Source organism: Labrenzia sp. VG12, assembly GCF_002237595.1.
Classification (GTDB): Bacteria; Pseudomonadota; Alphaproteobacteria; order Rhizobiales; family Stappiaceae; genus Roseibium.
The window spans coordinates 1,438,993-1,496,396 of record NZ_CP022529.1 but is presented as its reverse complement, the minus strand read 5'-3'; the positions used below and the strand labels follow the sequence as shown (position 1 = coordinate 1,496,396).

The 57,404-nt window shown below is 59.2% G+C and carries 51 protein-coding genes (2 of these 51 only partly in view); 40 read left to right on the top strand and 11 right to left on the bottom strand.

Translation table 11 applies throughout. The features are described 5' to 3' along the window. The 3 genes from CHH27_RS06845 to dnaE all read left to right on the top strand — a co-directional run. A protein-coding gene (locus tag CHH27_RS06845) for a lipoprotein-releasing ABC transporter permease subunit (protein ID WP_094070931.1) crosses the window boundary here: on the top strand, nt 1–1,060 show its 3' portion. Its footprint begins 245 nt before the window's first position; 1,060 of the gene's 1,305 nt are visible here — the last part of the coding sequence; its start codon lies beyond the left edge, outside the window; its stop codon occupies nt 1,058–1,060. A gap of 11 nt (nt 1,061–1,071) precedes the next feature. After that, complete coding sequence (locus tag CHH27_RS06840; protein ID WP_094070930.1) at nt 1,072–1,788, top strand: ABC transporter ATP-binding protein; 717 nt, start codon at nt 1,072–1,074, stop codon at nt 1,786–1,788. A gap of 485 nt (nt 1,789–2,273) precedes the next feature. Next, nucleotides 2,274–5,777, top strand: a complete 3,504-nt coding sequence (gene dnaE, locus CHH27_RS06835) for a DNA polymerase III subunit alpha (RefSeq protein WP_208988640.1) — start codon at nt 2,274–2,276, stop codon at nt 5,775–5,777. Nucleotides 5,778–5,798: 21 nt separating this feature from the next. On the opposite strand, the gene CHH27_RS06830 is transcribed toward dnaE, so the two are convergent. After that, nucleotides 5,799–6,200: a VOC family protein gene (locus CHH27_RS06830; RefSeq protein WP_094070929.1), complete on the bottom strand. Its 402-nt coding sequence runs from the start codon at nt 6,198–6,200 to the stop codon at nt 5,799–5,801. 226 nt (nt 6,201–6,426) lie between these two features. On the opposite strand from CHH27_RS06830, the gene CHH27_RS28630 reads away from it, so the two are divergent. From CHH27_RS28630 to gltS, 3 genes are all read left to right on the top strand, one after another. Beyond that, nucleotides 6,427–6,879 (top strand): cysteine rich repeat-containing protein, encoded by a 453-nt coding sequence (locus tag CHH27_RS28630; protein ID WP_094070928.1) that lies wholly within the window; start codon nt 6,427–6,429, stop codon nt 6,877–6,879. Nucleotides 6,880–7,199: 320 nt separating this feature from the next. Continuing rightward, nucleotides 7,200–9,107, top strand: coding sequence for a PhoX family phosphatase (locus CHH27_RS06820; RefSeq protein WP_094070927.1), 1,908 nt, complete (start codon nt 7,200–7,202; stop codon nt 9,105–9,107). A gap of 214 nt (nt 9,108–9,321) precedes the next feature. After that, the gene (gltS, locus tag CHH27_RS06815) at nt 9,322–10,551 is read left to right on the top strand and encodes a sodium/glutamate symporter (RefSeq protein WP_094074565.1); all 1,230 of its coding nucleotides are present in this window, start codon (nt 9,322–9,324) and stop codon (nt 10,549–10,551) included. 49 nt (nt 10,552–10,600) lie between these two features. Here gltS and CHH27_RS06810 read toward each other — a convergent pair whose 3' ends face one another. Continuing rightward, nucleotides 10,601–11,491: a DMT family transporter gene (locus tag CHH27_RS06810; RefSeq protein WP_094070926.1), complete on the bottom strand. Its 891-nt coding sequence runs from the start codon at nt 11,489–11,491 to the stop codon at nt 10,601–10,603. Between the two features lie 71 nt (nt 11,492–11,562). On the opposite strand from CHH27_RS06810, the gene CHH27_RS06805 reads away from it, so the two are divergent. From CHH27_RS06805 to lpxB, 15 genes are all read left to right on the top strand, one after another. Next, entirely contained in the window at nt 11,563–11,922 is a 360-nt protein-coding gene (locus CHH27_RS06805; protein WP_094070925.1) for a helix-turn-helix domain-containing protein, read from the top strand. Nucleotides 11,923–12,156: 234 nt separating this feature from the next. Next, nucleotides 12,157–12,984: a 30S ribosomal protein S2 gene (rpsB, locus tag CHH27_RS06800; RefSeq protein WP_094070924.1), complete on the top strand. Its 828-nt coding sequence runs from the start codon at nt 12,157–12,159 to the stop codon at nt 12,982–12,984. Nucleotides 12,985–13,129: 145 nt separating this feature from the next. Then, on the top strand, nt 13,130–14,047 hold the full coding sequence (tsf, locus tag CHH27_RS06795; RefSeq protein ID WP_094070923.1) for a translation elongation factor Ts: 918 nt from the start codon (nt 13,130–13,132) through the stop codon (nt 14,045–14,047). Nucleotides 14,048–14,116: 69 nt separating this feature from the next. After that, nucleotides 14,117–14,836, top strand: a complete 720-nt coding sequence (pyrH, locus tag CHH27_RS06790) for a UMP kinase (protein ID WP_094070922.1) — start codon at nt 14,117–14,119, stop codon at nt 14,834–14,836. 190 nt (nt 14,837–15,026) lie between these two features. Next, the gene (frr, locus tag CHH27_RS06785; RefSeq protein ID WP_094074564.1) at nt 15,027–15,590 is read left to right on the top strand and encodes a ribosome recycling factor; all 564 of its coding nucleotides are present in this window, start codon (nt 15,027–15,029) and stop codon (nt 15,588–15,590) included. 35 nt (nt 15,591–15,625) lie between these two features. Next, the gene (locus CHH27_RS06780; protein ID WP_094070921.1) at nt 15,626–16,393 is read left to right on the top strand and encodes an isoprenyl transferase; all 768 of its coding nucleotides are present in this window, start codon (nt 15,626–15,628) and stop codon (nt 16,391–16,393) included. Between the two features lie 15 nt (nt 16,394–16,408). Beyond that, nucleotides 16,409–17,251 (top strand): phosphatidate cytidylyltransferase, encoded by an 843-nt coding sequence (locus CHH27_RS06775; RefSeq protein ID WP_094070920.1) that lies wholly within the window; start codon nt 16,409–16,411, stop codon nt 17,249–17,251. A gap of 16 nt (nt 17,252–17,267) precedes the next feature. Then, nucleotides 17,268–18,473, top strand: coding sequence for a 1-deoxy-D-xylulose-5-phosphate reductoisomerase (locus CHH27_RS06770; protein WP_094070919.1), 1,206 nt, complete (start codon nt 17,268–17,270; stop codon nt 18,471–18,473). Nucleotides 18,474–18,579: 106 nt separating this feature from the next. Further along, nucleotides 18,580–19,722: an RIP metalloprotease RseP gene (rseP, locus tag CHH27_RS06765; protein ID WP_094070918.1), complete on the top strand. Its 1,143-nt coding sequence runs from the start codon at nt 18,580–18,582 to the stop codon at nt 19,720–19,722. A gap of 164 nt (nt 19,723–19,886) precedes the next feature. Next, the gene (gene bamA / locus CHH27_RS06760) at nt 19,887–22,268 is read left to right on the top strand and encodes an outer membrane protein assembly factor BamA (protein ID WP_094070917.1); all 2,382 of its coding nucleotides are present in this window, start codon (nt 19,887–19,889) and stop codon (nt 22,266–22,268) included. A gap of 78 nt (nt 22,269–22,346) precedes the next feature. Next, on the top strand, nt 22,347–23,384 hold the full coding sequence (gene lpxD, locus CHH27_RS06755) for a UDP-3-O-(3-hydroxymyristoyl)glucosamine N-acyltransferase (RefSeq protein ID WP_094070916.1): 1,038 nt from the start codon (nt 22,347–22,349) through the stop codon (nt 23,382–23,384). Between the two features lie 54 nt (nt 23,385–23,438). After that, the gene (fabZ, locus tag CHH27_RS06750) at nt 23,439–23,903 is read left to right on the top strand and encodes a 3-hydroxyacyl-ACP dehydratase FabZ (protein ID WP_094070915.1); all 465 of its coding nucleotides are present in this window, start codon (nt 23,439–23,441) and stop codon (nt 23,901–23,903) included. A 6-nt stretch (nt 23,904–23,909) separates the two neighbouring features. Then, a complete protein-coding gene (lpxA, locus tag CHH27_RS06745; protein ID WP_094070914.1) occupies nt 23,910–24,707 on the top strand; it encodes an acyl-ACP--UDP-N-acetylglucosamine O-acyltransferase in 798 nt (265 codons plus the stop codon). A 4-nt stretch (nt 24,708–24,711) separates the two neighbouring features. Next, complete coding sequence (locus tag CHH27_RS06740; RefSeq protein WP_094070913.1) at nt 24,712–25,590, top strand: LpxI family protein; 879 nt, start codon at nt 24,712–24,714, stop codon at nt 25,588–25,590. An 8-nt stretch (nt 25,591–25,598) separates the two neighbouring features. Then, nucleotides 25,599–26,777: a lipid-A-disaccharide synthase gene (gene lpxB / locus CHH27_RS06735; protein WP_247646200.1), complete on the top strand. Its 1,179-nt coding sequence runs from the start codon at nt 25,599–25,601 to the stop codon at nt 26,775–26,777. A gap of 92 nt (nt 26,778–26,869) precedes the next feature. Here the strand turns inward: lpxB and CHH27_RS28055 are convergent, their stop codons facing one another. The 3 genes from CHH27_RS28055 to gltX all read right to left on the bottom strand — a co-directional run bounded on the left by CHH27_RS28055 (nt 26,870) and on the right by gltX (nt 32,652). Beyond that, nucleotides 26,870–29,296, bottom strand: a complete 2,427-nt coding sequence (locus tag CHH27_RS28055) for a methyl-accepting chemotaxis protein (RefSeq protein WP_208988630.1) — start codon at nt 29,294–29,296, stop codon at nt 26,870–26,872. A gap of 403 nt (nt 29,297–29,699) precedes the next feature. Next, a complete protein-coding gene (gltA, locus tag CHH27_RS06725; RefSeq protein WP_094070911.1) occupies nt 29,700–30,992 on the bottom strand; it encodes a citrate synthase in 1,293 nt (430 codons plus the stop codon). Between the two features lie 235 nt (nt 30,993–31,227). Further along, the gene (gene gltX / locus CHH27_RS06720) at nt 31,228–32,652 is read right to left on the bottom strand and encodes a glutamate--tRNA ligase (protein WP_094070910.1); all 1,425 of its coding nucleotides are present in this window, start codon (nt 32,650–32,652) and stop codon (nt 31,228–31,230) included. A gap of 36 nt (nt 32,653–32,688) precedes the next feature. Between gltX and CHH27_RS06715 the strand changes: the two genes are divergently transcribed. Further along, on the top strand, nt 32,689–35,187 hold the full coding sequence (locus CHH27_RS06715; RefSeq protein ID WP_094070909.1) for a ComEC/Rec2 family competence protein: 2,499 nt from the start codon (nt 32,689–32,691) through the stop codon (nt 35,185–35,187). Between the two features lie 17 nt (nt 35,188–35,204). On the opposite strand, the gene lexA is transcribed toward CHH27_RS06715, so the two are convergent. The 3 genes from lexA to CHH27_RS06700 form a co-directional block, all read right to left on the bottom strand. Beyond that, the gene (lexA, locus tag CHH27_RS06710) at nt 35,205–35,915 is read right to left on the bottom strand and encodes a transcriptional repressor LexA (protein WP_094070908.1); all 711 of its coding nucleotides are present in this window, start codon (nt 35,913–35,915) and stop codon (nt 35,205–35,207) included. A 137-nt stretch (nt 35,916–36,052) separates the two neighbouring features. Beyond that, a complete protein-coding gene (locus CHH27_RS06705) occupies nt 36,053–36,928 on the bottom strand; it encodes a hypothetical protein (protein WP_208988628.1) in 876 nt (291 codons plus the stop codon). Next, nucleotides 36,925–38,505 (bottom strand): acyl-CoA synthetase, encoded by a 1,581-nt coding sequence (locus CHH27_RS06700; protein WP_094070907.1) that lies wholly within the window; start codon nt 38,503–38,505, stop codon nt 36,925–36,927. The genes CHH27_RS06705 and CHH27_RS06700 overlap by 4 nt, the downstream gene beginning before the upstream one ends. A gap of 150 nt (nt 38,506–38,655) precedes the next feature. Here CHH27_RS06700 and CHH27_RS06695 point away from each other — a divergent pair, with 150 nt between their 5' ends. Together CHH27_RS06695 and fumC are read left to right on the top strand one after the other, a co-directional pair. Continuing rightward, on the top strand, nt 38,656–39,465 hold the full coding sequence (locus CHH27_RS06695; RefSeq protein WP_094070906.1) for an alpha/beta hydrolase: 810 nt from the start codon (nt 38,656–38,658) through the stop codon (nt 39,463–39,465). A 22-nt stretch (nt 39,466–39,487) separates the two neighbouring features. Beyond that, nucleotides 39,488–40,873 carry a class II fumarate hydratase gene (gene fumC, locus CHH27_RS06690; protein ID WP_094070905.1) on the top strand — a complete coding sequence of 462 codons (1,386 nt, stop codon included), beginning with the start codon at nt 39,488–39,490 and terminating at the stop codon, nt 40,871–40,873. 14 nt (nt 40,874–40,887) lie between these two features. Here the strand turns inward: fumC and CHH27_RS06685 are convergent, their stop codons facing one another. The 3 genes from CHH27_RS06685 to CHH27_RS06675 all read right to left on the bottom strand — a co-directional run bounded on the left by CHH27_RS06685 (nt 40,888) and on the right by CHH27_RS06675 (nt 43,547). Further along, nucleotides 40,888–42,039 carry a fumarylacetoacetate hydrolase family protein gene (locus CHH27_RS06685; RefSeq protein ID WP_094070904.1) on the bottom strand — a complete coding sequence of 384 codons (1,152 nt, stop codon included), beginning with the start codon at nt 42,037–42,039 and terminating at the stop codon, nt 40,888–40,890. Between the two features lie 148 nt (nt 42,040–42,187). Beyond that, nucleotides 42,188–42,943, bottom strand: coding sequence for a FadR/GntR family transcriptional regulator (locus CHH27_RS06680; RefSeq protein ID WP_198338365.1), 756 nt, complete (start codon nt 42,941–42,943; stop codon nt 42,188–42,190). 235 nt (nt 42,944–43,178) lie between these two features. Then, on the bottom strand, nt 43,179–43,547 hold the full coding sequence (locus CHH27_RS06675) for a PilZ domain-containing protein (protein WP_094070902.1): 369 nt from the start codon (nt 43,545–43,547) through the stop codon (nt 43,179–43,181). 719 nt (nt 43,548–44,266) lie between these two features. Between CHH27_RS06675 and flgB the strand changes: the two genes are divergently transcribed. The 16 genes from flgB to CHH27_RS06590 form a co-directional block, all read left to right on the top strand. Then, nucleotides 44,267–44,647 (top strand): flagellar basal body rod protein FlgB, encoded by a 381-nt coding sequence (gene flgB, locus CHH27_RS06665; RefSeq protein WP_094070900.1) that lies wholly within the window; start codon nt 44,267–44,269, stop codon nt 44,645–44,647. An 11-nt stretch (nt 44,648–44,658) separates the two neighbouring features. Continuing rightward, complete coding sequence (gene flgC, locus CHH27_RS06660; protein WP_094070899.1) at nt 44,659–45,075, top strand: flagellar basal body rod protein FlgC; 417 nt, start codon at nt 44,659–44,661, stop codon at nt 45,073–45,075. Nucleotides 45,076–45,077: 2 nt separating this feature from the next. After that, the gene (locus CHH27_RS06655) at nt 45,078–45,410 is read left to right on the top strand and encodes a flagellar hook-basal body complex protein FliE (RefSeq protein WP_094070898.1); all 333 of its coding nucleotides are present in this window, start codon (nt 45,078–45,080) and stop codon (nt 45,408–45,410) included. 51 nt (nt 45,411–45,461) lie between these two features. Continuing rightward, nucleotides 45,462–46,250, top strand: a complete 789-nt coding sequence (gene flgG / locus CHH27_RS06650) for a flagellar basal-body rod protein FlgG (protein WP_094070897.1) — start codon at nt 45,462–45,464, stop codon at nt 46,248–46,250. A 16-nt stretch (nt 46,251–46,266) separates the two neighbouring features. Further along, the gene (gene flgA / locus CHH27_RS06645; RefSeq protein ID WP_094070896.1) at nt 46,267–46,719 is read left to right on the top strand and encodes a flagellar basal body P-ring formation chaperone FlgA; all 453 of its coding nucleotides are present in this window, start codon (nt 46,267–46,269) and stop codon (nt 46,717–46,719) included. After that, a complete protein-coding gene (gene flgI, locus CHH27_RS06640; protein ID WP_094070895.1) occupies nt 46,720–47,823 on the top strand; it encodes a flagellar basal body P-ring protein FlgI in 1,104 nt (367 codons plus the stop codon). A 169-nt stretch (nt 47,824–47,992) separates the two neighbouring features. Then, nucleotides 47,993–48,535, top strand: coding sequence for a MotE family protein (locus CHH27_RS06635; protein ID WP_208988626.1), 543 nt, complete (start codon nt 47,993–47,995; stop codon nt 48,533–48,535). Beyond that, complete coding sequence (flgH, locus tag CHH27_RS06630; protein WP_094070893.1) at nt 48,535–49,239, top strand: flagellar basal body L-ring protein FlgH; 705 nt, start codon at nt 48,535–48,537, stop codon at nt 49,237–49,239. The genes CHH27_RS06635 and flgH overlap by 1 nt, the downstream gene beginning before the upstream one ends. 26 nt (nt 49,240–49,265) lie before the next feature. Beyond that, nucleotides 49,266–49,766: a flagellar basal body-associated FliL family protein gene (locus CHH27_RS06625; protein ID WP_094070892.1), complete on the top strand. Its 501-nt coding sequence runs from the start codon at nt 49,266–49,268 to the stop codon at nt 49,764–49,766. Beyond that, complete coding sequence (fliP, locus tag CHH27_RS06620) at nt 49,763–50,506, top strand: flagellar type III secretion system pore protein FliP (protein WP_198338364.1); 744 nt, start codon at nt 49,763–49,765, stop codon at nt 50,504–50,506. The genes CHH27_RS06625 and fliP overlap by 4 nt, the downstream gene beginning before the upstream one ends. A 309-nt stretch (nt 50,507–50,815) precedes the next feature. Beyond that, on the top strand, nt 50,816–51,739 hold the full coding sequence (locus CHH27_RS06615; protein WP_094070891.1) for a flagellin: 924 nt from the start codon (nt 50,816–50,818) through the stop codon (nt 51,737–51,739). 158 nt (nt 51,740–51,897) lie between these two features. Beyond that, a complete protein-coding gene (fliF, locus tag CHH27_RS06610; RefSeq protein WP_094070890.1) occupies nt 51,898–53,544 on the top strand; it encodes a flagellar basal-body MS-ring/collar protein FliF in 1,647 nt (548 codons plus the stop codon). Further along, a complete protein-coding gene (locus CHH27_RS06605) occupies nt 53,544–54,182 on the top strand; it encodes a hypothetical protein (protein ID WP_094070889.1) in 639 nt (212 codons plus the stop codon). Before fliF ends, CHH27_RS06605 begins: the two co-directional genes overlap by 1 nt. Then, nucleotides 54,182–55,642: a MotB family protein gene (locus tag CHH27_RS06600; protein ID WP_094070888.1), complete on the top strand. Its 1,461-nt coding sequence runs from the start codon at nt 54,182–54,184 to the stop codon at nt 55,640–55,642. Before CHH27_RS06605 ends, CHH27_RS06600 begins: the two co-directional genes overlap by 1 nt. Continuing rightward, entirely contained in the window at nt 55,642–56,877 is a 1,236-nt protein-coding gene (locus tag CHH27_RS06595) for a hypothetical protein (protein ID WP_208988624.1), read from the top strand. Before CHH27_RS06600 ends, CHH27_RS06595 begins: the two co-directional genes overlap by 1 nt. Continuing rightward, on the top strand, nt 56,867–57,404 hold the beginning of the coding sequence (locus CHH27_RS06590) for a flagellar hook-length control protein FliK (RefSeq protein ID WP_094070887.1). 773 nt of this gene lie beyond the right edge of the window; 538 of the gene's 1,311 nt are visible here — the first part of the coding sequence; it begins with the start codon at nt 56,867–56,869; its stop codon lies beyond the right edge, outside the window. Before CHH27_RS06595 ends, CHH27_RS06590 begins: the two co-directional genes overlap by 11 nt.

Genomic DNA, 57,404 nt, shown 5'->3' with positions numbered 1-57,404 from the left:
CAATGGGCACATGCTGGTCCAGCCGATCGATTTGCCGCTGACCGACTATGACGTTGTTGCGCCAAAACTCGAAACGGTTCCCGATGTCGTGGCCGCGATGCCGTTTGTCGAAGGTCAGGCGCTTGTGTCCGGACCAGCCGGCAATCTGGGTGCCCTGGTGCGCGGCGTTTATGAAAGCGACATTCGCCGCATGCCGTTGATCGCAAACAATATCCAGCTTGGAACGCTCGACGGCTTTGCCGAAGGCGAGGGTGTTGCGATCGGCACCAACATGGCAGCCCAGCTGGGGCTGACGGTTGGCGACAATATCACCGTGATCTCGCCACGGGGCAGCGTTACCCCGATGGGGGTGACGCCGCGCCTCAAGGCTTACCCGATTACTGCGATCTTCAAGATCGGCATGAGCGAATATGACGCCACCTTCCTGTTCATGCCGCTGGAAGAAGCGCAGGCCTATTTCAACATGGACACCAAGGCGACCGGGATCGAGATCTACGTGGTCGATCCGGACAATGTCGGCGTGATGAAACCGGCGCTTGAAGAGGCAGCCGGTCGCCCCACCTTCGTCACTGACTGGCGTCAGCGCAATGTCACATTCTTTTCCGCCCTGGAAGTGGAGCGGAACGTGATGTTCATCATTCTGTTCCTGATCGTTCTTGTGGCCGCACTCAACATTATTTCGGGCATGATCATGCTGGTGAAGGACAAGGGCAAGGACATCGCCATCTTGCGAACCATGGGTGCAACGCGCGGTGCGATCATGCGGGTGTTCCTCATTACTGGCGCGAGCATCGGCTGCGTCGGAACGTTGGCAGGTTTTGTTCTCGGCCTGGTGGTCTGCCTGAACATTGAAAGCATCCGGCAATTCGTTTCCTGGATGACGACCACGGAGATCTTCTCCGAAGAACTTTATTTCCTGTCGAAACTTCCAGCGGAAATCGACAGCGGCGAAACCATAACGGTCCTTATCATGGCGCTTGGTCTCTCGCTGCTGGCGACCGTCTATCCGGCCTGGCGGGCAGCCCGACTCGATCCTGTCGAAGCACTCAGGTATGAATAGGGAGACGGGAGATGAACATGGCCGTTGACCCGCGACGCACCCCGGGCCTTGCGCCTGCTGCCCTGGAACTGTCTGGCATCACACGCAGTTTCGATGAGGGGGACAGGGAGCTTCATATCCTGAAAGGGGCCAATCTCCGGATCGAGGCCGGCGAGATGGTCGCCCTTGTTGCTGCATCCGGCACCGGCAAATCGACCCTGTTGCACATAGCCGGATTGCTGGAGCGACCGGATGATGGCGATGTTTTCCTCGGTCCGGTCAATTGCTCGGACCTCTCGGATGCCGAGCGCACCGCTATCCGGCGCAATGATATCGGCTTCGTCTACCAGTTCCATCATCTGCTGCCGGAGTTTACCGCGCAGGAAAACATCATGATGCCGCAGATGATCCGCGGCCTGCCGAAAAAGGTGGCGGCGGAGCGGGCGGACGAGTTGCTCAGCTACATGCGGCTCGGCGAGCGCGGCAAACACCGGCCGTCCGAACTTTCCGGTGGTGAACAGCAGCGTGTAGCCGTTGCCCGCGCGGTGGCGAACGCGCCGCGCATCCTGTTGCTGGACGAACCCACCGGCAATCTTGACCCCAAGACTGCGGCCTATGTGTTCGATGCCCTGTCAGCACTGGTGCGTGCTTCAGGCGTGGCGACACTGTTTGCCACCCACAACATGGAGCTTGCCGGGCGTATGGACCGCGCAATCACGCTTCAGGACGGTCTGGTCAAGGACCTTTAGCCGGATCAGATTGCCCGACAATAAAGAAACGCCGACGCTTGTGGCTCCTTCGAGATCCATGATTTCAAAGGGCTGAGTTTGGCGTGAACAAAGCAAAAACGCAAAGATTTCAGAGAATTTGATTTGCCTGCTGGCAAGTGGAACAAAAAGCGCTTGCAAAGGGAACAGAAATGGAACATAGTCCCCTTACGCAAGGCATAAAGCTTGGAGGACGACATGTTCCATATCGCTCGTGATTTTGCCGCATTCGGGTCTCTCGTCTGCTTCTGCACCACGCTCGCCGTCTGGGGCGACGTGCTGTTTTCCGTTCACTAAGATCCTGCCGTTGTCTATGAGCGTGCTTCCGAGGCGCTCCTTTCGCCGTGCCACGTGCAAGAGCTTGCCGGTGAAAAGAACAGCGGGGACGACGGCTCTGTCATCTCGACAGACGTCCATGAAACAGCTTCACTGAAAAGCTGATTCCTGGAAGATGTCGTAGGTGCGCTATGTCCGGCTCTGTTGCCGATCCTTCTCGTGAAAATGGTGCCGGTGTGCCTGATGGCGGTGGTCAGGCGGGGCCGGGCTATGTCCATCTGAGAGTGCACTCGGCATTGTCGCTGCTGGAAGGCGCGCTGCCGATCAAGAAACTTCTGGATCTGGCGGCGGCTGACAACCAGCCGGCCCTGGCGATTGCCGATACGAACAATCTCTTTGGTGCTCAGGAGTTTGCCGGCAAGGCCTGGGGAAGTGGCATTCAGCCGATCACGGCCTGCCAGCTGTCGGTGTTCTTTGATGATGGTCTGGAAGGCGCGCGCAAGGGAGAGCCTGTCCTTGCGGATGTTGTCGTGATTGCCATGACGGAAGCCGGTTACGGCAACCTCATGGAACTGACCTCGCGGGCCTTCCTGGATACAGAGACCGGTCTGCGGCCCCATGTTTCGGCGCAGTATCTCCTGTCCAAGTCCGATGATGTGATCGTGTTGACCGGAGGCGTCTCGGGACCTGTCGGCGCGGCCTTGCTGGCGGGCCGAAAGGACCTGGCCGAGACCCGGCTTCGAACCCTTGCAGACGCGTTTTCCGGCCGGTGTTACGTCGAGATCCAGCGTCACGGCATGGAAGCCGAGCGCAAGACCGAGGACGCGTTTCTGGCCCTTGCCTATGAGCTTGACCTGCCAATCGTTGCAACCAACGAGGCGTTTTTTCCCAAGCGTGAGGACTATGAAGCCCACGACGCCCTGATCTGTATATCCGAAGGGCGGGTTCTGATAGAGGATGACCGGCGCAGGCTGACGCCGGAACACTATTTCAAGAGCCGGGCCGAAATGTGCGCACTGTTCGCGGACCTGCCGGAGGCTCTGGCGTCGACGGTCGAGATTGCCCGTCGCTGCAGCTTTCGCCCGCTCAAGCGGGCACCGATCCTGCCGCGTTTTGCAGGCGCCGATGCTGATCCGGAAGAAGCGGAACGCGCGGAATCGGCCGAGCTGATGCGCCAGGCCCGCGAAGGCCTGCAGGCGCGTCTTGATGCCCACGGCCTGGCGCCGGGGCTTGAGGAAAAGGATTACTGGGAACGGCTGGACTATGAGACCGGCATCATCGAACGGATGAAATTCCCGGGTTACTTCCTGATCGTTGCCGACTTTATCAAGTGGGCGAAGGCACATGACATCCCGGTCGGGCCGGGTCGCGGTTCCGGTGCCGGGTCGCTGGTGGCCTGGGCACTCACGATTACCGACCTGGACCCGATGCGCTTTTCGCTGCTGTTCGAGCGCTTTCTCAATCCGGAACGTGTGTCGATGCCGGATTTCGATATCGACTTCTGCCAGAGCCGGCGTGAAGAGGTCATTCGTTACGTCCAGGAAAAATACGGCCGCCAGCAGGTGGCGCAGATCATTACCTTTGGATCGCTTCAGGCCCGGGCCGTTCTGCGCGACGTTGGCCGCGTGTTGCAGATGCCTTACGGCCAGGTCGACCGTCTGTGCAAACTGGTGCCGGCAAACCCCGCCAATCCGGTCACACTGGGGCAGGCGATCGAGGATGAACCGCGCCTGCGCGAAGCGGCAAGGGAAGAGGAGATCGTCGAGCGTCTGCTCGGCATGGCGCAGAAGCTGGAAGGGCTTTACCGTCACGCCTCGACCCACGCGGCCGGCGTGGTGATCGGTGACCGCCCGCTGGAACAGCTCGTGCCGCTCTATCGCGATCCGCGGTCCGACATGCCGGTCGCCCAGTTCAACATGAAGATGGTCGAGGAGGCCGGGCTTGTTAAGTTCGACTTTCTCGGGCTGAAAACGCTGACCGTGATCGACACGGCCGTGAAACTGATCGAACGGCGCGGGATTAACGTGGATGTCGCCGGCCTGCCCATCGACGATCTGAAGACCTATGAACTTCTCGCGCGCGGCGAGACGTTTGGTGTGTTCCAGCTGGAAAGTCAGGGCATGCGCCGGGCCATCGCCGGTATGAAACCGGACCGGTTCGAGGACATCATTGCGCTTGTGGCACTCTACCGGCCAGGGCCGATGGAAAACATTCCGGTCTATAACGCGGTGAAACACGGCGAACAGGAGCCGGACTGCCTGCATCCGCTGCTGGAGCCGATCCTGATGGAGACGAATGGCATCATCGTCTACCAGGAGCAGGTGATGCAGATCGCGCAGGTTCTGTCCGGTTATTCGCTTGGTGAAGCTGACCTTCTGCGCCGCGCGATGGGCAAGAAGATTGCCGCTGAAATGGAAGTCCAGCGGGCGCGTTTTGTCGACGGCGCCGTTGAGCGCGGCATCAACAAGACCCAGGCGGGAACGATCTTCGACCTGGTGGCCAAATTTGCCAACTACGGCTTCAACAAGTCGCACGCGGCCGCCTATGCGCTGGTTTCCTATCACACGGCCTGGCTGAAGGCGAACCACCCTGTGGAGTTCATGGCTGCGTCCATGACGCTGGATCTCGGCAACACCGACAAGCTGGGCGATTTCCGCCAGGAAGCCCGGCGCATGGGCATCGAGATCGTGCCGCCGTCGATCAACAGATCTCAGGTCTATTTCGACGTCGCCGATGGCCAGATCCTTTACGCCATGGGCGCCATCAAGGGGGTCGGTGAGCAGGCGGTCGAACACATCGTCGAAGTAAGGGGCGACACGCCGTTCAAGAGCCTCGGGGATTTTGCGCGGCGGATTTCACCAAGGGCGCTCAACAAGCGTACGCTTGAAAACTTGGTGGCCGCCGGCGCCTTCGATGAACTGGAGCCCAGCAGAGCCAAGGTGTTCGAGGGCCTTGACCGGATCATGGGTCTGGCACAGCGCAGCGAGGAAAACAGGACGCTCGGGCAGGACGAGCTCTTTGGCGGCAGCGACAGCGAGGAACCGCTTCAGCTCGACGAGGTCCATGGCTGGACCAACGAGGAAAAGCTGCAGCGCGAACATGCAGCCATCGGCTTTTATCTCTCGGCACACCCGATCGACGAATACGCGTCGGTCCTGAAGAAGATGCGGGCGCAGCCCTGGACGCAATTTGCCGAAGCGGTCAAACAGGGGGCTTCTCACGGCCGGCTGGCCGGCACCGTTGTGTCGATGCAGGAACGCAAGACCAAGAGCGGCACACGTATGGGCATTGCCCGGCTCTCCGACGCCACCGGGCAATACGAGGCGCTGCTGTTCCGGGAGAAGCTGGAACAGTTCCGGGATGTGTTGCAGGCCGGGCGTTCGGTTATCGTTCTTGTGGGCGCGGACATGCGCGATGACGAGCCGTCCTTGCGCATCGAGCAGGTCGACCCGATCGACAAGATGGCTGCGCGGCTTCAAAAGAGCATGCGCGTCTTCGTGCGCGACGAGCGCCCGATCCAGAGCCTCGCCAAACAGCTTCAGGTGCGTGGTGAGGGCGATGTCACCGTGATCGTGCTTCTGGAGAACGGCGCGCGTGAAGTCGAGGTCAAGCTTCCAGGCAGATTCCGATTGTCTCCGGAAATCGCTGGGGCGCTGAAGGCGGTTCCGGGCGTTACGGACGTTCAGTTGGCCTGACGACTGCCGAGCGCCGGTTCGCTATTGGCCAGCAGCCCAGATGATTTCAAGACGGATGCCGCCGGGTTCGGCAAACATCATGTGCTTGCGCGGACCATTGCCAAGTGGTTCCGGGCCGAATTCGATCGTCACCCCGGGCCAGGCCTCTATCTTGCCGGCGAGTGCATTCAGATCGTCTTCCGTTTCGACTTCAAGGGCAACGTGGTGCAGGCCGATATTGGCTTTCCGGTCAAAATCCGTCTTCGGCGCTGTCCGGTCCGCCTGCCAGAGCGTCAGCCTGGCTGAACCGTCAGAGACGGTCGTGCGGGGGTAGCTGTCGTCCCGGGCCAGCAGTTTCCAGCCAAGCAACTCGGTGAAAAAGGCCGTAGTCTGATCGAGATCGCGGACGGTGAGGCCAAGATGATTGATGCCTTTGGTGATCAAGGGAAGTTTCCAGTCCTGTGGTTGTCAGTGCTTATCGGTAAAAATGCCAAGGCAATGCGTCAAGTGGTGCCTGGTTTATCCCGAGGACGGCCCATTGGCTTTCGGTCGTCAGCAAGCCTGACGGAGAAGATTTGAACCGCAAGCTTCCGTAACGTAATCTGATGCGCTACGATACGTTCCTGAAGCTTCTGGCTGGGGGCCATTGCATCTTGCGAGGTGACAACGGATGGCTGGCAGGTTCAAGCAAGCAATGTTTGGCGCTGCGATTCTCGTTGCGGCGATGGCGACACCGAGCGGTAACGCGCACGCAAGTTCTCTCATGACGGCCTGCAAGGTGGATGTCGCTTCCCTGTGCAATGGGGTCAAGGAAGGGCAGGGCCGAATTTCGGCCTGCCTGTTTGCGCATGGCAACAAGATTTCAGGTGCCTGCAAACCGGAACTTACAAAGGTCACGCGCAGCGGAACCTTCAAGCGAATGGTGCCAGCCGGCTTGAACGCTCTGAAGGGGACGGAGCGAGACTCGAAGTTCCGGGAAATTTGCGCGAGGGACATTCGGTCTCATTGCGGCGGGATCGGTTCGGCGACGGACAGGATCCTGGCATGCCTCTACGCCTGGTCCGGCCGGATCGGCAAACCTTGCCAAGCAGAAGCCAGGGCGATTTTGTCCGGAAGGCATTAAGTCGATGAAAAATATGTAACATGACGAATGCGGGGAGGTGGGCTAAACCTCTTGTGACTGTTGCAGGTGGGGGGAAACTTGATGGCATCACAGCCTCTTTGCGCCTGCCCGAAGGCCCGATTTCACGGCTGCCGTCATCAAACCTAAAAATGCGGATACTACCGTACCGGTATCGTGAGGCCCGGTTCGACGGGCGCCACGTGTAACCCGCAACAAACGGGTTGCCTGATCGAAGGTTGTGAGTTGACGCGCCTATCGTTAAGGTGGCGCTTGTAAACACATTAGCCAGCTAATCTTCAGTGAGCCAGTGAGTGAAATTCATGAAAGACACCGAGAACCACACGCTCTCGTTCGATGAATTCGACGAAAAGATCAACCCGCGCCCCGAGGAGTGCGATTTCGACCGGATCGTTGAAGCGGCATTGAGCCGCCGCGGCTTCCTGGGCGGCGTTCTGGCGTTCGGCAGCTTTGCCGCAGTTGGAGGCAGCCTGGTGCCGGGAGTTGCAAAGGCAGCATCCGACCGCTTTGCCTTCGATCAGATCGGCACATCCGTTGCCGACGACGTTGTGGTTCCGGCCGGCTACAAGGCCGAGATCCTTGTGCGCTGGGGGGACCCGATGTGGTCCGACGCACCGGAATTCGATCATGCGACCCGCGGCACGGCTGCCAGCCAGGAGCGCGCCTTTGGCGACAACACTGACGGTATGGACGTCTTCTCGCACAACGGCAAGACGCTTCTGGTGGTCAACAACGAATACACCAACCGGGACATTCTCTGGGGCAACAATCCGGATGCAAAACCGGCATCGGACGATGACATTGCCAAGGGCATGATGGCGCATGGTGTGTCGGTTGTCGAAATCGCCAACACCGACGGCAAGTGGCATATTGTCAAGGACAGCCCCTACAATCGCCGCATTACGCCGAAGACGGAAATGGCGATTACCGGACCGGCTGCCGGCCACGACCTGATGAAAACCGATGCAGACCCGAACGGCACCAAAACGCTCGGTACCTGGAACAACTGCGGCAACGGCACGACGCCTTGGGGGACTTATCTGGCCTGTGAAGAAAACTTCAATGGCTACTTCTCCTCCAGCGAAGACGTTCAGGACGACAATCCCAAGTCCATCACACCGGCCATGAAGCGCTACGGCGTCAACACGAGCGACTGGGGCTATGGCTGGGCAAAGATCGATGAGCGGTTCGATGTTGCCAAACATCCCAACGAGCCGAACCGGGTAGGTTATGTTGTCGAGATCGACCCGACCGACCCGACGTCCACGCCGAAAAAACGCACTGCCCTTGGCCGCTTCAAGCATGAAAACGCCGAAGCCGTCGTCAACAATGACGGCCGCGTTGTCATCTACATGGGCGACGACGAACGAGGCGAATTCCTCTACCGCTATGTCTCCGACGGCGTTTATGCGCCGGGTGTCGACACCAATGAGCTGATGGAAAAGGGAACGCTCTCCGTTGCCAAGTTCAACGCGAATGGCACGGGAACCTGGGTGGCACTGACCCCCGAATCCACCGGCATGGCATCTCAGGCCGAGATCCAGATCCATACCCGCCAGGCAGCTTCTGCCGTCGGTGCGACGACCATGGACCGACCGGAATGGGTTGCGGCCAATCCGAATGTCGCGGAAGTCTACTGCTGCCTGACCAACAACAAGAACCGTGGTGTGAAACCGAATGCCGGAGGGGATGATACCTCCGTAAACGGTCCGAACCCGCGCGAGAAGAACAATTACGGTCAGATCGTTCGCTGGCGTCCGGATGGCGGCGATCACACGCTGCCGGGCTTCACCTGGGATCTCTATGTGCTGGCCGGCAACCCAACGGTGCATTCCGATGCCTATCGCGGTTCGGCCAACGTCAATGCCGACAACATGTTCAACTCGCCGGACGGGCTTGCCTTCGATGACAATGGTCTCCTGTGGATCCAGACCGACGGCAGCTACAAGAACGAGGGCGATTTTGCCGGCCAGGGCAACAACCAGATGCTTGCGGGCGATCCTGTCACCGGGGAAATCCGCCGCTTCCTGGTGGGGCCGAAAGAGTGTGAAGTCACCGGTCTGACCTGGTCGCCGGACCGCCGGACGATGTTTGTCGGTATCCAGCACCCGGGTGAGCGCGGCGACAGCCACTGGCCGGAAGGCGGCGAGTCGGTCCCGCGGTCGGCCATCATTGCGGTCACGCGCGAGGATGGTGGCCTCGTCGGCTGACGCCTCCATGCCAATACATCAGATCGGCCGGTCCAGCACCGGCCGATTTTTTTGTTTGCAGTTCTGTTGACGACACAGCAGTTGCCGGATTGGCTGCGAAATGTTCTGCTTGCGCCGAACAAGGTGACCACTTCGGCCGGCTAATACCGAGGACGGCCCGGTCGCGACTTTCCTGCTTATTGCCAGAAATTCATTGATCAGTCCGGAGATTGCCATGGACCCCGCCGCAGACCTTTCCCCGATCGTGATTGACAGTTTTGCCGCATTCACGCTTGGCATCATTGTCTATTTTCTTGGGGCGCGGCTGACCAAACGCTTCAAGATCCTGTCGGCCTACAGCATTCCGGAACCGGTGAGTGGCGGACTGGCAGCTGCCTTCTGCGCGCTTCTTGTGGTGATCGCGACGGGCAGGGTGATTGAATATGATTTGTCCGTCCGGGATTTCCTGCTGGTCTATTTCTTTACGACAGTCGGGCTGAACGCGCGCATTTCCGACCTGATGCGCGGTGGTCCGATCCTGGCGATCATGCTTGGCCTGACACTGACCTTCATGGTGGTTCAGAATTTTGTCGGCATGGCCGGAGCGCTTCTGTTCGGCATGCCTTCACAAGCCGGTGTCCTTCTGGGAACGGCCTCACTGATCGGTGGTCACGGCACGGCGATTGCCTGGGGCCCGACGATTGCCTCTGACTACGGGGCTGTCGGTGCGGCGGAACTGGGGATCGCTTCGGCCACGGTCGGCCTCATCCTGGCCAGTGTCCTTGGTGGTCCCATTGCCAAGTACCTGATTACCAGAAACAACATCACGGCAATTCCGGAAGACGGTGCAGCCGAAACGACAGAAGCTGCTGCGACGGACGAGACACGGGCACCGATCAATCATGTCGAGATCATGCGCTGCATTCTCTGGATCCATCTGGCGATTGCGATCGGTTATTCGGCGAGCGAAAGCCTTTCTGCGGCGGGGCTGAAACTGCCCCTCTTCGTGCCCTGCCTGATTTCGGGCATCCTTCTGTCCAATCTGTTGCCGCTTGTCTTCAAGAAGGCCAAGGCGCCGGCCGGGTCGCAGTCGATGGACCTGATCAACGAGTTCAGTCTCTCGGTGTTCCTGTCAATGTCGCTGATGAGCATGGAACTCTGGACGCTCGCCAGCAGTGCCGGGGTGCTGGTGGTTACCATGTTGCTGCAAGCTGTTGCCGCGTCTCTCTTCATTATCCTGATCGTGTTCCGCGTGATGGGCCGGAACTATTTTGCCGCCGTGCTCTCCGCCGGGTTCGCTGGCTTTGCACTGGGGGCCACGCCAACGGCAATCGCCAACATGAAGGCTGTGACGCAGCGCTACGGACCGTCACCACTGGCCTTTATCGTCTTGCCGCTGATTTCGGCGTTTTTTGTCGACCTGGCCAATGCCTTCCTGATCAAGTGGTTTCTCGGGTTGGGTTAGGGTCCTGACCCAAGGACTGGTTGATGAAAGGGCATCCCCGAAAAGCCCTCTAGAAAAGTAGGATGAGTGCTATTCCAGCAAGGGCAATCAGCGCTCCGAGCACCGCAGGCAGTGTCGGAGGCTGTCCCTCCTTCAGCCACAGGATCGGCAGCACGAGGACAGGGGAAAGCGACCCCAGCAGCGCAGCGAAACCCGCGTCCAGGTTCTTGAAGGCATAAAGCAGAAGCGACGACGAGACGATATACCCGATCACACCGGGCAGGATGGTGCGTCCAAGCAGCACCGGGGTCAGCGGATGGTTCGGGCGAAACGCGCTTGCCGGCCAAAGTGCCACGACGGAGACCAGGAAAGCTGCGCCCAGCAGCCTGACCGCGGAAACCGTGAGGGGCGACATGCCCTCGGCCATGGCCGGTTTGACAACCAGAAATCCGAGACCCTGGCAAATCGTGGCCAGAAATCCGAGGAGGACGACCCCGGACAGGCCGCCCTTCAGTCTGTCGCTGGCCGATCGTTCGCTCCCGCCAAATTGAATGGCAAGGAAAATGCCGGCAAGGACAACCAGTCCGCCAATCAGAACATTTGCGGAAGGCACTTCCCCGAGCCAGACGAATGCCAATACGGCAACGACAGGTCCCTTGAGGGCAAGCAGGATTTCCGTGCGCCTCGGTCCGCCCCGGCGCAGGCACTCGATCATTGCCAGGTTTCCCAGAAGGATACCGACAACGCTGCTCAAGGCAAAGGCCGGCCAATGATGCCAGAGCACGGAGGGCCAGAATCCCAGGAGCGTGCAGATCAGGGACAGGATAGCTGCGCAGGCGGTCAACTGAATGCGTGTGAATTCAAACGCGCCGAGACGACGGGCAGGGGATTGTGCCAGGACAATTCCCGCCGCCCAGCCTGTCGAAGCTCCGATCGCTGCGGCAACAGGCAGGAACAGCATGACAATCTCCCTCTGACTTGCTACTGATCGCGTAGCAATAGTTTGCTACTAAAAAGATAGCAAGAGGGAATATGTCTCACTCCGTTCCGAAGCCCGGGGCGCCGGTCAGGGGATCGAAAACCGGCAAACCGATCATGGCCCTGTTCGACCTTCTGGGCCGAAGCTGGGCGCTCGGCGTCATCTGGCAACTTTCTGAAGACGGTCTGACCTTTCGGGATCTGCAGAAGAGATGCGAAGGCGTTTCACCGACCGTTCTCAACAAACGGCTCAAGGAGCTAAGGGAATGTGCGCTTGTCGATCATGACGGCACCGGATATGTGCTGACCGCGCTGGGGCAGGAGCTGTTCGCTCTGCTGCAACCATTCGGCCGCTGGTCCGAGAACTGGTCAGAAACTGTCTTTGGTGGCAAAACAGGCCCCGGGTCCGGTTGACGCCGGGGACTGGCCGACAGAAAACGCGGCAGGGGCCAGAACCGGGCCAATCCCTGAAGAAAACTGGCGTTTGGGCCTTGAAATAAAATTTCTTCCCCACTATAAGGCGCGCATTCCACACGCAAGGGGCGGAACCTGAGCTTATCGGGGTCCATCCGGTGCCCGCGAGGAACGTTTCCTCCGGTCCACATCCTCTTGCGGAGGTCAAACCGGAAAACTCAGGAGATAAGGGCCATGGCATTGCCCGATTTCACCATGCGCCAGCTGCTCGAAGCTGGTGTGCACTTTGGTCACCAGAAACACCGTTGGAACCCGCGCATGGGTCAGTACATCTTTGGTGTACGCAACGATGTTCACATCATGGATCTGTCCCAGACCGTTCCGCTGCTGCACCAGGCTCTTAAAGCCGTGTCCGACACGGTTGCCGGCGGTGGCCGCGTACTTCTGGTCGGCACCAAGCGCCAGGCTCAGGAAGCTGTTGCTTCGTCCGCGCGCAACTCCGCACAGTACTTTGTCAACGCCCGCTGGCTCGGCGGCATGCTGACCAACTGGAAGACCATCTCCCAGTCCATTCAGCGCCTGCGCAAGCTGGAAGAGACCCTGTCCTCCGACGCTGCCAACGCTCTGACCAAGAAAGAGCGTCTGTTCATGGACCGCGAGCGTGAAAAGCTCGAGCGGAACCTTGGCGGTATCAAGGACATGGGCGGTATCCCGGACCTGATCTTCGTGATCGACACCAACCGTGAAGCCATCGCCATCCAGGAAGCCCGTCGTCTGGGTATCCCGGTTGCAGCGATCCTCGATTCCAACTCCAATCCGGATGGCATCACCTATCCGGTGCCGGGCAACGACGATGCCGGCCGTGCGATCTCGCTTTACTGCGATCTGATTGCCCGTGCTGCCATCGACGGCATTTCCCGCGCCCAGGGTGCAGCCGGCATGGATATCGGCGAATCGGAAGAGGCTCCGCTTGAAGAAGCTCTCGCCGCTGAAGGCGAAGAAGCTCCGGTCGAAGCTGCTGAAGCTGCTCCGGCTGAAGAAGCGGCTGCGGCTCAGGCCTAAAGAATAACTCTGCCGCGTCCCGCGCGGCAGATTTATGTTGAATTCGCAAGGCGGACTGCAATTTGTTGCAGTCCCGTCATAAAGACGCGGAAAGCGATCGGCTACACCGTGTCTCATCTGAAACCCCCCGTCCACGAGGCAATCGATGAGCATTACCGCTGCGATGGTAAAAGAGCTCCGTGAGAAATCCGGCGCTGGCATGATGGACTGTAAAACCGCTCTGAATGAATCGGGCGGTGACATGGAAGCAGCTGTTGACTGGCTGCGCACCAAGGGCCTGGCCAAGGCTGCCAAGAAGGCAGGCCGTGTGGCCGCTGAAGGTCTGGTCGGTGTGTCTGCAGACGGCGCAAAGGCTGCCGTTGTCGAGCTGAACTCCGAAACCGACTTCGTCGCACGCAACGAAGGTTTCCAGGAGCTGGTCTCCAAGGTTACCAAGATTGCTGTCGGCACCGATGGTTCCGTAGAAGCCCTGGCTGCTGCCGATCTCGACGGCAAGCCGGTCTCCGAAGCCATCACCGACGCGATTGCGACCATTGGTGAAAACATGACCCTGCGCCGTTCCGCCGTCCTGGGCGTGAATGAAGGCGTTGTGTCCACCTATGTTCACGGCAAGGTGGTTGACGGTCTTGGCAAGATTGGCGTTCTCGTCGCTCTGGAATCTTCCGGCGACAAGGACAAGCTCGATGCACTTGGCCGTCAGATCGCCATGCACGTTGCTGCGACCAGCCCGCTGGCGCTGAACACCGAAGCTCTCGACCCGGCCGTGGTCGAGCGTGAAAAGACCGTGTTCTCCGAGCAGGCACGCGAATCCGGCAAGCCGGAAAACATCATTGAAAAAATGGTGGAAGGCCGTTTGCGCAAATTCTACGAGGAAGTTACCCTCGTGAAGCAGGCCTTTGTCATCAACCCGGATCTTACAGTTGAGCAGGCCGTCGAGGCGCTCGCGAAAGAACTCGGCACAGACGTCAAACTCACCGGCTTTGTCCGCTTCGCTCTCGGCGAGGGGATCGAGAAGGAAGAGCAAGACTTCGCTGCAGAGGTGGCGGCAGCCACCGGGCAGTAAGCTCGAAAGAAAGCGCCGGCAAGTCCGGCGCTTTTTTTTTAGGAAGACAATTTTCTAAAAGGGTGACCCATGACGAATTCTCTGCGCTGGAAACGGATCCTTCTGAAGCTCTCCGGTGAGGCCCTTATGGGGTCCCAGGCTTTTGGAATTGACCCGGCCATTGTGCAGAGGATCGCCAAGGAGATTGCCGACGCGGTGGCGCTCGGCGCCCAGGTTGGCGTGGTCGTCGGTGGCGGTAACATCTTCCGCGGCGTTGCCGTGGCTGCCAAGGGCGGCAATCGCGTTACGGGCGACCATATGGGCATGCTCGCAACCATCATGAACAGCCTGACGCTTGCAGATGCCCTGCGCCGGCTCAAGGTCAATGCCCGTGTGCTGTCGGCGGTCGCCGTACCGTCGATCTGCGAGACTTTTTCCCAGCGTGTTGCCGACCGTTACATGGAAGACGGCGACGTCATCATCTTTGCGGGCGGCACGGGCAACCCGTTTTTCACCACCGACAGTGGCGCTGCCTTGCGCGCTGCTGAAATGAAATGCGACGCCTTCCTGAAGGGCACGCAGGTGGACGGTGTCTATTCTGAAGATCCCAAGGTCAACCCGGATGCGGAGCGGTATGAGACCCTCGGTTACGAGGAAGTCATCACCCGCAACCTGAAGGTCATGGACACGACGGCGATCGCTCTTGCCCGCGACAACTCCATTCCGGTGATCGTGTTTTCAATTCATTCGCCGGGTGCCCTGGTGAGCGTGCTCCAGGAAACGGGCACCTACACAGTCGTGGGTGACTGAAAGAATTAGCCGCATTCATTGCACAAGCTCTTGTGTTTCGGTGCGTTTATGCCATGTTGGCGCGCGCCGAGACTCTTCGGTCTGCTGAAGATCCGGATTCTGTTGCGAGCGGAATCGCAGACACGTGCCCCTGACGGCCCGGTTTCGATCGACCCGCTTCCGCCAAATGAAGAAAAACAGTGAGGACAAAATGTCGGTAGAAGGTGTGGACCTGGACGATCTCAAGCGCCGCATGCAGGGGGCTCTGTCGGTGCTGAAAACCGAATTTGCAGGCCTTCGTACCGGCCGCGCTTCTGCGTCCATGATGGATCCGATCTCTGTCGACGCCTATGGCCAGGCCATGCCGATCAACCAGGTTGCAACTGTTTCCGTACCGGAGCCGCGCATGGTTGCCGTTCAGGTGTGGGACAAGAGCATGGTGGCCGCAGTCGAGAAGGCCATCCGGGAATCGAATCTGGGTCTCAACCCCGTTGTCGATGGTCAGCTGCTGCGTTTGCCGATCCCGGAGCTGAATGAAGAGCGCCGTCAGGAGCTGATCAAGGTCGCTCATAAATATGCCGAAGGCGCCAAGGTTGCGATCCGTCACGTGCGCCGCGATGGCATGGACGATGCCAAGAAGGCAGAAAAAGACGGTGATATCTCTCAGGATGATAGCCGTGCAGCCTCTGACGAGGTGCAGAAGCTGACCGATCAGATGATCGCGGAAGTGGATGCAATGCTTGAGAAAAAAGAGCAGGAAATTTCCCAGGTCTGATCCGTTCGGACCGGGCCCGGTGAGTTGGGGAGCACATGAGCGTCAACCCGGATCACAACCTGCAAACATCGGCGACGGACAGCTCCGGCGCCAAGTTGCCGCGTCATGTTGCCTTCATCATGGATGGCAACGGCCGTTGGGCGACGGCGCGCGGATTGCCGCGCACCGAAGGCCACCGGCAGGGGCTGGAAGCGCTGCGCAAAGTGATCCGCCATGCCGGCAAGGTCGGCATTGACGTCATTACCATCTACAGTTTTTCGTCTGAAAACTGGAGCCGGCCGGAAGCGGAGGTCTCGTTTCTGATGGGGCTGCTGCGCCGGTTTGTGCAGCGGGACCTGAGCGAATTGCACGAGGCCAATGTCAAGATCCGTATCATTGGCGGGCGCAGAGACCTTGAACCGGGAATTCTGAAGCTGCTCAAGGAAGCCGAAGACCTGACCCGCAACAATTCCGGCCTTGAGCTGGTGGTGGCGTTCAACTATGGCGCGAGAGATGAAATCCTGCGGGCTGCACAGGCGCTGGCGCAGAAAGTTGCCGACGGTGTGTTCAATCCCGAAGACGTAACAGAGGACGCCCTGTCGGGAGAGCTGGACACGTCCGGGCTGCCTGATCCCGATCTGATTATCCGCACCAGCGGCGAAATGCGCCTTTCCAATTTCCTGCTTTGGCAGGCTGCCTACTCCGAATTCTATTTCTGCGATCTGCTGTGGCCGGATTTTGACGAAGCGGCTTTCGATCAGGCTCTCGACTGTTTCGGCGCCCGCGAGCGACGTTACGGTGGCGTGAGCGCCAAGACGTTTTAACGTCCGGCGGTCAGAATGGCAGAAACAGAGCATCCTCCAAAGAAACTCTCCGATCTGGGCGTGCGCCTTGCCTCCGCCGTTGTGCTGGGACCCGTTGTGCTCGCTATCGCCTATTTTGGCGGGTTCGCCTTCACGTTGCTCATGCTGGCCGCCGCAATGCTGTTCCTCTGGGAATGGTTTTCCATGACTGGCACGCCGTTGAAATCGGTAACCTCCGTGATCGGGCAGGGGGTGATGCTGGTGATTGCGGCGTTGCATGTCAGCGGGATGCCGGAGGCCGGCCTTGGCGCATTGCTTCTGGGTGCACTTGCCGTGTTCGCCTTCAGCGGGTTTTCACGGAGTGGCCGCTGGGGCGCGGAAGGAACGCTTTACAGCGGCCTGGCCCTGTTTTCCCTCCTGGCTTTGAGAGAAGGGGCCGGTGGGCTGCTGTTCATCTTCTTTCTGTTGTTTGTGGTTTGGGCGACCGACATCTTTGCCTATTTCACCGGACGTGCGCTTGGCGGTCCCAAGCTCTGGGCAAGGGTCTCGCCCAAGAAGACCTGGTCCGGGGCGATTGGCGGACTGTTGCTTGCAACGCTTTTTGGAACCGGTGTTGCGTTTTTTGCAGGCGCTTCAGACCTGGTGTTCTGGGCCCTTCTCGCCGCTGCACTGTCGGTTGTTTCGCAAGCGGGAGATCTCCTGGAGTCCGCCATCAAGCGCCGCTTCGACGTCAAGGATTCAAGCAAGCTCATTCCAGGGCATGGCGGCATCATGGACCGCATCGACGGTTTGGTTGCGGCCGCAATCTTCGCGGTACTGCTCGGGCTGATCGCAGGAGGGACCTTGTCTGACCCGATCGCCGGACTTGGACTGACCTAATTCTGGAGTGAGGCCAATGGCGGGTGGTCCCGCAGTTCAAGACAACAACCGACCGGTTCGCATCACCGTTTTGGGAGCGACGGGGTCCATCGGCCAAAGTCTGGCAGATATCATCGAACGTAATCCGAACCGGTTCGAAGTGGTTGCACTCGTTGCCAATCGCAATGCGGATCTTCTGGCCGACATGGCCAAAAGACTGCGCGCCGGCGCCGCCGTTCTCGCTGACGAAGCCCGTCTTGATGACCTGTCCGCACATCTTGCAGGAACCGGAATTGACGTCAGCGGTGGCGCGACGGCCGTGCTGGAAGCGGTCGACCGGGACACGGATCTTGTTGTCGGCGCCATTGTCGGGTCAGCCGGCCTCATCCCGACCATGCGTGCCATCCGGCCCGGACGGCGCATCGCGCTTGCCAACAAGGAATGCCTTGTCTGTGCCGGTGGTCTGTTCATGGCCAGGATCCGCGAGACCGGCGCAGAACTCCTGCCGGTCGACAGTGAGCATAATGCGATTTTCCAGGTCTTCGAAGCCGACAAGGCTGACCAGGTGGAGAAGGTCATCCTGACCGCCTCCGGCGGTCCTTTCCGGCAGATGGCAAAAGCGGACATGGCCCGTGTTACGCCGGAACAGGCCCTGAAACACCCCAATTGGGATATGGGCGCGCGGATCACCATCGACAGTGCGACCATGATGAACAAAGGCTTTGAAGTCATTGAAGCCTCGCATCTTTTCCCCGTTTCGCATGACGACCTTGGTGTGCTGGTTCATCCGCAATCGGTGGTGCATGGACTGGTGCAGTACAAGGACGGATCCCTGTTGGCCCAGCTTGGCAGTCCGGACATGAGAACGCCCATTGCCCACTGTCTTGCTTATCCCGACAGGATGGAAGTGCCCGTCAGGAAACTGGACCTTGCCGAGATTGCGACGCTGACCTTCGAGGCGCCGGATCTGGACCGGTTCCCGGCGCTCAGACTGGCTTTGGACGCGATGAAGGCCGGCGGTGGTGCCCCGGCGGCGCTGAATGCGGCTGACGAGGTTGTGGTTGATGCCTTCCTGACCGGCAAGGCCGGTTTCATGGAAATTCCTGCGGCAATAGAAGCCGTTCTGGAAACAATGGGCGGGCAGGGCGATCTCCGTGAAGCGAGCACCGTTGAAGATGTTCTGGCCATAGACGCGATTGCGCGAAAACGGACCGAGGAATGGATCGCGGCCAGGCGTTTATAACGTTGACAGGTCACGAAAAAACACGGTGCACCATTAACACGCCGTAATTTTCCTTTTAGTACGGTGCATCAGACACATCCAGGCTGCGCGCGATCGGACACCTTACATGGATCTTCTTCTCTCCGCTTACTCTCTCATCGTCGGCACGATAGTCCCGTTTCTGTTCGTGCTCACGATTGTGGTGTTTTTTCATGAGCTTGGGCATTTTGCCGTCGCACGTTGGTGCAACGTCAAGGTGGATGCGTTTTCCGTTGGTTTCGGACGTGAGCTGATCGGGCGTACCGACAGGAAGGGCACGCGCTGGAAGCTGTGCTGGATCCCGCTTGGTGGCTATGTGAAATTCGCTGGCGATGAAAACGCCGCCAGCGTGCCCAGTCGCGAACTGATTGCACAGATGAGCGAAGAGGAGCGCAAGACCGCGTTCATCGCCAAGCCTGTCTGGCAACGGGCGGCCGTTGTCGCAGCCGGACCGATTGCCAACTTCATTCTCGCCATCGTCATCTTTGCCGCCCTGTTCGTGATGATTGGCAAACAGGGATTGCGTCCGGTCGTGGAAGAGGTCTTTGCCGGCGGCGCAGCGGAGCGCGGAGGGATCCAGGCCGGAGACGTCATCGAGGAAATCGACGGGCGAAAGATCCAGACATTCAACGAGTTGCGTCAGGTCGTCCTGATGAACGCCAATACACCACTGGTGTTTGAAGTGGATCGGAACGGCAAAATGGTCACCTTGACCGTAACGCCGGACGCGAAGGAAAAAGAAGTCTTCATGGGCGAACGCCAGGTGGCTGGCGACATTGGGCTGCGCGGTGCTGCAAACCCGGAAAACGTGGTGCTCATCAAATACACACCGCTTGAGGCAATTGCCGAAGGAGGTCGGGAGACCTGGCGGATCATTGATGGGACGGCCAGCTATATCTGGGGCGTGATCACACAGCGGCAGTCGGCTGACCAGTTGGGCGGGCCGATCCGCGTGGCACAGATTTCCGGACAGGTCGCCGATCTGGGTATCCTGCCGCTCATTTCGCTGACAGCGGTGTTGTCGGTCAGCATCGGCCTGATCAACCTTGCGCCGGTCCCGATTCTCGACGGTGGTCACCTCGTGTATTTCGCAGCCGAGGCGTTGCGCGGCAAACCCTTGAGCGAGCGCGTTCAGGACGTTGGTTTCCGGATCGGGCTGGGGCTTGTGCTCATGCTGATGGTGTTTGTCACCTGGAAGGATATCATGCGGCTGGTGGGGACAAATTCATGAGACCCGTGACATTGACGCAACGTCTTCAGACTAAATCGCTTTCAGCCCGGAAGGGCGGTTGCGTTATCGGTAAAAACCTATAAAACACTCGTCGGTTCCGAGAATCTGCTGGGGTGAGTGCGGATTCCCGGGAGGGGTATTAAAAACAAAGGCATAGCGCAATAATGCAGCGATTGCAGAAACTTACACGGGCCGTTCTGCTTGCGGCAGCGATTTTCACGGCCGGTTCGGCCATGCCGCAGGCCTTTGGGCCTGTGTCGCTTGTCAGCGAGGCAGAAGCAGCCGTCGCCCGCAACATCCAGGTCAACGGGAACACCCGTGTCGAGGATGAAACGGTTATCAGCTACCTGACCATCGTGCCCGGGCGCTCGTACAGCGCCTTCGATGTCGATGAGAGCTTGAAGGCGCTTTATGCAACCGGCCTGTTTGCCACGGTTGATATCACCCCGCGTGGCAGCACCGTGGTCGTTACCGTTACGGAGAACCCGATCATTAATCGGGTTTCGTTCGAGGGTAACCGCAAGATCAAGGATGACGCGCTTGAAACAGCCGTGCGGTCTCAGCCGCGCTCGATGCTGTCGCGCGCCAAGGTTCAGGCTGACGTTCAGAACATTCTTGAAGCCTATCGCCGGTCCGGACGGTACGGTGCATCCGTTGATCCGCAGATCATCGACCGCGGCCAGAACCGCGTCGATCTGGTTTTCGAGATCAATGAAGGTGCAAAAACCGGCGTTGAGCGGATCAGCTTCATTGGCAACAACGCGTTCAGCGACGGTCGCCTGCGTGACGTGATCCGGACGCGCGAAAGCGGTCTGTTGAGCTGGCTGCGCAGCACGGATACGTACGATCCCGATCGGCTTGCTGCTGACGAAGAGCTTCTGCGTCAGTACTACAACAAGAAGGGCTATGCCGATTTCCGTATCGTTTCGGTTAGCGCCGACCTCGATCGCGAGCAGAACATCTTCTACGTGACCTTCACCGTCGATGAGGGCGAGAAGTACGAGATCGGCGATGTGGAAATCGTATCGACGATCCCGGATGTCGATCCGGAAGAACTGCGTCGCCTGGTTCGGACCAAGAGTGGCCGCACGTTCAACTCGCTTCGCGTTGAGCAGACGGTTGAAGATATTACGCTGCGTGTCTCGGAAGAAGGCTATGCCTTTGCGCGTGTTCGGCCGCGTGGTGCTCGCGACTATGACAACAACACGATTTCGCTGATCTACTATATCGAAGAAGGTCCGCGGGCCTATGTCGAGCGCATCAACATCATTGGCAACGATCGCACCCGCGAATATGTCATTCGCCGCGAATTCGATATTGCTGAAGGTGATGCCTTCAACCGTGCCCTGATCGACAAGGCTGAGCGGCGGTTGCGCAATCTCGGCTTCTTCGAGAAGGTGTCTGTGACCACGCAACAGGGCAGCTCTCCTGACCGTGTTGTGGTGAATGTCCGTGTCGAGGAAAAACCGACCGGTGAGATTTCCTTCGGTGTTGGCTATTCGACGGTCGATGGCGTGATCGGTGATATTTCTCTGACAGAGAAAAACTTCCTGGGTCGCGGTCAGTTCGTCAAAGTCGCGGTTGGTGGCGGTACAGACACGCAGTCCTACGAGTTCCGCTTTGTCGAACCGTTCTTCATGGGACGCAGGGTGGCTCTTGATCTGGACGTGTATCGCAAGATCGACGATGCCAATGACTACCGTTCGTTTGACCAGAAGAAGACCGGTGGCGGTTTCGGTTTCACCTTGCCGCTGCGCGAGGAAGAGCTGACGCTTCGCCTGTTCTATAACATCTTCTCTGAGGACAACTCGGACCCCGACAACAAGTCTACCGGCATCAACAACTGCGACACCTCGAGTCTGTCGCTGGCTGTGTGTGACTCGCTCGGCACATATCTGACGTCCCTTGCCGGCTATGAGCTGCGGTACAACACCCTTGACCGGAACCTTGACCCGACTGACGGTCTGTACGTTTCCTTCGGTCAGGAATTTGCCGGTCTCGGTGGCGACAGCTTCTACGTCAAGACCGAAGCTCAGGCACGTGCCTACAAGGAAATCCTGGCAGACTACGGTCTCGTTGGTAGCCTGTCCGTTCGCGGTGGCAACATCTTCGCCCTTGGTGACGAGCGGCTGCGTGTTTCCGAACAGTTCATGCTGGGTGGCAACCTTGTGCGCGGTTTCGAAAACCAGGGCATTGGCCCGCGTGACGCAGGGACCGGTGACGCTCTTGGTGGCCAGTTCTACTTCGCTGCCACGGCCGAGACACGTTTCCCGTTCCCGGTCCTTCCGAAGGAATTCGGCCTGAGTGGCGCGGTGTTCGCAGATGCCGGTTCCCTGTGGGACTCCGACAGCGATCTGGTCAACCTGGTCGAGAACAATGGCGGCCGGGTGGACTCAAACGACTTCAACATCCGCGCGTCCGTTGGTGCAGGTATCCGCTGGAACTCGCCGTTCGGTCCGCTCCGCGCCGACTTTGCCTACCCGCTGGTCAAGGATGACGACGACAAGACCCAGGTGTTCCGTCTGAGCGGTGGCACAAGGTTCTAAACTGCGGTCTCATAGAACAGTTACGGCCGCCGATATGATCGGCGGCCGTTTTTGTTTTGAGGCGAGAAGGGTAACGACATGTCCGAGCCGAGTTTCTTCGAGGCGCCAGCCCCGGTTTCGCTGAGCGATATCGCCAAGTGGGCGAATGCCGAAATTTATCGCGGCGATCCCTCACTGGAAATCTCGAGTGTCGGTCCGCTTGAAGATGCCGGACCTGGCGCTTTGGTCTTTTTCGACAACACCGCGTACCTGAAACAACTCGAAGCGACCACGGCAGCTGCCTGTCTGGTCGGCAAGAGACACAAGGACAAGGTGCCGGAAGGTGTTGCGGTTCTGGTGTGTGCCGATGCCTACCGTTCCTGGGCAATGGTCTTGGCACAGCTTTATCCGGCGGCCATGCGGCCGCGCGATCAAGGAGATGCGATTGTCTCCGAGAGGGCGCATGTGGACCCGGAAGCCAGGCTTGAAGACAATGTGACCGTAGAGCCGGGCGCGGTTGTTGGAGCGGGCGCTGAAATCGGTGCAGGAACCGTCATCCGGTCAAATGCCGTAATTGGCCGTGGCGCCAAGATCGGGCGTGACTGTATCATTGGCCCGAATTCTACCGTGCAACATTCCGTGCTTGGAGACAGGGTCTTTTTGCATCCGGGTGTCGCCTGTGGGCAGGACGGTTTCGGATATGCCATGGGGCCGGGCGGACACCTGAAGGTGCCGCAGGTTGGACGGGTCATCATTCAGGATGACGTGGAGATTGGCGCCAACACGACCATTGACCGGGGTGCGAACCGGGACACGATGATCGGTGAGGGTACCAAGATCGATAACCAGGTCCAGATCGGGCACAATGTTGTCGTTGGTCGGCATTGCGTGCTGGTGTCCCAGGTCGGGCTTTCGGGAAGCTGTACGCTGGAGGACTTTGTCGCCATCGGCGGACAGACCGGTGTTCGAGGGCACGTGACCATAGGCATGGGGTCTCAGGTCGCCGCCGTCAGCGTCGTCAGCGAAGACCTTCCGGCCGGTGGGCGATACGGCGGTACGCCGGCAAAGCCGGTAAAGCAGTGGTTCAGGGAGGTTGCTGCCCTGAGAAAACTTGCAGAGCGCGGCGGCGGGTCGTAAACGATAATTCGGACAATCGATAACTTTTCGGCAGCAACTGCCCAGGGGTTTTTTATGGAAGACGAAAACAACAAGACATTGGCGACCGCAGACATCATGAAGATCATGAAGCTGCTGCCGCACCGTTATCCATTTCTCCTGATCGACAAGATCATTGAAATGGACGGCGACAACAGTTGCATTGGTATCAAGAACGTCACCATCAACGAGCCTCACTTTACCGGACACTTTCCGGAAAGACCCGTTTTTCCAGGTGTGTTGCTCATCGAGGCCATGGCGCAGACCGCCGGGGCTCTGTGTGTACATGCGCGGGGGGATGATGCGCCGCCACAGTTGGTCTATTTCATGACCATCGACAAGGCCAAGTTCCGCAAGCCTGTGGAGCCCGGCGATCAGGTTCACTTTCACGTCAAGAAAATCAAGCAGCGTGCCAATATCTGGAAATTCGATGCCGTCGCGCTTGTAGACGGCAAAAAGGTTGCGGAAGCGGAAGTCAGCGCCATGCTGATAGATGCGTGAGGTTGCATGACTGAAATTCATCCTACCGCCATTGTCGAAGACGGTGCCAAAATCGGCGAAAATGTCCGTATTGGTCCGTATTCCATTGTGGGCGGTAATGTCTCGCTTTCCGACAATGTCGTTCTGGAAGCGCATGTTGCGGTGGCCGGACACACCCATGTTGGTCCAGGTACGCATATTTTTCCGTTTGCCAGCATCGGGCACAAGCCTCAGGATCTGAAATTTGCCGGTGAGGTTTCGCGGCTTGAAATCGGGGCCAACAACCAGATCCGCGAACACGTTACGATGAACCCGGGAACAGAGGGCGGCGGCGGCGTGACGCGCGTCGGTGATAATTGCCTGTTCATGATGGGATCTCATGTAGGACACGACTGCCTGGTCGGAAATCACGCCATTCTTGCCAACAACGCAACGCTGGCCGGCCACGTTGAACTTGCGGACTTTGTCATCATGGGCGGCCTCAGTGCCGTTCGTCAGTGGTCCCGGATCGGAACGGGCGCTATCGTCGGCGGTATGACGGGAGTGGAATTCGATGTTATTCCTTACGGTTCCGTCATTGGTGACCGGGCGCGACTGGCAGGCCTCAACCTGATCGGATTGAAGCGAAAGGGCTTGCCGCGTGAGCAGATCCATGCGCTGCGCGCGGCCTACCGGGCCCTGTTCGAGGTCGAAGAGGGCACGTTGCGTGGCCGAGCGGAGGCCCTGGCTGCCGAGCAGGCTGACCAACCGCTGGTCAAGACAGTGACCGACTTTATCCTGGAAAAGGAAGACCGGCGCTTCTGTACGCCGCGCAGCGAAGATTGAGGTCATGGCAGGCAGGACCCTGCAAGATGCGCCCCGTATCGCATTGATCGCCGGTAACGGAACCTTGCCGCGACAGGTGGCAGACGGTCTCGTTTCCGCAGGCCGCGATTTCAGGATTGTGGCCATCAGAGGAGAAGCGGATCAGGCAACCCGAGCGCGCGCCCACGCGGAACTCGGCTGGGGTGAGATTGGCCGGCTCTACAGGTTTCTGAAGTCCAATGACTGCCAGGATGTCCTGCTGATAGGTGGTGTTTCCAAACGCCCTGATTTCACGTCCATTCTGGGTGATTTCGGGACCTTGAAACGCTTGCCTGCAATCATACGCGCCCTGGCTGGCGGTGATGACAGTCTGCTGACCAAGGTCATCCGGCTGTTTGAGAAGGAAGGATACCGCGTCGTGGGGATCAAGGACGTTGCGCCGCAACTGTTGGCTTCAAGCGGAGTTCTGGGCAAGGTACAGCCCAGGGAGGCCGATTGGCGTGACGTCGAATTGGCTCTCGCTGCAACTGAAAAACTTGGTGAACTGGATATCGGACAGGCGGCTGTCGCCATCGGGGGCCGGGTCGTTGCCCTGGAAGGGGCAGAAGGCACAGACGCGATGCTGCAGCGCTGTGCCGATCTGAAAAGGATCGGACGCATCCGGAACAAGGGGCGATCGGGTGTTCTCGTGAAAACGGCCAAACCCAACCAGGATCTTCGGGTCGACCTTCCAGCTGTTGGTCCGAATACCATTGATCTTGCTGTTGCCGCGGGTCTCGCCGGCATTGCCGTGGAAGCAGATGGCGCGCTGATTGCCGAGCGCGAGGAAACCATCCGCAAGGCCAACCAGTCGAAAGTGTTTCTGATCGGCATTTCTCATGCCGCTGGAACGGAGCGGTCATGACAGGCCGGATGCCAACTATCTGCATCGTGGCGGGAGAAGAATCGGGCGATCAGCTCGGCTCTGAGCTCATGAAGGCCCTGAATGACCGTCTTGGCGAAGGTGTCCGCTATTGTGGGGTTGGCGGCGAAAAGATGACCGGCCTCGGTCTGACCAGTTTCTTCAACATGAGCGATGTCTCTGTCATGGGACTGACGGCAGTGATCGCCAGGTTGCCGCTCATTGTACGGCGGGTGTACCAGACGGTGGACGCGGTGGTTGCCGCCAAACCGGACGTGCTGGTGATCGTCGACAGTCCTGATTTTACGCATAATGTTGCAAAGCGCGTGCGGAAACGGGCTCCTCATATTCCCGTGGTTGGCTATGTGTCGCCGTCGGTCTGGGCCTGGCGCCCTGGCCGCGCGAAGAAGATGAGTGCCTATGTGGATGAGTTGCTGGCGCTGCTGCCATTCGAACCAGCGGTTCACAAGCGCCTTGGCGGACCCAGAACGCACTATGTCGGCCATCCACTATGCGAAAAGGCAGACGAACTCAGGCCGTCGGACGGCGAACGGACGCCGCTCGAAGAAAACCTGCCCGTTCTCGTTGTTTTGCCGGGGAGCCGCGGAAGCGAAATCGATCGTCTTTTGGGAGACTTCGGCCAAACCCTGACACTGGTGGCGGATCAGGTTCCCAACCTCAGGATCGTTCTTCCTGCGGTTTCGCATTTGGAAAATAGAATACGGGAGGGCGTTGCCGGCTGGCCTGTTCAGCCGGACATCGTGACCGGCGATGCCGCAAAAAAGGCTGCCTTTCGGCAGGCTCACGCCGCGCTTGCGGCCTCCGGTACGGTTTCCCTGGAGCTTGCGCTCTCTGGCGTGCCAATGGTGGTTGCTTACAAGGTCGACTGGTTTTTTCGGCGGATAAAGGATCTGAACAAGGTCTTCGAGTTTGCAAGCGTGGAGTCCTTTGTGCTGCCGAATATCATCCTGGGCAACAAGGCGATCCCGGAATTTCTCGATGAGGAAGTTCAGCCCCAAATCCTGGCGGATCATCTGGTAGGTTTGCTCAGGGGCGGCCCTGAGCGCGACCTGCAGATCGCGGAACTGAAACGTCTTGATGTGGAGATGAGATTGCCGGATGGCTACAGCCAGCGGGCAGCAGCGGCTGATGTTGTTCTGGCGGCCATGAAGTCATTCCCTGAGGAGTGAGCTCAGTCAGCCTCACGCGCAACTGACGGGAAAGCAAAAGAAAACCCCGGAAGCCGTCGCCTCCGGGGTTTGTTGTTTGAAAAGGGTCTGGTTCAGGCGTTCGCCACATTGTCCAGGAAGTGATTGACTTCCTGTTTCAGGCCTTCGGTCTTCTGCGACAGCTCGCTGGAGGCGCCCAGCACCAGGTTGGCGTTCTGACTGGTCTGGGAAACGGCCTGTGACAGATCCGACATGTTGGTTTTCACTGATCCGGTGCCTTCCGCAGCGCGTTGGACGTTCACGGAGATCTCGTTGGTCGCGGCGCCTTGCTGTTCAACAGCTGCAGCGATGGTTGAGGTGTACTCGTTGACTTCGTCCATGGTCTGCGTGATCGCCTCGATCGCGGTTACGGCATCTTTGGTCGCTCCCTGGATCTCGGAAATCTGCGAGGAGATCTCTTCCGTCGCCTTGGAGGTCTGCGTCGCGAGCTCTTTCACTTCTGCCGCGACAACGGCAAAGCCCTTGCCGGCTTCCCCGGCACGTGCAGCTTCAATGGTGGCATTGAGTGCCAGCAGATTTGTCTGTTCGGCAATGGCCTGAATCAGGCTGACCACTTCACCGATCTTTGTCGCAGCGGTCGACAGGCCCTGAACCTTCTCGTTAGTGACCTGGGTGCCCTGTGTCGCCCGGTCCACGACTTGGGTTGTCTGGTTGACCTGACGCGAGATTTCCGCAATCGAAGCGGCCAGTTCCTCGGCGGCGCTGGCGACTGTCTGAACGTTCTGGGTGGCTTCGTCGGTCACACCATAAGTGCTGTCGGCGAGACTGGAACTCTGGCTGGCAATCGCGCTGAGGTCCTGTGCGGTCCCGTCGAGGGTCGTGGCTGTTTCTCCAACAGATCCAAGAACTTCAGTTGCCTTTTCACGGAAGGTGGAAATCAGGTCTTCGACCCGCGCTTGCCGTTCGGCGCGAAACTGCTGCTCCTGTTCGGTCTCTGACTGAAGCCGGACCCGCTCCACGGCATTGTCGCGGAACACCTGCATGGTGCGGCTCATGTCGCCGATCTCGTCGCCACGCTCGACGCCGTCGATATCAACATCAGTGTTGCCATCGGCGAGCTGCGACATGGTCTCGGTGGTGCGGCGCAGCGGCCGGGTCACGGCGAAATTCAGAGCGACCGCCATGCCGACGCCGGCCAGAACGGCGGCCAGAAGGGCAAGGGTGATCACACTCAGCGCGTTGGTGCTGGACGCCTGGGCTGCCTCGCTTTGTTCCGCGGAGATTTCGGAAATCCGTGCCTGGACGGTCTGCGACTGTTCCTTCATCTCACCAATCTTGCTGGCGAGGTCGAACTGGTTTGTCGCCAGTTCGGCAAAGCTTGAACCGAACGAGTCCAGAGACGCCTTGACCGCGGGGACCTGGTCGGCAATTGCCGGGAAATCCTTGGCGCTTTTTTCCAGGCGCGAGGCAAGCTTGTTGAGGTCCTCAATGCCCTTGGTGACTGCAGCCTCCGAGGTGTCGTCCGGCTTCAGCATGAAATAGAAGGCAGCCGCCTTCACCGCATTTGCATCGGCTTCAATCTGCATGACCGTATCTGCGGCACTGTCAACAACATAGAAACGCTGATTGATTTCATCAGCCTGCGCATAGACGTTGTCAATTGCAACATTCGCCTGCGACCGGATCTCCTTGACGCTTGAAACCAGGGTTTCGAAGCCGGCCTTGGCGGCATCCGTCAGGTCAAAGATCTCGATGTAGTCCTTGGTCTGCGAAAGCTTGTCGAGGGTCTGTTCCAGTTCAGCCGTCTTTGCCGCGAGCTGCGAGAACTTGCCAGGGTCCACGCCCTCAAAGCTGTTTGCGGCCATCTGCTTTGCAGACGGCACCAGCTTTGCAACCCGTTCCTTGATGTCGGCAAGCTGCTTTGCATTGTTGGCTGCCGCATTGAAGAGGTTTTGCAAGGTCAGCGATTCTTCCTGGAAGCCTGCGGCAGCCTGACCGACCTTGTTGGCAAGAACCAAAGTCTTGCGCGCATTTGTTTCGTCCTGGCTGACGCCGTCGCGCGCCATCAGGGATTTGCCGAGAATTTGGGACGCGGCGGCTTCAAGACTCTGAACAGCACTGTCCAGCTGAGCCTGTTTTTCCTTTTGAGCGTCCGTCAGCAGAACGACTGCCTGGAAAGCTTCACCAAAGTCCCTCACTGCTTTGGCAGCCTCCTGAACCGGCATCTGCGCCTGAGGGTCGGCCATCAGTTGGGTCTGCAGGATCTCCAGTTCGCCACCGAGGGAACCAATGCTTTTCAGCGCCTCTTCAGCGGAAGCAGTGTCTTGGGTCGATAGATAATTTTCGCGCTTGCTGGCGAGGCTTTGCAATTGCGCAATGGTAGAAGTCGACTGTTTGGCAACTTCCATCCGTTCGGAGAGGGTCATCACGCTGTATGCGCCAACGCCGCCGACAATTCCTGTAAGCGCAACAACAGCTGCAAAACTGCCGCCGACTTTTACGCCAAACTTCAGATCAGAAGCGAATTTCAGGAAATTCATATTTACCCCTCAAGACCCCGAGCGTGTTCCACGCGAACTTATTGAGGAGTATGCTAGCCGCAGATTCCTTATTATTTGTAAAAATTGGCAACCCAGCAATATTTAAAAGTATTGGTTCATGGATAACTTTCTTCCCGATTTATTCGCATTTTAAACTAAAATTTTAGTAGAAAGATTTCTTGAGTGCGAATGAATTGGTGCTCATTTTGTTGGCGGCTTGGGAGAATTCGAAACCTGCTTATTCAGGGAACACTCGATTTTGGAAACTGTCTTCGTTTGCCTGGTGAAACGCGGAAAATGTTTTCTTCAGAATGCACGGATTCCGTTAGGGAAAAGAAAGCGCTCCCGAATCTCGGGAGCGCATCCAAATACGTCTCTTAATTGCCGGCTGGCAGCGGATCTATCAGCGGCGCTGGTCGATCGGCGTGTAGTCACGCTTGGTTGCGCCGGTATAGAGCTGACGCGGCCGGCCAATGCGCTGGGACGGATCCTCGACCATTTCCTTCCACTGGGCAATCCAGCCGACAGTACGCGCAAGGGCGAACAGCACGGTGAACATGGTGGTCGGGAAGCCAAGGGCCCTCAGCGTGATGCCGGAATAGAAGTCGATGTTCGGATAGAGCTTCTTCTCAACGAAATACTCGTCATTGAGAGCAATTTTTTCCAGCTCCATGGCGACGTCGAGCAGCGGATCGTCCTTGATGCCGAGCTCGCCGAGCACTTCATGCGTCGTTTTCTGCATGATGCGCGCACGCGGGTCATAGTTCTTGTAAACACGGTGACCGAAGCCCATCAGACGGAACGGGTCGTTCTTGTCTTTGGCGCGGGCAACGAATTCCGGAATACGGTCGACAGAGCCGATCTCCGACAGCATGTTGAGCGCAGCTTCGTTGGCGCCGCCGTGAGCCGGGCCCCAGAGGCAGGCGATGCCGGCAGCGATGCAGGCAAACGGGTTGGCGCCTGAAGAGCCTGCAAGACGCACTGTCGAGGTGGACGCGTTCTGTTCGTGGTCGGCGTGCAGGATGAAGATACGGTCCATGGCGCGGGCCAGGACTGGGTTCACCTTGTATTCCTCGCAAGGCACCGCGAAGCACATGTGCAGGAAGTTGGCGGCGTAACCGAGATCGTTGCGCGGATAAACGAATGGCTGGCCGACATGGTACTTGTAGGCCATTGCGGCGATGGTCGGCATTTTCGCAATCATGCGCAGGGAAGCAACCATGCGCTGATGCGGGTCAGTGATATCGGTGCTGTCATGGTAGAAGGCGGACAGGGCGCCGACGGTGCCGACCATGATGGCCATGGGGTGAGCGTCACGGCGAAAACCGGAGAAGAAGCGGTTCATCTGCTCGTGGATCATCGTGTGATAGGTGACGCGATTGACGAAGTCGTCCTTCTGCGCCTTGGTCGGCAGCTCGCCATACAGCAGCAGATAGCAGGATTCCAGGAAGTCGCCGTGATCCGCGAGCTGTTCAATCGGGTAGCCGCGATAAAGCAGGGTGCCTTCGTCGCCATCAATGTATGTGATCTTGGATTCACAAGACGCGGTCGAGGTGAAGCCCGGGTCATAGGTGAACATGCCGGTGTCCTTGTACAAGGACGAGATGTTCACAACCGACGGTCCGATGGATCCGTCAAGAACGTCGAAATCGTGGTCGTTGCCACCGACGTTGAGCTTGGCGTTGTTGTCGGCCATACAGAAACCCCTCTACGTTAACCGGATGTGCCGTCCTGATGTTTGGCCCCTCTGGATGAAGGGCGAATGCCCACGGCCGGACAGCACTGGAGAATTTTTCGCGTCTTGGGTAGCCCATTTACTGCACTGCCGCAAGCTGGCCGATATAACGCTTTGGTCAAAGACCGCTTTCCAGACCGTAGCGGAATGGCAAGCGCCCGGAATTCTGCCGGAAAGCGGTCTTTCGCCTGTCAGCTCAAGCAGCCTGATCGCTGATACGAGCCAGAGATTCGTCCCTGCCAAGTGCAATTAGTACGTCGTAGATGCCGGGTGACGTGCCACGTCCTGTAAGTGCGGCGCGCAACGGTTGCGCCACTTTGCCCAGTTTCAGTTCCTTGTCTTCCGCATAGGCCTTGACGGCGGCTTCAAGCGGTTCTGCCTGCCAGTCGGCAGCGCCGGACAGGACCACGTGCAGGTCCCGCAAAATGGCCCTGGCGTCGTCAGAGAGGATCTTTGCCGCTTTTTCGTCCGTGTCTAGAGGACGCTGGCGCCACAGATAGGAGGCGCTTTCGGTCAGTTCGACCAGCGTCTTGGCTCGTTCCTTCAGGCCGGGAAGCGCGGTCAGAGCCGTTTTTTCATTGGCTGCATCCGACATCCACTCCAGAACGGGCGCGCCGTTTTCCGCGTGCGCGAGGTAAACCTTCCAATGCGCGAGCAACTCTGCGTCGTACGTGGCGCGCATGTAGTGCCCGTTCAGGTTTTCCAGCTTCTTGAAGTCGAAACGGGCAGCGGACTGGCCGACTGCATCCATGCCGAACCATTTGATCATGTCTTCCAGCGACATGATCTCTTCATCGCCATGGCTCCAGCCTAGGCGGGCGAGGTAGTTGCGCATGGCCTGGGGCAAATATCCCATCGCGCGATACGCTTCGGCACCGGTGGCGCCGTGGCGTTTGGACAGTTTGGCCCCATCTGGTCCATGGATCAGCGGAATATGCGCCATGGCCGGGACATCCCAGCCGAGCGCCTGGAAGATCAAGGTCTGGCGAGCCGCATTCGTCAGGTGGTCAACACCGCGGATGATGTGGGTGATTCCCATGTCGTGATCGTCAACAACGACGGCCAGCATGTAGGTCGGGGTTCCGTCGGAACGCATCAGCACGAAGTCATCAAGATCCTTGTTGGGAATGACCACGCGGCCCTGGACCATGTCGTCCACAACGGTCTCACCGTCTTCAGGCGACTTGATACGGATCACGAAGCTCGCCCCGTCCGGCGCTTCCGAGGCATCCTTGTTCCGCCAGGTGCCGTCATAACGGGGCGGCTTGCCTTCTGCGCGGGCTTTCTCCCGCATGGCATCGAGTTCTTCCGGAGTGGAATAGCAGCGATACGCAGTGCCGGCGGCCAGCATCTCGTCTACGACTTCCTTGTGCCGGTCGACGCGTGAGAACTGGGAAATCGGGTCACCGTCCCAATCGAGGCCGAGCCAGGTGAGGCCGTCGATCAGGGCCTCGACAGCTTCCTCGGTCGAGCGCGCCCTGTCTGTGTCTTCGATGCGCAGCAGCATCTTGCCGCCGTGATGCTTGGCAAACAGCCAATTGAAAAGCGCGGTGCGGGCGCCGCCAATATGCAGGAAGCCGGTCGGGGACGGTGCGAAACGCGTGACGATGTCGTGTGCCATGGTGCTTTTTGAAAGTCTCTGTCAGAATGTGGGCGCATGAGGCGCCAGATTGGTGGCGCGGTCTTAGCACAGGCTTCGGCAAGGCAAAATAGCAAGTCCGGCCGTTTCTTGAGCTTAAAGCGAGGAGGCATGTCGGCGACGGGGTCGGATCCTCAGATCGACTATAAAAACCGTCCTAGCGCGGAACCCTCCAGCGATACCCAACGAAAAATAGAGGCAGAACAGGGCCCCTCCGACCGTCATGGAGTTGGCGGGCGGAAAGGCTGGCTGCCTCGTTACAACGTCCGCAACACGTCCGGGGTGACGAACTTTGATCGATTTTGGGACGAACAGGGGCTGTTATGGGTTGCGTTTTCGTTCGCCGCCGGGATTGCCGTTTACTTCCTGGTGCCGAGCGAACCGTCCCGAATTGCAGTCTTGCTTGTCGGATCGTGTACCTTTCTGATCACGCTGCGCGCCGGGCGCCAACAGGCTCTTGCATGGTATTCCGTGCTCTTGCTGGCCTCTGCAGCGGGCCTTGGGACGGCGAGCTTGCGTAGCAGCCTGGTTGACGCACCCAGGCTTGCAATACCGATGACTGTCGAAGTCGGCGGGATCGTCCTGGAGCGCCAATTCGGCCCGAAGCACGATCGGCTGGTTCTGTCTGTTGAGGCGGTCAGTCGGCAGGCCGTCGATCCAGACGCTTTTCCGCACAGACTACGCTTGCGCGTACCAAAGGGGAGTGCCGGGCAGGTTGGTGAGAGGGTGCGACTTAAAGGGCGCCTGTTTCCACCACCCGGCCCGGTGCATCCAGGCGGCTATGATTTTTCCTTTCGGGCCTATTTCATGCAAATCGGTGCGACAGGTTTCAGTTTTGGTCCCGCCGAGGTGCTTGGGGTGGTCGAAGGTGGCCTGAAGCTGTGCGTTGCCGCCATGGTGGCGAGGGTGCGCAGTGACCTTGCGAACCGCATTCGAACTGATCTTGGGGACCGGCCGGAAACGGCTTTGGTTGTCGCCCTGCTCGTTGGAGACCGCAGCGGGATCACCGAAGAACAGGAGGAAGCGCTGCGGGCTTCCGGCCTTGCTCATATTCTCGCGATCTCCGGTCTTCACATGGCACTTTTTGCCGGTGGAACCTATGGTGGGGTCCTGCTGCTCCTGGCCTTGGTTCCAGCCCTTTCCCTGCGCTGGCCGACGCACAAGTGGGCGGCTGTCGCAGCGCTTCTCGCGGCAACGTTCTATCTGCTCCTGTCAGGGGCGAGCGTCGCCACCCAGCGTTCCTACCTGATGATTGCCCTCGTCTTTCTGGGTATCCTGGCGGGGCGACGCGGCCTGACCCTGCGCAGTGTTGCACTGGCCGCCCTGGTACTGTTGATGCTTGCGCCCGAGCGACTGTTTTTCCCTGGATTTCAGATGTCTTTTGCGGCGGTCATTTGTCTTGTCGCTGTTTATGAGCTCTGGCGGCGTCGGGGAACAGATTTTCAGGGAATGACCCGCGATCAGAGCCTCCGAGCCCGCATTGTCAGGTCGGTTGGTGCCTGGGGGGCGGGCCTGTTCGTGACTGCTCTGGTTGCCGGGCTTGCCACAGGGATAATCGGCGCACATCACTTTGGCCGTGTTGCACCTTATGGTCTTGTCGGGAATTTGCTTGGCATGCCTGTTTTCACCTTGCTGGTGATGCCGATGGGCGTTCTTGCGCTGGTGTTGATGCCATTCGGTCTGGCGGAGCTTCCGTTGACTGTCATGTCATTCGGGATTTCGGTCCTTCTCGACGTGGCCGAGTTCACTTCCGCCCTGGACGCAGGGCAGGGCGCTGTCGGCAAACTGGATGCAGTGGCCGCCCTGTTGCTTCTCGGCTCCCTGTTCGCCGGCCTTTTGTTGCCGGGGCGTCTGCGTCTTGTCGCAGCGCTGTTGTTTGCAGGCGGAGTGGTTTCGGCAGCGCAAACGAGGCCGCCCGATCTTCAGATCGCGGCAAAGGGCGGATCACTTGCCGCTCGGGATGCAGAAGGCAACCTTCGGTATTCAGGCCGGAGAAGTTCCTTTGCGACGGAACTCTGGTTTCAGGCTGAAGGTATTCCGTCGCGGGCGCTTGAGTCGCGCAGGATGACAGCGCCTCAGAGGCGGTGTGACGCACAAGGATGCGTCATCCGCGCTTTTGGCAAGAACGCAGAAGAGGCGGCGACGGGCAAGGCGGAGCCTGTCCATATCGCCGTTCCCAAAACACTGGACGCATTGGCAGATGACTGTCAACATGCCGATCTTATCGTGAGCGATTTTATCGTTCCGGAGAGTTGCGGCGCAGATCTCGTGATTGACCAGGTGATCAGAGCACGACGCGGAGCTGTGGCCATCTGGCTCTCAAGCCGGACATCGAGGGGACCGGCCCTCGAGGCCACCGCGCGTGGCCGCGGCAACGAAACTGAAGTTGAAAATGGCAGAACCGCCATCATTGAGCGCCTGGTTCATGCCATTCCAGACCCGCCACGAGCCTGGCATCTTCCGGGGACTGTGACCTATGACAGTCTCCGGCGATCAGAGGGCAACAAGACCCGGTGACCGGCTTTCGGGACAGATCAATACTGTCGGAAGAGGGCCACCAGACGTCCCTGAACGCGTACGCGTCCCGGGCCGAAAATACGCGTTTCGTAAGCCGGGTTTGCGGCCTCAAGAGCAATCGAGGCGCCTTTTTTGCGCAGGCGCTTCAGCGTTGCTTCCTCGTCATCCACAAGAGCGACCACGATATCACCGCTGTCGGCACTGTCCGTCCTGCGGATCAGCACCGTGTCGCCATCAAGGATGCCGGCCTCGATCATGGAGTCGCCGCGGACTTCCAGGGCATAATGCTCCCCTTTGCCAAGCAGTTCCGGTGGCACGGTGATCGAATGACTGTGTGTCTGGATCGCCTCGATCGGCACACCGGCCGCGATACGGCCCATTACGGGGATCTCGGTTCCGGCGGCGACTGGTTCTTCGACCGGTTTAGGGGCCTCCGGCTTGCCGAGAGAGCCTTCGATGACTTCTGGCGAGAAGCTGCCCCGCGGCCGCGGGGCGCCAAGGCCGGGTGCGATTGAGTCTGGCAGGCGGACAACTTCCATGGCGCGGGCCCTGTTGGGCAGGCGCCGGATGAAGCCACGCTCTTCGAGCGCTGTGATGAGACGATGAATGCCGGACTTGGATCTGAGGTCCAGCGCATCCTTCATTTCATCAAAAGACGGCGGAACACCGGTTTCCTTCAGTCGTTCATGAATGAACATGAGCAGTTCGTACTGCTTGCGCGTCAGCATATCGGCATCCCCTACCGCAGAATGGGCTGGTACAAATCAAGAACACAGTACCTGTTCTCATTGTGTTCTGCAAGGGTAAATGTTCTCTTACTGTTCCCTCTGTCCGATCAAGCGCTCAAGTGGTTACCCTGCGTGTTTCATGGGGAAGGGTCCTCCGCCCGGATGAGGAGTTCGCATGTCACCAGCGTCGGGGCCTGACCTGCGACGACCGTTCCCTGGTGATGATTGCCGTCAAGATCGACGCAGCGCACAGGGATCGACAGTCCTCTGCCTTTCGGGGACCCGGCTCCCGGGCCCAACAGGATTTCCGATATGAGGCCCGTCATCGGCGGCGTGTCGAGAAAGGCTGCGCCAGCAAAGCTGCCGAGCCCCAGGATCTCGTATGCCGGCGTGCCGAGCGTTGCAGCAAGGCTCTCGACACTATGGTGAAGGTCCTCGAAAGGCGCCAGGGTCGTGATCAGGGCATTTCTTGGCAATTCGCTCTGGCGGCTTCCGGTTTCCTTGACGCGGAACAGGGTGAACTCTGTTTCCGGATCGAAGGCTGCCTCGAACCGGGCTCCCTTGAGACCATAACCGGTGAGCGTACTTGTACTTGCCAAGGTCAATGTGTCTGGCAGGAGGTGTCCCAGTCGCTTCTGTCCGCCTTCGTGCCAAAAGGCATGGATGTGGGCGAACCAGCCACCGTCGCGCCAACCGAGCACGGCAACGGCTTCCTCAAGCCGTGCTTTCTCGCAGGAGCGGGTGTCGCTGTACCAGGCTGCATGACGATCATCTACGGCCCTGTCCGGCATGACGTAGTCGAATGGAGCCAGGGCAACACCGCCGAGATTCAAGATGGCGGAATCAATGCTTTCCGCTTCGGCCCAGTGGCCCAGCGCCTCCAGCAGAGGGCGGTCAGAGGCGATCTTGAAGGAAACGGCTTCAGCTGCACAAGGAACGAAGGGGCGCCGGTCTGCCGCCTTGGGGCCCGGATGACGGATTTCGGCAAGGGACTGTGGGGCAGGGCGTCTCATAGCAGCCCTTTTTCAGTCAAATGGTCACGGACCAGCTTCTTGGTGATCTTGCCATAGGCGCTGGTCGGCATCTCCTCAATGAAGAGGTAGCGTGCCGGCATCTTGTAGCGGGCCACCTGACCGTTCAGAAAATCGGCGAGCTCGGCGGGATCGGGTGAAGACCCGTCCACGGGTACACAGACCGCCAGTCCGATTTCCCCCCACTCCGGATCAGGGATGCCCAGAATCGCTACTTCGGAAATCTCAGGGTGTGTCAGGAGGACCTCTTCCACTTCCTTCGGATAGACGTTGGATCCGCCTGAGATATACATGTCCGAGGCACGACCGGTCAGATAGAGGAACCGCGCCTCATCCATGTGGCCGATGTCGCCTGTACGGAACCAGCCATTGCGAAACGATTTGGCATTCGCCGCTTCATCTTCCAGGTACCCGGCGCAGACCGCGGCACCGATAACACAGACTTCTCCGGTCTGATGAGGAGCCAGGATGTTGCCGTCGTCATCCTGAATGGAGACCTCGATGCCGGTGCGTTCCGTGCCGCAGGTGCCTAGGCGGGCGGTTGGACCGTCCTCCAGAACGTGGTCCTGTGGCCTGAGCACGGTGATGTTCCCGGTGACTTCGCCTAGCCCATAGTACTGGACGAGCACGGACCCGAGTTTCTTCAGAGCTGTTTTCTGGTCCTCCCGATACATGGGCGCACCTGCATAAATCACATGGCGCAGGCTGGAATGGTCGTATCGGTCTACCGCCGGATCCTCGACCAGTCGTTTGACGATGGTCGGGACCGTGAACAGGTTGGAGACCTTGTGCTGTTGGATCAGCTCAAACGCGATTGACGGGGAAAAACCGCCCGGCGGCATCAGGACATGTGCCGACCCCGCCGCGAGCTGGGCAATCAATTGGAGACCGGCGCCGTGAGACAGCGGTGCAATGACCAGGGAGGCATCTTCTTCCGTCGTGCCGGGAATAAGGTCGGCCATGTAGTTGACACAGACAAATCCGATCTGGCCATGGCTCAGAACCACCGCTTTCGGCCGGCCCGTGGAACCCGACGTGAAGAACAGCCAGCAGGGATCGGTATAGTCGACCTCAGCATTCTGGATGTCGCTTCCCCTGTGCCGTTCGATAAGGCTTTCATAGTCGGCGCCAAACCCGCTGTCGCCAATGCTGATACAGCCCGACAGGTCAGGGCAGGCGGTCTTCACCGCACCCGCTTGTGCCGCGAAGGCCGCATCACAGACAAACACCTTTGCGGCAGCCTTTTCTGCGGCATAGGCCGTTTCGACGGGGGCCTGCCTGAAATTGCAAGGCACCCAGACGGCTCCCAGCCGGAAAGCGGCCAGCATGATCTCGATCATCTGGTTGGAGTTTTGTGCCTGAACCAGCAGGCTGTCTCCCTTGGAGAGGCGGTATTCGGAGACAAGTGCGGTCGCGAGTGCTGACACCCTGGTATCGAGTTCCTTCCAGCTCCAGGTGGTTCCCTCCGAGACAATGGCCGGCCGGTCGGGCCAGCGGGCTGCGTTTTTTGTCAGGAACTGCGCCAGATTGATTACCCGGTCCGAACAGCGCGCTACCATCAGTTTCAGTCTCCAGATGCCTCGGTGGAGAAGACGTTAGGTCGGCCTTGATCGATTTGACAAGCATGTCTTGCAGCAAGTCATTCCGCTTTCACGGCAAATCGTGCAGGATGCCGGCCACAAGATGAAGAGGGAAGCCTGAGGCCATTCATGACTGAGATGACGATTACTGATTGGGATGATGCTTATGCCAACGCTGCCCATATACCGGGTGCTGAAGACTATATCGCGCGTTGGGAAAGCGATTCGGCGACCTTCCGGAAATCCTGGATGAAGAAGGATATCGATGTCGTCTACGGGGAGGGCGCGCGCCACAGGTTCGATGTCTTTCATCCGGAGGGGAAATCGAGAGGGCTCGCGGTTTTTGTCCATGGCGGCTACTGGATGCGCTTCGACAAGTCCTACTGGTCTCATTTTGCCACGGGTCCCCTCGCCAGGGGATGGACCACCTGCCTGCCGTCCTATGACCTCGCGCCAGATGTAAGCATTGCCGATATCACCCGGCAGATCGCGAAAGCGATCACAAAGGCGGCCAGCCGGGTCGACGGTCCCATCCGTTTGACGGGGCATTCTGCAGGGGGGCATCTCGTCAGCCGAATGGTGTGCGAAGACAGCCTGTTGGCACCGGAAGTGCTGGAGCGGATCGAGAAGGTCGTCTCCATCAGCGGGCTTCATGACCTTCGGCCGCTGCGCAAGACGAAGATGAACGAAAGCTTCGGGATGAGCGAAGAGGAGGCTGTCGCGGAAAGCCCTGCGCTCAAGAAGCCTGTGGGACCTTGTCCGGTCGTTGCCTGGGTTGGCGGAGCGGAGCGGCCGGAATTCCTCAGGCAATCGAAACTGCTTGCCGAGGCCTGGCCAGCAGCCAGCTATCATGAGGATCCGGACCGGCATCATTTTGATGTCATCGACGGGTTGAAGGATCCGGGCAGCGGTTTGACCTCGGTTCTGGTGGAAACCTAGGCCGTATTCGAAGGAGAGCGACATGCGGACCGAAAGTGACAGCCTCGGCGAAATCGACGTTCCGGAGGACAAGTACTGGGGTGCCCAGACGCAGCGCTCCTTGAAGTACTTTTCCATCGGCACGGATCTGATGCCGATCGAGCTTGTTCATGCCTATGGCTACCTGAAAAAGGCCTCCGCGCGTGCGAACGCGGAGCTTGGGCTTTTGCGGGAGGATCTTGCGGACCTGATTGCAAGGGCGGCGTCGGAAGTCGCCGACGGCAAGCTCGATGATCACTTTCCCTTGCATGTCTGGATGACGGGCAGCGGAACGCAGACCAACATGAACGTCAATGAGGTGATCTCCAACCGGGCCATAGCGCTGGCTGGTGGAGTGCTCGGATCCAAGGAACCCGTGCATCCCAACGATCATGTCAACATGTCGCAATCCTCGAACGACACTTTTCCGGCGGCGATGCATATGGCCGCCGCCCTGCAGGTCAATGACAGGCTGCTGCCGTGTGTCGAAACGCTCCACAAGAGCCTGGAACGCAAGGCGGAAGCCTGGAGTGATATCATCAAGATCGGTCGCACCCACATGCAGGATGCGACGCCGCTGACACTGGGCCAGGAATTCTCCGGTTATGCGGAGATGCTTCGTCAGGATATCGACCGGATTGAACATGCCCTGAAGGATGTCTATGCCCTGGCGCTGGGCGGCACTGCCGTTGGCACGGGGATCAACACCCATCCGGATTTTGCCGATCTTGCTGCGCGCCGGATTGCCGAACTGACGGCGCTCCCCTTTGTTTCCGCGCCGAACAAGTTCGCTGCCCAGGGCAGTCACGATGCGCTGGTGATGCTGAGCGGGGCGCTCAGGACGCTGGCGGTGTCTTTGTTCAAGATTGCCAACGATATTCGTCTTCTGTCCTGCGGCCCGCGCTGCGGTTTCTTCGAGCTCAAGATCCCCTCCAACGAACCTGGTTCGTCGATCATGCCGGGCAAGGTCAATCCCACTCAATGCGAGGCTCTGGCCATGATCGCGGCCCAGGTCATGGGCAATGATGTGACGGTCGGTATTGGCGGAGCGAGCGGATATCTGGAAATGAATGTCTACAAGCCACTCATGATCAACGCGATCCTGCAGTCGGTGAAGATCATGGGAGATGGCAGCGCCAATTTTGCGCGTTACCTGGTGGATGGCATGGAGCCGAATGAAAAACGGATCCAGGACTATCTCGATCAGTCCCTGATGCTGGTGACGGCGCTCAGCCCGGTGATTGGTTACGACAAGGCCAGCCATGCGGCCCACCACGCATTCGAAAACGACCTGACGCTGAAACAAGCCTGTCTCGATCTCGGTTTTGTCACCGGCGACGATTTCGACAGGATCGTCGATCCTTCACGAATGGTCGGCCCCTCTGCGTGATAAGGTTGGTCCGGTTACAGCAAACCGCGCTGGGCGAGATTGCGCATCAGCTGGCTGATGCCGAATGTCCATTGCGGGCAAATGGTGGACAAATCGACGGTGTTGCTCAGCTTGCCGAGGCCGGGGGCGGAGATCGTGACCTTGTCGCCGATCTTGTGGGTAAAGCCTTCTCCGGCAACGTCCCGATCCTGCGTTGGGGCGAACATTGTGCCTAGGAAAAGCATGAGTCCATCGGGATATTGATGGTGCCGCCCGATGGTCTGGGCAACGAGATCCAGCGGATCGCGACTGATCTCGGCCATGGACGAGTGACCGGTCAGGTGAAATCCGTCCTCTCCTGCCACGGTGAGTGTCAGCTCCGCACTGCGGATATCGTCGAGGGAAAACGTCTCGTCGAACAAGCGGATCATTGGACCGATCGCGCAGGAGGCATTGTTGTCCTTGGCCTTTGACAGAAGGAGCGCCGACCGGCCCTCGATGTCACGCAGATTGACGTCGTTGCCGAGCGTGGCGCCGACTATTTCTCCTCTTGAAGACACGGTCAGAACCACTTCCGGCTCCGGGTTGTTCCAGCTTGAATTTGGATGAAGGCCGACACTCGCGCCTGGGCCCACGGAGGACAATACTTGTGCCTTGGAGAAGACCTCGGCATCTGGCCCGATGCCGACTTCAAGATAGGGGCTCCAAAGCCCTTCAGCGATCAGAGCCTCTTTTACCTTGGCCGCTTCCTTCGAGCCTGACTTGATGTTGCGGAGGCTGTTGCCGATGGTTGCGCCCACTCTGGACCGAATTGTCTCGGCCTGTCTTGCGTCGCCTGCGGCCTTTTCCTCAATGACCCGCTCCACCATCGACCTTGCAAAGGTGACGCCGCACGCCTTGACCGCTTGCAGATCGCAAGGGGCGAGCAGGTGGGGCGTGTCCATACTGCTTGCAAGGGCAGCTGAGATTTCGTTGACGGGACCAATGATCTCTCCGGACGCCTCAGAAACATAGGAGGCGGGGGCTTCCAGTTCGCAGATGTCTCGCACTGTTGGAGCTGTTCTGGACGTGATGTCGACAAGATTGCCGTTTCTCACGGTGACGACCGCAGGGCCACCGACTTCGGGCCGCCAGAGCCGTCCCAGAAATGCGCCGCCTGCCAGTTCATCGGGCGTGAAAATTGTCATCTGCTTCCTCCTGTCAGCGACGCTTGCCGCCTGTACCCATCGGTATCTATGCGCGGTTTCGGCCAAGAGGGTAGATGTCAATCTAGGATTTCATTGCCGACACGGAATTGAGCCAGAGTACCGGCAAATGCGACGGCGCATATCGGGACTAGCGTCCGGCTGTTGCTGCAAATTTTTCGGCAATGGCCTTGTTCTGGGCAAGCATGTCCCGCATGCGCGTGCGCGCAAGGTCCGCTTCTCCGCCGGCGATTGCTTCCGCGACGCTCAGGTGGTTTCGGCGCGAAACCTGCTCTTCCGGTGCTCCTGCACGACCGGCTGAATAGGAAAACAGCAACACCGCATAAATGACGTTTTGAAGCTGAGCCAGCATCAGGTTACCACTGGCCTGCAGGATCGTTGCGTGGAACGTGTAGTCCGCGCCGATCATCGACTCCTCGCCATTGACGGGCGTGATGCCGTCGGCCGCGGCAAGAATGATGTCGCGTTGCTGAGGGGTGGCATTCATTGCCGCGAGGGCTGCTGCCTCCGGTTCAACGATCAGCCTGAGATCAGTAGCTTCAGCGTAGATGCGAGCGGTGCGCGGACTGTCCGGGTCGTGCCATCGGATCACGTCCGGGTCCAGCAGGTTCCAGCTTTCGAACGGGCAGACTCGGGAGCCGTAGCGCCGTGCAGTCCGCACCAGGCCCTTGCCGCACAAAACCTTGATGGCTTCGCGCACAACCGTTCTCGAAACCCCCAGGCTGTCGACGAGTTCTTCTTCCCGCGGCAAGATTGCGTCGGTTGCAAAAACACCCTGAACGACGCTTTTGCCCAGGTGTTCGACCGTGTCCTTGACCGCGCCGGTTGGCAGGGAGGTCAGGGCCTTGTCCGGCAATTCGAAAGTCTGTTGTCTGGCTTTATCCATGCAGGTGCCCGGAGGACTCAATTCGCGATGCGTGCCGGACGCCATTGCACCGGCTTCTACAACCGTTTTAGCCGTGATTTCTGAAGAAAACTAGAATTAATGCATGCAAACCACGCAATCAAAAAGAAGAAGAATTTACGCTGCTGGAATTGATCTCGCTCCCGTTGCTGTCAAAGCGGAATTGCCGCCGGGAAAATTTTAAGAAGATCAATATTTGTCCAACAAGTACTGCCGCTTACCCGTCAAGCGCATAGAGTCTTTGTGCGAGCTTGCGCACACCTGTGTTTCGAAAGTGCCGGATACTTGCAGGCGGGACGAGATAGACTACACCAGCGGCAAGTCCTCGCCGCCACCTGAGCTGGACTTCTGCGACTGTCTTGGCAACAGCGTCGAAAACATAGAATTCTTCCGGAAGGTCAAGGTCCTCATCCAGTACCAGGCGCACCCCGCCTTCGGAGATGTCCCTTATGGTGCAATCGCAGATGAAATCGTTCTCCAGGCTGGCGATTTTGGCCGGACGCAGGCGCGTGCGCTGACGGGGGTGAAGACGTCGTTGCAGGGCTTCTGCAAAGGATGCCCTTTTTGCGGTCAGGAAAGAGAACATGGCACAGCCTTAGTTTTCTGGTTTTTGTGGCGCGAGGGGCAAGGGGGGAAGGGGCGGTTCGTGTGCTCCCGGTCGAAGCGGTGTAGCGCGATAGCTTGGATCGCCGAGTGTTGAAGGACGGTGTGTCACCGGCGACTGAGAATTCCGGCAAAGCCGGTAGGCAAGATCATAGAGACCGCGCCAACCGGCCGGGTCATTTCCCAACGTGTCGAGAACACCCAACGCTCCACCTGCAACCGCGCCCCTGCGTGCGCCGCTGTCACCACGCCACGCTCCACCAACCACAGCACCGTCCAAGGCCTGGTCCACAATATGCAGGTCTGTCGGGTCACCAGACACATGAGCGTCGGCATAATTCCTTGCATAGAGGTCGCAATCGAGCGCCTGCGCCTGAAGTGAAGCAGGTGCGCTGAGCATGCAGGTTGCGCAGGTCAACAAAACCTTGAGGCGTCGGACAGAAGTCAGCGGCCGGTTTCCAGGGTGTGTGCGTTCCGGGCTGGAACAGATCGCTGCTGAGTGGCTGGGCCGCCGGATCATCCGCGTCTCCTGCTTGTGAGCCGTCATACAAATTCAGGCAATGATCGCCCGTGCATCAATGCATGCACTCCGAAGGTTGTGTGGACCTTGCGTGGTTCTGGCGCGAAGGCCGGAGCGGAACAGCCTCGGACAAGCTTGGTCTCCTAAACCCTAGAGCACTCTGATCCAGAAGGAGGTCTCCAATGGAGCCTGTGTTCCTGACCAAGCTTGTGTCGCAAAACAATGACTGGCTGTCCGTTCGCCAGGCGACCATTGCGGAAAACATCGCCAATGCGAACACGCCGGGTTTCAACGCCAGGGATCTGGAACCCTTCACCACGGTCATCAGCAAGACACAGCTTGCCATGACTGCGACCCATGACAGCCATCTGGGCCAGTCGATGGAAGCGGCCCGCAAATCCGATGTCGAAAAAGCCGACAGCTGGACCGTCACCCACTCCGGAAACTCGGTCAGCATCGAGCAGGAACTGATGAAGGCCGGTGAGGTCGCGCGCGATCATTCGTTGAACGCCAGTATCGCGAAGTCCTTCCATCGCATGTATCTGGCCGCTGTGAAATCTTAAGGAAAACAAAGATGTCTGACCCTCTTGCTGCAACACTTCAGATCTCCGGCGCCGGATTGCGGGCGCAGTCCGAGCGTCTGCGCGTTGTTTCAGAGAACCTGGCGAATGCCCGTTCGACAGGCGAAACCTCAGGCGACGATCCTTATCGCCGCAAGACCATCACCTTTGAGAGCGAGTTCAACCGTGCCCACCAAGCAAACCTGGTTTCTGTCAAGGGGATCGGCACGGACAAGGCGCCGTTCACGGTGGAGTACGAACCCGGCCACCCGGCCGCGGATGAAAATGGCTACGTCAAGATGCCGAATGTCAACACGCTGCTGGAACTCGCCGACATGCGTGAAACCAATCGTTCCTATGAAGCCAACCTGAAAGTCATGACCCAGGCCCGCGAGATGGTCATGCGTCACATCGACCTTCTGAGGACCTGATCATGATCAATGAAATTGCTGCCCTGACGTCGTCGACCGATGGTGTTCTGAAGTCCACATCGACGACCCGATTTGCCGCGGGCACGCCGGATCTCGGCGGTGCGGCGCAGGTTTCCGGAGCAAGTTTTTCAGACACGATGGCCGAAGTCTCGCAAGGCACGATCGACAAGATCAAGGCCGGTGAGGCGACGGCGATTGCAGGCGTTGATGGCCAGGCCTCGGTCCAGCAGGTGGTCGAGGCCGTCATGGCGGCCGAATCCACGCTGAAGACGGCCATCGCTATCCGCGACAAGGTTGTGAACGCCTATCAGGAAATCAGCCGCATGTCGATCTGACCAGGTCTTCAGGACCCGGAATGAGCACTGCGTGAACAAAGGAGACAAGCCATGAAAGCCCTAGCCATCGCCGCGACCGGCATGAGCGCCCAGCAGCTGAATGTCGAAGTGGTCGCCAACAACATCGCCAACATGAACACGACGTCGTTCAAGCGCTCACAGGCGGAGTTTTCCGATCTGCTCTATCAGGCGGAGCGCCTGCAAGGGGTGCCGAACCGCGGCGGCGAAGATCCGGTTCCAGAAGGCGCGCAGCTTGGTCTGGGCGTGCGCACGGCGGGTATCCGCAAGCTTCATGTCCAGGGCTCCCTGAGCAACACGGGCAACCAGTTCGACGTGGCGCTTGACGGACGTGGCTGGTTCGAAATCACCGGTCCGGACGATGAAACCCTCTACACCCGCGCCGGGTCCTTCAACAAGAATGCCGATGGCCGCCTGGTGACCATCGACGGCTATGCCATCGAACCCGCGATCATCGTTCCGGAGGAAACCATCGAGGTAGTGATCAACGAGAGCGGGCAGGTCTTTGCAAAGGTCGATGGGGAAATGGCGCCGCGCGAACTCGGTCAGCTGACCCTGTCCAACTTTGCCAATGACGTCGGCCTGGAGCCGGTCGGGGGCAATCTGTTCCGGGAGACCGAAGCTTCAGGCGTGCCAGTGGCAGGGGTGCCGGGCGATCCCGGATTTGGGGTAGTTCGTCAGGGCTATCTTGAAAGCTCCAACGTGGATCCTGTCAAGGAAATCACCGCCCTGATCAATGCCCAGCGCGGTTACGAGATGAATTCCAAGGTTATGAAGGCGGCCGACGAGATGGCCGGAACCGTGACCAACGGCATCCGATAGGAGAGGGGACAGGACCATGATGATCCGTAGCCTTCTGTTCGTGCTCGCCCTGTGCCTGAGCGGCCTTGCCGTCAGGGCCGGCACGATTGACCTGCCGGTGCCGCGCCAGACCATTCCGGCCGGGACGGAGATTTCGCATCAGGATCTGGTCGAGCGGAAGTTTCCCAGCCGAACGGCGCAGCAATTTGCCGTCAGCGTACACAGGTCCGAATTGGTCGGCATGGTCGCGCGCCGGACATTATTGCCTGGGCAACCCATCCCGGCCAGATCGGTGGAGAAACCGGTTCTGGTCCGCCGGGGCGAGCCTGCCAGACTGGTGTTCCGCGAGCAGGGCCTCGTGATCATCATGCAGGTGGAAGCATTGCAGAATGGCGGTGCTGGCAGCTTCGTGAGGGTGCGCAACATCGACAGCGGTCTGGTTGTGTCCGGCCGGGTTCAGGAAGACGGCACGATCCGCGTGGAGAATTGAATGATAGCCCGCATTTTCATTTGCCTCCTGGCCCTGCTGGTGGCGACCCCGGCATCTGCGATGGTCCGGATCAAGGACATTGCCAGCCTGCAAGGCGTGCGCGACAACCAGCTGGTCGGTTATGGCCTGGTCATCGGTTTGAAGGGGTCCGGTGACACGCTCAGGAACTCGCCATTCACCGAGCAATCCCTGCAATCCATGCTGGACAGTCTGGGTGTGAATGTGCGTGACAGCCGCTTGCGCACTCGCAATGTGGCCGCGGTCGTGGTGACGGCCGAGATGCCGTCCTTCATCGGCAAGGGCGCGACGATCGATGTGTCGGTTTCATCGCTTGGGGATGCGACATCCCTTGCCGGCGGCACCCTCATTGCCACGCCGCTTCTGGGGGCAGATGGCCAGATTTATGCGGTTGCACAGGGCCCGGTGGCCGTGTCCGGCTTTGCGGAGCTGGGGCAGGCCGAGAGCCTGACACAGGGTATTCCGACCGTCGGCCGCGTGCCGAATGGCGGCCTGATTGAAAGAGATTTGCCGGCTAAATTTTCCCATATTCCGGGGCTTGTTCTGGAACTCTCCAATCCGGATTTCAGAACGGCCGTTCGGATCACAGATGCAATCAACCGTTTCACCAAGGAGCGTTACGGGCTGACAGTTGCCAGGGAGCGCGACTACCGCTCCGTGGTGCTGACACCGCCGCAGACTATCAGCATGACCCGGTTCATTGCAGAGATCGAGGCCATCAGGGTCAATCCCGATCAGACGGCCAAGGTGGTGATCGACGAGCGCACGGGAACCGTTGTCATCGGCAAGGATGTTCAGATCTCCACGGTGGCAATCACTCACGGCAACCTGACAGTCCGGATCTCTGAGGCGCCGGAAGTGTCCCAGCCATCGCCATTTTCACAAAATGGGCAGACCGTCGTGGTGCCGCGCACCTATGTCGATGCGCAGGAGACGGGCGGTCAGCTGGCTGTTGTAGGCGGTACAGACCTGCCAACGCTTGTACGCGGCCTCAACCGAATCGGCCTTCGGCCTACCGGCATCATCGCCATTCTCCAGGCCATCAAAACGGCTGGTGCACTACAGGCCGAACTCGTGGTCCAGTAGTGGATGAGAAAGGTCAGGGCATGCCTGCAAAGCCCGGCCTTCAAATAGCTTCCTGCTTTCAGATATTGACCGTCGCTCCTGGAGCGGCGGTTTTTTCTTTCCCGCCAGCCCCGCGCAAGCTCGATCACCGAAGGTTCAGATCATCGGGTTCAGCACAAGGGAAGGCGCAATGCCACGTCACATGAACCGCTGCCGGAAGCTGGTCCTTCTGACTGTTGCCGCGGTTTCAATCAGTTTCGGAACGCACACTGTTTCGGCTCAGTCACCTCGACAGAAACCGCAGGCTGCTGCAGAGCAGGCAGAGGCACCGCCGGGAGACAGCGAACTCTACTGCAAGAATATCGCCGAAGCGGCGAGCGATGCACGCATCAAGTGGCAGACCTGGAAGCTGATCAGCCTTGAAGCCCGGCTGCGAGACCGGATCGATGAGCTGCAGCGCAAGGAAAAAGAGTTCGAAGCCTGGGTGAAACGGCGTGAGGATCTGCTCAACGAGGTTGAGGACCAGGTTGTGACGATCATTGGTCGGATGCGGCCTGAGGCCGCTGCGGCGCAATTGTCGACCACGGACGAGGAAGCCGCCGTCGGCGTTCTTCTGAAGCTCAAGGCGCGCGTGGCCAGCAGCATTCTCGATGAAATGGAACCGTCGCGCGCTGCCCAGCTGACCCAATCCATGATGGGGTTCACAAACCCCGAAGCCCAACGGAGTTTCTGATGCGCGCTATCGTGATTTCCCTCGGAACTCTCGCGCTTGCCGGTTGTGCCGGGCAACTGGAAGATGTCGGCCGGGCGCCGGAAATGTCCCCGGTCGGCTACGGCCTGGCTGCCCAGCCGCCAACCGCCTATCCGATCAACACGTTCGGCCGCGGCGCGGTCAAGGACTACAATTCCCTTTGGGCCAGTGGCCGAGACAATTTCTTTGCCGATCCACGCGCCAAGAAGGTTGGGGATGTCCTTACCGTAACGATCCAGATCGACGACCGCGCCAACCTCGACAACAGTTCCGATCGCCGCCGGACTTCTGATATTGGCATTGGTGGCTCGGTGGACACGAGCTGGGACGGCAGTTCCACCAGCGGGGATGCGAGCCTGGATCTGGATTCAGGGTCCGGGTCTGCCGGGTCCGGGTCCATCGACCGGTCCGAGGAAATTCAGCTCTCGATTGCTGCTGTGGTCACCGAGCGTTTGCCAAACGGTAATCTGGTGATCGCCGGTTCGCAGGAAATCCGCGTCAATTTTGAAATGCGCATCTTGCAGATTGCCGGGATCGTACGGCCAAGGGACATCCAGGCCAATAACATCATTCCCTACGACAAGATCGCCGAGGCAAGGGTGTCCTATGGTGGACGTGGCCGGATTTCCGAGGTGCAGCAGCCAGGCTGGGGTCAGCAGATCTACGACATCGTGACGCCATTCTAGTTCCGACAAGCAGCGGAAAGACAAACATGTCCAATATCGTCGAAGTTCCGATTGAAACCCAGGGACAGTCCTCCCGCGGGTCCGGGTTCATGGCGGCCCTTGTGCTTTTGACCTTGATTGGTGGTGGAGCTGGGGCCGGCCTGGCCAAGTATATTTCCGATTACACGGAAGAAGAGGTTCATGGCCGGTTGCGGCAGCAGCAAAGTTTTGCCGATACGCTGCCGTTTTCGCCGTCGACGCGGCTGCAGTCGCTCGATCCCCTGGTGACCAATCTGTCATCGCCAAAGGAAGCCTGGATCCGGTTGCAGGCCTCGGTGTTGCTTGAAGACGATGTGGATGGCGACGTTGCAGTGATGAGGAAGAAGGTCGAGGACGATTTTCTGACCTATCTCAGAACGCTCACCCTGTCGCATCTGGAAGGCGGCATCGGACTTCAGCACCTCAAGGAAGATCTGACCGAGCGTGCACGCACGCGCACCAAGGGACAGGTCCATGAAGTCATTCTGGAATCGGTGGTGATTCAATGATCCGGGCCCTGTTGGCTATTGCCGCGCTCCTGCTGATGACAGGCGCAGCGGCAGCGCAAGTGCCTGATCTGTCGTCGCTTCTGCCGGCGGGCGAGGGCAGTGCAAGCGGCCGTATCGTGCAGGTCATTGCGCTTTTGACGGTGCTGTCCGTTGCTCCCGGCATTCTCATCATGGTGACAAGTTTCACCCGTTTCGTGATTGCCTTTTCCTTCCTGCGGTCCGGCATCGGGCTGCAGACGACACCGGGCAATCTCATCCTGATTTCGCTGGCCCTGTTCATGACATTCTACGTCATGGCGCCAACCTTTGACCGCGCCTGGGATGAAGGGGTGAAACCCTTGATGAACAACGAGATCTCGGAGGAAGAGGCCTATGTCAGGATCACCACGCCCTTCCGGGAATTCATGCTGAGCCAGGTGCGCGAGGAGGACCTGGTTCTGTTCGATGATCTGGCGGCCGGCCGGATCACCGACACGGAAGCAAGTTCTGCCGAAGAGGTTGAGCTCAGGGTCCTGATCCCGGCATTCATGATCTCCGAATTGCGGCGAGGTTTCGAAATCGGCTTTTTGATCGCGCTGCCTTTTCTCGTGATCGATATGATCGTGGCTACGATCACCATGTCGATGGGCATGATGATGCTGCCGCCGACGGTGATTTCCCTGCCGTTCAAAGCGCTCTTCTTCGTTCTGATCGACGGTTGGAACCTGCTTGTCGGCAGTCTGATCCGATCATTTATCTGACGGCAGGATATTGAAATCTAAAGACCTTCCAAAAGGCGGAGCGTCATCGCTCCGCCTTTTATCGTGAGCGATATCACGTGGAGCGATTTTTCTGGTGCAGGCTGACTGGAGGCAAAAGGAAAAAAAGATCAAATTGGCGCTATCGGGGTAAGCTTCGCGCAAGATTGGGCCGCTAGGGTCCAGATGACAGCAGGTTGAACCACTACCCATCAGGTTCAAAAGCATGACGCTGCTCCTGCTGTGCCGGTGCAAACCCGGCATGTCCCGCTCCAATCCAGTACCAAACTGATACATTGAAAGGGACATATCATGTCTAGCTTGATGACCAACGCTTCCGCAATGACCGCTCTGCAGACCCTGCGGAGCACCAACGCCAACCTGGCAGAGACGCAGAACCGCATCTCCACGGGTTACCGCGTCGACGGCGCGGAAGACAACGCTGCATACTGGTCCATCGCGACAACCATGCGTTCCGACAACATGGCTCTCGGTGCCGTTGAAGACTCTCTGGGTCTTGGTGCCGCGACCGTCGACGTCATGTATACCGCCATGGACAGCACTGTTGATGTCATGAACGAAATCAAAGCCAAAGTTGTCGCAGCCCGGACCCCGGGTGTTGACCGCGGCAAGATCCAGTCCGACATCAACGAGCTGCAGAACCAGCTGCAGAACACGGCCGACTCGGCTGTCTTCAACGGTGAAAACTGGTTGTCTGTTGACTCCGGTGCGGCCGGCTACGCTGCTGCCAAAGACATCGTGGCCTCCTTCTCCCGCGCTGGTGGTGCCATCACCATCCAGACCATCACGCTCGACACCACTGCAACGGAACTTTACGACGCTGCCGACCAGTCCGGCATCCTCGACCAGGACCGCGGTTTCGCAGCCCTGACCAACATCTCCGGCAACGGTATTGCGGATCTGGACATTTCCGCCGTCACCGATGCTGACCTTGCTGGTCTGGACACCGTGATCGCCGGCATCGATACCGCTCTCAACGATATCACCGATGCTGCAACCACCCTGGGTTCCGTGAAGAGCCGCGTCGATCTGCAGAAGGACTTCGTGTCTGCCCTGCGTGACGCCATCGACCGTGGTGTGGGTCAGCTGGTTGACGCTGACATGAACAAGGAATCGACCCGCCTCCAGGCTCTGCAGACCCAGCAGCAGCTCGGTATCCAGGCACTGTCGATCGCCAACCAGGGTTCTCAGAACATTCTGTCCCTGTTCCGTTAATCCCGCTCAGGGTTTCATGGAAAGAGGACCGCGCCCTCCGGGGCGCGGTCTTTTTGCGTCAGAATTTCTCTTCGGCTGAACCCGTCCTGACAGGCTCGCACAAGCTCCGCTGCCGATAGTGGCAGCAACAAAGTGATACGTGCATGAAGGGGTTATGCATGCCGGGCCGTGAACACGCCGAGAAACTGTGGGCAAACTTGATGGAATTGGGCGTGCGCCGACTGGTCGCGCTCGCCTTAATCGGGCTCGCTACAATCGCGACCGTCGGCGCGGGCGCTTATTATCTGAGCCGACCGGAGCAAACGGTCCTCTATACGGGCCTCGACGGGGACGATGTCACCAGGATCGGATCCGCGCTGCGCGATGCCGGTATCCAGTTCGACATCAGCGCCGATGGCGGTTCTGTCATGGTCAGCCACGCCCAGACCGCGAAGGCGCGCATGCTGCTTGCCGAAAAGGGCCTGCCGCGCGGCGCCAATTCCGGGTACGAGCTGTTCGATGAACTGGGATCGCTCGGTCTGACTTCCTTCATGCAGGAAGTCACCCGGGTGAGGGCATTGGAAGGGGAGCTGGCGCGCACGATCCAGCTGATGAAAGGAATTCGTGCCGCGCGCGTTCATATCGTGCTGCCGGAAAAGGGGTCCTTCCGAAGGGACCAGCAGCCACCCTCTGCCTCCGTGGTGATCCGCTCGGATGTACCGGATGATGTGCGCACCGCCGACGCCATCCGGCACCTGGTGGCAGCGGGTGTTCCCGGCATGGAAGCCAGCAAAGTCACCGTTCTGGATACGTCCGGCGGTATCCTGGCGGCCGGCAAGGACCCGACCAAGGCGTCGGCCGGACAACTGGCAAGCCTGGAGACAGCTGTCAGCAATCGTATTCAGGAAAACATCCGCAAGACCCTGACACCCTATCTGGGGCTGGAGAACTTCCAGGTCAGCGTCGCCGCTGAACTGAACACCGATCGAAAGACGATTGCCGAGACGATCTTCGACCCGGATTCCCGCATCGAGCGCTCCGTGCGCACCATCCGTGAGAACGAAAACGCCCAGAACTCCAGCGTGAGCGCGCCGACGACGGTGGAGCAGAACCTGCCGGAAGAAGATGTTTCTTCAGAGAATGGCGAACGATCGAGTGAAGAAAACGAACGCCGCGAGGAGACCGTCAATTACGAGATTTCGTCCAAACGTATCGAAACCTCGCAGGACGGCTACAAGGTCGACCGGTTGTCGATCGCGGTTCTGGTCGACAAGGCGCGACTTGCGCAGTCGCTCGGCGGCGAACCAACTCAGGCACAGATCCAGGAACAGCTGACGGAAATCGAAGCACTGGTTGCGTCTTCCGCTGGCGTTGAAAGCACGCGCGGTGATCACGTGAAGGTATCTGTGGTCGACTTCGTCGATGGCGGCAAGGCCCTGGAGCCGATCCCGCCGATCAGTGTCACGGAATACCTGTTGCGCCAGTCGGGCAACATCATCAATGCACTCGCCATTCTGACGGTTTCGATGCTGGTGATCTGGTTCGGCCTGCGGCCGGCAGTTGCCGCGCTGGTGCCGCAGGTGTCCCAGCCGCAAGTGGAAATGGCGGAACTGGGCATGTTGCCGGAAGGCGCCGAGGTTCAGGACGAGACCTACGACGGCGAACAGGCCTTCCTGGTGCCGCCGGATCATTCCGACATGCTTCAGGACCTGAACAGCAAGCGCAATCAGTCCGCATTGCGGAAGCTGGAATCCCTCCTGGAATTCAACGAAGAACAGTCCGCTGCGATCCTGCGCCAGTGGCTCTATGAATCGGAGCGAGTCTAATGTCGACATCCGTTGCCTCCCACATTCCCGTTCTTTCTGTTCCGAAATTCAGGACCTTCGGGGCCTATGACGCCGCGCTGGCCGACGTTCTGGAACCTTGTGACGAGCATCCGCCGGAACCGAGCCTGGAGGATCGGCTGCAGGCGGAGTTCGAGCGCGGCCTTGCCGAGGGCAGTGAACGCACGCGGGCTCACTATGAGGCGCTGCTGGAGCAGGAACGCGCCGATCATGCCCGCGCGCTCGAAGACGAGCGCACCCGGTTCGACATGCGCGAAGCCGCCAACATAGGTGCGGCCATCGAGGGCTTTGTCGATATTCTGGAGCAGCGCCTGTCCTATTCGGTCGCCAAACTGCTGCAGCCCTTCTTGGAGGAACGGATTGTCGACCAGCTGGTCACCGCCTTTGCAAGCAACCTGCGCCAGCTGACGGAAGACGATCAGGACAAGATCATCCGTCTGCGCGGACCGGAAACGCTGGTCTCACGGGTGGTGGACCAGTTGCCGACGCTGAAGGACCGCATCGACATCCAGCACCGTGATGAAGTTGAACTCGTCGCTCTCATCGACGAGACCACAATCGAAACCCGGCTGAGCCAATGGCTCGCCCAGGTCGAGATGATCGACGGGGAGGCTGCGTGATGCTGGACGGGGTTCCGAACGAGGTTGTCATTGTCCGGCGCAAGAACAGCTGGGAAGACGACCACCTGCCGCATGGCGTCTGGAAGATCGCCTATGCGGATTTCATGACTGCACTGATGGCCTTCTTTCTGGTGATGTGGCTGATCAACGTGACCGATGACAGCGTTCGCCGCGGCGTGGCCCAGTATTTCAATCCCGTCAAGCTTGCCTCGACCGCGCCCAATCGCAAGGGGCTGAACGATCCGCAGATCAACGGCGACACCAACGAAAACGGCACCAAACTGTTTACCGGCAAACTTGGAGGCTCCGAGGATCCTGTTGATCAGGACGACAATTTCGGATCCGGCCACGAAGCCGGACACAAGGCGGAAGCGGTTGAGGAAACGCCGGAGACAGGCGGGGTTCCGGTCTCCGGACAGTTCACACAGACACATGCGGAATCGATCCTGTTTTCCGATCCCTATGCGGTCCTGGACACACTGGCAGAGAAGATCCGCGTTGCCGAAACGCTGGAAGACAATCCCCAGGGCATCGGTACCGGCCTGCAAAAACATGAGGGTGCCCAGGGTGGCCAAGCCTACCGTGATCCCTTTGACCCGCTTTTCTGGCAGTTCCGCCCAGGTCGCGGTGTCGACGGTTCGGAGGCGGCCGCACTTGGAACGCCCGATCAGGGCCAGACCGCGAGCAACGTGGACCTTGAAGGAAACGCGGCCTTCGGTGCGCCTCTCGAGGAGGGCAATACGCTTGATGCCGGGGTCACGGACACGCAAGCAATGCCGCAAATTGTTGCCATTTCTGAAGACGAGGAACTGTTCTCAGGTGCGGGGGAAGGAACATCGGACCTGAGTCAATCCGGCACAAGTCAGCTCTCTGAAACCGGCTCCCGCATCGATTCCGTGGTGGCCCATGTGATGGGGCGCTCCGAACAGACCGTTGCAGATGGTCTTGAAGGCCCATCGACCGGGAGCGCCGACACGGCGACTGATCCGGAGACCGATCGGCTCGTGGCCCGGCTGTCCGAGGTCCTTGCTGAAACGGATGGCACATCACTTGAGAAAACCGCAGGACAGATCACGGTTAGCCGCGAAGCGGATGGAACCTTGATCAGCCTGACGGACGACCAGAATTTCGGCATGTTCGCGATCGGCTCGGCAGAACCGCGCCCGGAACTGGTCAAGTTGCTGGAGCGCATCGGCAAAGTGGTTGCGGAAACGCCCGGTCAGATCGTGATCAAGGGGCACACGGATGCTCGTCCGTTCCGCAGCAAAACCTATGACAACTGGCGCCTGTCGACAGCCCGGGCCCATATGGCGCGCTACATGCTCACACGGGGCGGGGTCGACCAGGCGCGGTTTGACCGTGTGGAAGGCTCGGCCGACCGTCATCTGAAAGTCCCGGACGACCCCTTTGCTGCCGGCAATCGCCGTATCGAGATCTACCTGCTGGAGGGAGGTAAGTGATGCGGTTGGGTCCCCAGATCAAATCGGCTCTCCTGGCTGCGGTCCTGGGTGTTGGTCTCTGCAATGCCTTGCTTTCAAGCGGCCTTGCGGCAGAGCCCGCGGTAACCGCCAAGAAAACCCAGCCCTTTGAAATGATCCGCTCCCTGCAGACACTTCAGGAACAGATCGCGCAAGGCAACAGCCATGCCATGAAGGCACAACGCACGCTCCTTGCAGACATGGATGACATGTTCCTCAAGGTGCCGGCGGATCTCTGGCAAGAGCCCCGCAACGCACGGGCCGCCGTGGTGCATCTGTTGAGCGGTGGTCATCCACGGGTCATGCGGCACCTGCTTGCACTCGAGCCGTTTCCGGCCATTGACCGACGGCTGATGGAGGCTTCGCTGGCTTATGTGGAAGGGCGGGAAGAGGACATGCTGGAGCTGCTTAAGGATATTGATCCGCTTGAGCTGCCGCCGAGCCTTGGCGGGCATGTGGCTCTGGTGAAAGCAGCACCTTACATCCGCTCTGAACCGGCCAAGGCCATGGAACTGTTGCAGGTGGCCAGCCTGCTGATGCCGGGCACGCTGGTCGAGGAAGCTGCGCTTCGTCGTGAAGTGTTCGTGGCCGGCATGATGGCCGATGTCGACCGGTTCCGTGTGCTCAGCATTCGGTATCTGCGCCGTTTCAGAAGTTCTGTCTATGCGGGGGATTTCCGGCGCCGCTTTGCGCTTGCGCTCGATACGCTCGGCTTTGTCAAGAGCGAAGACAAGTTTGCGCTGCTGGACCCCGTCCTGCACGAGTTTGATGCCGACAGCCGCCGCGGCCTCTATCTTCGGCTGGCCCGTTCAGCGCTCCTGGCTGGGCATCTGAAGGTTGCCCGCAAGGCGACCGGCGGAGCGCTCTCGCTTGCGGTGGCGGGCACCAAGGAACACGAGATTCTGAAAATCTATCTGGCGGCGACCCGCCTCGACCCGGAAATGATCACGGCCAACAGGGACCTGCTCTGGTCCGTCGACCTTCGGATCCTGTCCGACGAAGATCGTGCCGTTCTGGATGGCGTCTATGTGGTTCTCAATTCCGTCCGGCATTTTCCCGAACCACCCGAAAACGTGATTGGCGAGTTCAACGTTGCCAGCACCATGGCCGACCCGGCGCAGCGTGACTGGATCACGGCAGATATGGAACTGGCGGAAGTCCTTTTGAACCGAAGTGAGCAGACCTTGCGCAGCATGGGAGACAAAGATGAGCGTTAACACCCATGCCATGGTACCCGCTGCCCCGAAGTCCGGCGCAGGAGCAGATGGTTCGGGCGGCAGCGGACAGGCGTCGGCCAAGGAGGCTGCTGCTGCCTTCCAGTCCGTCCTGCACGGCATGAAACGCGGCGAGGCTCCGGTCGAAGGCGGTGGTGAGCAGTCCGGACGTCAGTCCGGGCAGGGGCAGAACCAGGCGAACGCCGAAACAGGCGACACGTCTGAGGCAAATGCAAACTCGGCTGAAAGCAACACAGGCCCGTCCACGTCTGTCACCTATTCCACTTCCAACCTGGTCAATGCCTTGCGCCAGGTGTCCAGCAACATGCATGCCAGGGATGCCGCTGGCGATGGCTCCGCTCTAGAGGAAAACCGGTCGGTACCGCAAACCCCTCTAAGCGGCGATGCGGCCCTTTATGCGGGGGCCGCGGTGTCGATGCCGGCAAACGCGGTGTTGGCGGCTCGAAATGCGGCCTCCGCGCAAGGTTCGGGGCAACCATCGGCGCAATTGCCAGCTCACTTGCAGGCAG

Excerpts from the sequence above, each read along its gene's own strand:
- fumC (WP_094070905.1), top strand. The coding sequence starts at position 39,488 with ATGCGGACCGAAAGTGACAGCCTCGGCGAAATCGACGTTCCGGAGGAC.
- flgC (WP_094070899.1), top strand. The coding sequence starts at position 44,659 with ATGTCTGACCCTCTTGCTGCAACACTTCAGATCTCCGGCGCCGGATTG.
- CHH27_RS06770 (WP_094070919.1), top strand. The coding sequence starts at position 17,268 with ATGGCGGGTGGTCCCGCAGTTCAAGACAACAACCGACCGGTTCGCATC.
- fabZ (WP_094070915.1), top strand. The coding sequence starts at position 23,439 with ATGGAAGACGAAAACAACAAGACATTGGCGACCGCAGACATCATGAAG.
- tsf (WP_094070923.1), top strand. The coding sequence starts at position 13,130 with ATGAGCATTACCGCTGCGATGGTAAAAGAGCTCCGTGAGAAATCCGGC.
- CHH27_RS28055 (WP_208988630.1), bottom strand. The coding sequence starts at position 29,296 with ATGAATTTCCTGAAATTCGCTTCTGATCTGAAGTTTGGCGTAAAAGTC.
- lexA (WP_094070908.1), bottom strand. The coding sequence starts at position 35,915 with ATGCTGACGCGCAAGCAGTACGAACTGCTCATGTTCATTCATGAACGA.
- CHH27_RS06775 (WP_094070920.1), top strand. The coding sequence starts at position 16,409 with ATGGCAGAAACAGAGCATCCTCCAAAGAAACTCTCCGATCTGGGCGTG.
- CHH27_RS06625 (WP_094070892.1), top strand. The coding sequence starts at position 49,266 with ATGTCCAATATCGTCGAAGTTCCGATTGAAACCCAGGGACAGTCCTCC.
- gltA (WP_094070911.1), bottom strand. The coding sequence starts at position 30,992 with ATGGCCGACAACAACGCCAAGCTCAACGTCGGTGGCAACGACCACGAT.
- flgI (WP_094070895.1), top strand. The coding sequence starts at position 46,720 with ATGATAGCCCGCATTTTCATTTGCCTCCTGGCCCTGCTGGTGGCGACC.
- flgA (WP_094070896.1), top strand. The coding sequence starts at position 46,267 with ATGATGATCCGTAGCCTTCTGTTCGTGCTCGCCCTGTGCCTGAGCGGC.
- CHH27_RS06810 (WP_094070926.1), bottom strand. The coding sequence starts at position 11,491 with ATGCTGTTCCTGCCTGTTGCCGCAGCGATCGGAGCTTCGACAGGCTGG.
- dnaE (WP_208988640.1), top strand. The coding sequence starts at position 2,274 with ATGTCCGGCTCTGTTGCCGATCCTTCTCGTGAAAATGGTGCCGGTGTG.
- CHH27_RS06705 (WP_208988628.1), bottom strand. The coding sequence starts at position 36,928 with ATGAGACGCCCTGCCCCACAGTCCCTTGCCGAAATCCGTCATCCGGGC.
- frr (WP_094074564.1), top strand. The coding sequence starts at position 15,027 with ATGTCGGTAGAAGGTGTGGACCTGGACGATCTCAAGCGCCGCATGCAG.
- CHH27_RS06655 (WP_094070898.1), top strand. The coding sequence starts at position 45,078 with ATGATCAATGAAATTGCTGCCCTGACGTCGTCGACCGATGGTGTTCTG.
- CHH27_RS06615 (WP_094070891.1), top strand. The coding sequence starts at position 50,816 with ATGTCTAGCTTGATGACCAACGCTTCCGCAATGACCGCTCTGCAGACC.
- CHH27_RS06805 (WP_094070925.1), top strand. The coding sequence starts at position 11,563 with ATGTCTCACTCCGTTCCGAAGCCCGGGGCGCCGGTCAGGGGATCGAAA.
- CHH27_RS06675 (WP_094070902.1), bottom strand. The coding sequence starts at position 43,547 with ATGTTCTCTTTCCTGACCGCAAAAAGGGCATCCTTTGCAGAAGCCCTG.
- rpsB (WP_094070924.1), top strand. The coding sequence starts at position 12,157 with ATGGCATTGCCCGATTTCACCATGCGCCAGCTGCTCGAAGCTGGTGTG.
- CHH27_RS06635 (WP_208988626.1), top strand. The coding sequence starts at position 47,993 with ATGCCACGTCACATGAACCGCTGCCGGAAGCTGGTCCTTCTGACTGTT.
- flgG (WP_094070897.1), top strand. The coding sequence starts at position 45,462 with ATGAAAGCCCTAGCCATCGCCGCGACCGGCATGAGCGCCCAGCAGCTG.
- CHH27_RS06605 (WP_094070889.1), top strand. The coding sequence starts at position 53,544 with ATGTCGACATCCGTTGCCTCCCACATTCCCGTTCTTTCTGTTCCGAAA.
- bamA (WP_094070917.1), top strand. The coding sequence starts at position 19,887 with ATGCAGCGATTGCAGAAACTTACACGGGCCGTTCTGCTTGCGGCAGCG.
- gltS (WP_094074565.1), top strand. The coding sequence starts at position 9,322 with ATGGACCCCGCCGCAGACCTTTCCCCGATCGTGATTGACAGTTTTGCC.
- CHH27_RS06780 (WP_094070921.1), top strand. The coding sequence starts at position 15,626 with ATGAGCGTCAACCCGGATCACAACCTGCAAACATCGGCGACGGACAGC.
- CHH27_RS06820 (WP_094070927.1), top strand. The coding sequence starts at position 7,200 with ATGAAAGACACCGAGAACCACACGCTCTCGTTCGATGAATTCGACGAA.
- lpxD (WP_094070916.1), top strand. The coding sequence starts at position 22,347 with ATGTCCGAGCCGAGTTTCTTCGAGGCGCCAGCCCCGGTTTCGCTGAGC.
- CHH27_RS28630 (WP_094070928.1), top strand. The coding sequence starts at position 6,427 with ATGGCTGGCAGGTTCAAGCAAGCAATGTTTGGCGCTGCGATTCTCGTT.
- CHH27_RS06600 (WP_094070888.1), top strand. The coding sequence starts at position 54,182 with ATGCTGGACGGGGTTCCGAACGAGGTTGTCATTGTCCGGCGCAAGAAC.
- CHH27_RS06715 (WP_094070909.1), top strand. The coding sequence starts at position 32,689 with ATGAGGCGCCAGATTGGTGGCGCGGTCTTAGCACAGGCTTCGGCAAGG.
- gltX (WP_094070910.1), bottom strand. The coding sequence starts at position 32,652 with ATGGCACACGACATCGTCACGCGTTTCGCACCGTCCCCGACCGGCTTC.
- flgB (WP_094070900.1), top strand. The coding sequence starts at position 44,267 with ATGGAGCCTGTGTTCCTGACCAAGCTTGTGTCGCAAAACAATGACTGG.
- fliP (WP_198338364.1), top strand. The coding sequence starts at position 49,763 with ATGATCCGGGCCCTGTTGGCTATTGCCGCGCTCCTGCTGATGACAGGC.
- CHH27_RS06740 (WP_094070913.1), top strand. The coding sequence starts at position 24,712 with ATGGCAGGCAGGACCCTGCAAGATGCGCCCCGTATCGCATTGATCGCC.
- CHH27_RS06700 (WP_094070907.1), bottom strand. The coding sequence starts at position 38,505 with ATGGTAGCGCGCTGTTCGGACCGGGTAATCAATCTGGCGCAGTTCCTG.
- CHH27_RS06680 (WP_198338365.1), bottom strand. The coding sequence starts at position 42,943 with ATGGATAAAGCCAGACAACAGACTTTCGAATTGCCGGACAAGGCCCTG.
- CHH27_RS06595 (WP_208988624.1), top strand. The coding sequence starts at position 55,642 with ATGCGGTTGGGTCCCCAGATCAAATCGGCTCTCCTGGCTGCGGTCCTG.
- CHH27_RS06840 (WP_094070930.1), top strand. The coding sequence starts at position 1,072 with ATGAACATGGCCGTTGACCCGCGACGCACCCCGGGCCTTGCGCCTGCT.
- lpxA (WP_094070914.1), top strand. The coding sequence starts at position 23,910 with ATGACTGAAATTCATCCTACCGCCATTGTCGAAGACGGTGCCAAAATC.
- flgH (WP_094070893.1), top strand. The coding sequence starts at position 48,535 with ATGCGCGCTATCGTGATTTCCCTCGGAACTCTCGCGCTTGCCGGTTGT.
- rseP (WP_094070918.1), top strand. The coding sequence starts at position 18,580 with ATGGATCTTCTTCTCTCCGCTTACTCTCTCATCGTCGGCACGATAGTC.
- pyrH (WP_094070922.1), top strand. The coding sequence starts at position 14,117 with ATGACGAATTCTCTGCGCTGGAAACGGATCCTTCTGAAGCTCTCCGGT.
- fliF (WP_094070890.1), top strand. The coding sequence starts at position 51,898 with ATGCCGGGCCGTGAACACGCCGAGAAACTGTGGGCAAACTTGATGGAA.
- lpxB (WP_247646200.1), top strand. The coding sequence starts at position 25,599 with ATGCCAACTATCTGCATCGTGGCGGGAGAAGAATCGGGCGATCAGCTC.
- CHH27_RS06685 (WP_094070904.1), bottom strand. The coding sequence starts at position 42,039 with ATGACAATTTTCACGCCCGATGAACTGGCAGGCGGCGCATTTCTGGGA.
- CHH27_RS06695 (WP_094070906.1), top strand. The coding sequence starts at position 38,656 with ATGACTGAGATGACGATTACTGATTGGGATGATGCTTATGCCAACGCT.